The sequence below is a fragment of the Bacillus sp. NTK071 genome (genome assembly GCF_017303315.1).
GTDB lineage: Bacteria > Bacillota > Bacilli > Bacillales > Guptibacillaceae > Guptibacillus.
Genome location: NZ_JAFKOI010000005.1, coordinates 57,672 through 113,245, shown reverse-complemented (window position 1 = coordinate 113,245; position 55,574 = coordinate 57,672). Strand labels below are relative to the sequence as shown.

Below are 55,574 nucleotides of genomic sequence, written 5' to 3'. Positions count from 1 at the left end.
ACTGACCACTCTGATGGTGACGCACAATATGCAGCAAGCACTTGATCTTGGAAATCGATTGATCATGATGGACAGTGGTAGAATCATTCTAGAAGTAGACGGAGAAGACAAACAGAACTTAACCATTGAAGCGTTGCTTCATGAATTCCAACGAATTAAAGGTTCTAAAATGACGAGTGATCGAGCACTTCTGGGATAATAATGTAAAGCCAATTGGCAATAGCTGGTTGGTTTTTCTTTGGCGAAAGATCGTAATTTTTTGACAATTAATTGACTGTCATTATACGTAATGTTATTATATCGTTAAATAAACGTCATATATTTAAGTGTGATGAGTATGGGGTGAGACAGATGAAAAGTGGAATTTCGGTTGGACAAAAAGCCGTTATTCAAGCGGAAGTAACACCCGACATGTATGCACAATTTGAGGGAAAAGTGATTCACCCTGCTTATTCCACAGTGTCAATGGTTTATCATATGGAATGGGCAGCAAGACAACTTATTCTACCCTACCTTGAAGATGAAGAAGAGGGAATAGGTGGCGGAGTAGAGGTGAAACATCTCGGACCAGCTTGTTCTGGACAGTTAATTGAAGTCATCGCCACCATTACCGACCTTACACACAAGTCTGTGATGAGTAGGGTAGACGTTCGAAGGGGAACTGATATTATCGGCACGGGAAAAGTAATTCAGTTTATTCTACCGAAGAAAGAAATCGATAATAAATTAGAAAGAGCAAAAATGTAAGCGATTTCATAAAAGGGGTGAAAATCGTGTTTGATCGAATAGCAGAGCACGAACAGGTACTATTTTGCAATGATGCGGATACGGGGCTAAAAGCAATCATCGCCATACATAATACAACGCTTGGTCCTGCGTTAGGTGGCTGTCGAATGAGACCATATGAAACTGTTGATGATGCGATTGAAGATGTTCTAAGACTTTCAAAGGGTATGACGTATAAATGTGCAGCAGCAGATGTTGACTTTGGTGGAGGAAAAGCAGTCATTATCGGTGATCCACTTAAAGATCGGACGCCGGAGTTGTTTCGTGCGTTTGGACAATTCGTGGAATCGTTAAATGGACGATTCTATACAGGTACGGATATGGGAACGACGCCAGATAATTTCGTCCATTCATTAAGGGAAAGCAGTTGCATTGTTGGAGTTCCTGAAGAATATGGCGGAAGTGGCGATTCATCGATTCCGACCGCTAAAGGAGTACTGTATGGAATTCAAGCTACGAATAAAACGGTTTTTGGATCAGAGGAATTTGGCGGTAGAACATATGCAATTCAAGGACTTGGCAAAGTAGGTTTTAAAGTAGCTGAAATGCTTCTCGAGAATGGGGGAGATCTTGTTGTTTCAGATATCAATCGACATGCAATTGATCGATTGATTCAAAGGGCGATTGAGCTTAATCGTGGCGTAAAGGTTGTTTCAGGTGATGAAATCTATGAGGCTGATGCGGATGTATTTGTACCTTGTGCCCTTGGCGGCGTCATTAATGATCGGACGATTAATCAATTGAAAGTTCGCGCTGTTGTAGGATCTGCTAACAATCAACTCCTGACGACAGAACACGGTGATCAGTTAAATGAGCGGGGTATTCTCTATGCTCCTGATTATATCGTGAACAGTGGTGGATTAATTCAGGTATCTGATGAACTCTATTCTCCTAATCCGATGCGAGTACTTCAAAAAACAAAAGCAATCTATGACACTCTTTTTACTATTTTTGAGCAGGCAGACGCCCATTCGATTTCTACCATTAAAGCAGCCAACTTGTTTTGCGAGCAACGTATTGAGAGTCGAAAAAGAAGAAATAGCTTTTTTGCCCACAAGAAGCCTGGTAAGTGGACTGTACGTTCATAATTCGAAATGAGAGGAGGATTTTCATGGATCTAACCGATCAATTTCCACTCGTTCAACTTATTGATGGAGAGGGAAAACAACGCGAAAAAAATTCACATGTCACGGTTGAAAATGCAAAGCGTTTTTATGAACATATGATATTTTCCCGTCTGTTTGATCAAAAGGCTGTAAATCTTCAACGTCAGGGGAGAATCGGAACGTACGCTCCATTCGAAGGACAGGAGGCATCTCAAATTGGAAGTGCTCTTGCTCTTGAAGATGGTGATTGGATGTTTCCTACGTATCGTGACCATGCGGCAACAGCAGCCTTTGGACATTCACTTGAGAGTATTTTTCTGTATTGGAAAGGTTGTATAGAAGGATGTGTGCCACCACCTGGCAAGCATATCTTTCCACCGTCTGTTCCCATTGCCTCTCAGATTCTTCACGCCACAGGAACGGCATGGGCTGAGAAGAAAAAAGGGAGCGACAGGGTATCGCTCGTTTACTTTGGTGACGGAGCTACGTCAGAAGGCGATTTTCATGAAGGATTGAACTTTGCAAGTGTGTTCCAAATCCCAGTCGTGTTCTTGAATCAAAACAATGGTTTTGCAATTAGCGTCCCACTTGAGCGACAGATGAATTCTAAAACGATCGCTCAGAAATCTCTTGCCTATGATATGCCTGGCGTGCGAGTCGATGGAAATGATGTGTTTGCTGTCTATAACGAAACAATGAAAGCAGTTGAAAGAGCAAGAAGCGGTAATGGACCAACACTTATCGAGGCCGTGACATGGCGCTATGGTGCTCATACAACGACAGATGAGCCTTCGAAATATCGGGATCAGAATGAGAGTGAACGAAGAAGAGAGCGTGATGATCCGATTACAAGAATCGAACGTTTTCTTAAAGCAAAGGATGAATGGGATCCTGATTGGGAGATGAAAGTAAAAACAAATGCAGAAAAAAGGTTAAATGAGGCTGTTAGCGAAATGGAGAAAACACATAAATCAGATGAAGCCCTTATGTTTGATCATGTGTTCGGAACTGAAGTTTGGCCAGTTCAAGAACAGAAGCAGCGCTTTTTTCATGAAGGGAGCGAGAAAGCATGAGTATCGCTGTGAATATGAAAAAGATGACAATGGTGCAAGCCATTACCGAGGCGCTAAAAGTGATGCTTGAAGAAGACGAATCTACTCTTGTCATTGGTGAAGACGTAGGTCGAAATGGTGGGGTTTTCAGAGCTACGGATGGTTTATTCGAACTATTTGGTGATGAACGAGTTATTGATACGCCTCTTGCTGAATCAGGCTTAATTGGGACATCAATAGGTCTTGCGATGAACGGTTTTAAACCTGTAGTAGAAATTCAGTTTCTAGGTTTTATTTATCCAGGCTTTAATCAGTTGATTACACATGCTACTAGAATTCGAACGAGAACCCAAAGCCGCTATACGGTGCCATTAACAATAAGAGTTCCTTATGGTGCCGGTGTGAGAGCACCCGAAATTCATAGTGATAGTACAGAAGCGCTCTTCACGCACATACCAGGGTTGAAAGTAGTTGTCCCCTCTACACCGCATGATGCAAAAGGACTGCTCATTAGCAGCATAAAAGATCCTGATCCAGTTCTCTTTCTTGAACCCATGAAAATGTATCGATCAGGCAAAGGTGATGTGCCAACAGGAAGTTATACCATTCCACTGGGAAAAGCGTTCAGGCGACGCAAGGGTGAAGATGTATCGATCTTTGCTTGGGGAGCAATGGTGAGGGTTGCTGAAAAGGCGGCTGAAACAGCAGCTAAAAACGGAATAGAATGTGACGTGGTAGATCTTCGTACATTATATCCTCTTGATAAAGAAATGATTGCTGAATCGGTTCAGAAAACAGGAAGAGCAGTGATTATCCATGAAGCTCCTTCTTCTGGTGGCGTTGGTAGTGAAGTCATTACAATTATTAATGATACGTCTTTCCTTTACATGAAGGCTCCAATTAAAAAGGTTACTGGATACGATACGCCAGTCCCTCTTTTTACACTTGAAGATGACTATCTTCCGGATGAGAAAAAAGTAGTTCGTGCTATTGAAGAAACTGTTCGTTTCTAAGGAGGTAGAACTAATATGGAAGTAAAGCTACATGATATAGGAGAAGGAATGTCAGAAGGGGAAATTGTCCAGATTCTCGTAAAGGCTGGGGATCATGTTACGGTTGATCAACCCCTAGTTGAAGTTCAAACAGATAAAGTAACAGCTGAGCTTCCATCACCGTTTGCTGGAAGAATTGAGAACATCTACGTTTCTCCAGGTGATGTTATTGAAGTGGGAGGGATTCTGCTGACGATTTCTCCCATTGAGCGGGCAAACGAAGCGAAAAATAAAATAAATAAGACTACAAGAATACTAGCTGCGCCATTCACTAGAAAGATAGCTCGAGAAAATGATGTTGATATCGAAAACGTTAAGGGGAGCGGTCCAGCAGGGCGCATCGTAGATGAAGACGTAATGAAGTATATTGAACTGAACCGAACAGCGCAACCAGAACCTGTTCGAAGTCATAAAGAAAAGAAAGAAGCAAAGTCCGATTCCATACCATTTACTTCTAGACGTAAACAAATAGCTGCCAAAATGACGAAATCAGTTCAGACCATTCCGCACGTGTCGCATTTTGATGAAGTCGATGTAACGAATATCCTTGAAATTAAGAACATGCTAGCAGAGAAGCGTGGAATTTCATTATCAGTGGCAGCTTTTTACATTAAAGCAGTGTGTGTAGCACTGAAGGATTTTCCCGTTTTTAATTCAGAATTGAGTGAAGAGGAAAGTCTTATATATTTAAAGAAGGACATTCATATAGGCATTGCGACTGATACAGATGAAGGGCTGATTGTACCTGTCATCCATCACTGTGACCGTCTCTCGATTCAGGAAATCCATGTACAGATGAAACAGTTAAGAGAGCGAGCACTTAATAACGAGTTAGGAAGAGAAGATCTTTCATCTGGAACGTTTACGATTAGTAACGCCGGGCCGCTTGGGAGCACGGGAGCTACTCCAATTATCAATTACCCTGAGGCAGCTTTGTTGGCTTTCCATAAAACGAAAAAAAGGCCAGTCGTGACAGATGAAGATGAAATTGTCATTCGCTCAATGATGAATCTTTCTATGACGTTTGATCATCGAATAACAGACGGGGGTACATCCATGCGTTTTACAAATCGCATCATTGAATTAATTGAATATCCGTCACTACTCTTAACGGAGCTTGTGTGATGGTAGTTGGCGAAATTATTCACGAAAAAGATGTTGTTGTAATTGGTGCAGGACCAGCAGGATATGAAGCGGCTCTACGTGCTGCTCAACATGGCAGAGATGTTACGCTAGTAGATCGATCACGGTCTGGTGGTGAATGTTTACATAGCGGGTGTATTCCATCAAAATTACTTGCGGTATCAGCAAGGAAAATGTGGGATTCAGCCCCAGGTGTCACCATGACCGCAGAATTTTCTATGCAACAATGGCACAATGAAAAAGCAGCTACCATTGAGACATTAGAAAAAGGGCTTGAAATGCGATTTAAATCAAACAAAATTGAATGTATAAAAGGTAGTGCATCCTTTCTATCTAGCAAACGGATTGGTGTAGAGCAAGGTGAGAAATTTGAAGTATGGACTTTCGAACACGTGATTATTGCAACGGGTAGTCGTCCAAAAGTTCCTTATTTTCTTTCTGAAAACATTCCTGGCGTCATTTCTGTCGAACAGCTTTATACGGTTCCTTCTGTTCCTCGTCGTCTTTTGATCTATGGCGGAGACTATCTCTCTATAGAAGCGGCAAGTACGTTCAAAGCTCTTGGAGCAGAGGTTACGGTTGTTACGGACTGCGACTCGCTTATCGGTGAAATGGACGAAACGATCAAAAGAGAGTTGCAGAGACAGTTGAAGAAACAGAAAATCCGAGTGATGACTGGTGCTTCAGAATGTAATGTGGTGACCAATGAGAACCTTCTTTTTGAAGGAGTAAAATCGACAGGGGAGCGATTTGAAGTAGAAGCAGATACGATTGCTTACTCTGCAGGAAGAATAAGTAACATTGAGTCCCTCTGTTTAGAGCAGGGAGGAATTGAAGTTCATGGGAATTATATTAATATTAATGATACCTGTGAAACTTCAATTTCGAGAATATACGCTTGTGGAGATATAACAGATGGCCCATCTTTAGCTATCAAGGCAATTAAACAGGGCAAGACAGCAGCAGATCATTGTTGTGGTGTAGCGAGTACATTTTCACTTGAATGTATGCCTACAATCATTCAGACTCAAACGCCACTTGCAACAGTCGGTCTAACTGAAAAGGAAGCTATAGAAGCTGGTTATCAAGTGATTGCTGAGAGCAGTCCTATGCGAGCGAATGGATACGCTAGCTTGCTTCGCCAAACAGAAGGTGTTGTAAAAGTAATCCGTGATAAAGAAAGTCATCTTCTTCTTGGTTTTCATGCCATTGGGGCCGGAGCGGTTGAGCTGATTGAAAAGGCAACGCTATCATTGGAAATGGCAGGAAGAGATGAAGATTTCAGTTATCCTTATTCTCCTCACCCCGGTTTTGGTGAACTCTGGTCAGAAACAGTTGATCTAACGATTGAAAAGAAGGCAAGAGCTATTGAATATAATCTAGATCAGTAGAAACGCTCCTCAGTGAGCGTTTTTTGTTTATAGATAGTAGAAAGATTTAGGGTAATGAATAATCATCATAGCCTTACAGGAAGATTCAGATTCATTCCGATAGCAATGAGGGTAATTTGCAGTGAACCGCAAACTTTCCCCGTTTGAAACTGCATAAGCGTGTGTTTCAACTTCGAGAGTCATAGCCCCTTCTTCTACGAATAAGTACTCTTCCACACCTTCTGGATGAGGATTTGAGTGGTAGTTGCATCCTGGTTCTAGCTCAATATAAAATGTTTCAAAGGACTTGCCCGGTTCCATTGGATAGAGTGGGATTACTTTCATCATTCCACTTTCTTCAATTAAAGGCTCAATTTCATTTCGATTCACTTTCTTGATGACAGGTTGTTCCTCATCAATGAAAGCTGTAAATGATACACCAAGTCCATTAGCTATCTTCCACAATGTATTGACAGTGGGGTTTGAGGCACCACGCTCGATTTGAGCAAGCATGGGTTTACTGACAGAACAACGTGCGGACAGCTGATCGAGGCTTAATCGATTCTCAAGTCGCAGTTTCTTCAGTTTCTGACCAATTTGTTTTGTTAATGAGTGGTTTTCCATTGGCTTCTCCTATTCCAAAAAACTTCTGTTGAAGAATTGTTTAATATAACATACAATAAGTATAATTTATTTTACAATTTGTAACAATAGGAGGGATTAGATGCAGGCTATTAGCGTAACAAAAAGTGAATCTGGATTTACAGAGGGGCTGAAAGCAGGTATTAGTATTGCTATTGGATATATGCCAGTTGCCCTCACATTTGGATTGCTTGCAAGAACGACTGGTCTCACCCTTTATGAGGCTGTATTAATGAGCGTACTTGTTTTTGCAGGAGCTGCTCAGTATATTACCCTTAGCCTGCTCGCGATCGGCACTGGCGCTTTTGAAATTATTTTTACGATCTTCATAGTTAACATTCGCCATCTATTAATGAGTGCCTCCATAAATGAAAAGGTTATGGAAGATACGCCATGGAAAAAAGCGATTTATGCTTTTGGAATAACGGATGAAACGTTCACAGTATCAGCTACAAAGCACGGAGAAATAACGACAGGTTATATGTATGGGCTTTGTCTCATTTCTTATTCAAGTTGGGTTGCGTTCACAGGAGGAGGATACATAGTTGGTGCTTCCTTACCCAGCGTGGTTCAGCAGGGGATGAGTGTTGCGCTATATGCAATGTTTATCGGTTTGTTGATCCCTTCTGCTAAAAAAAGTAGAAAAGTACTTCTTCTAGCTGGAGTTGCTGCATTATTAAACAGTTTGTTCACATGGGCACATTTATCTACAGGTTGGGCGATTGTATTAGCAACACTACTGTCATCCATACTTATCGAATGGATTGTGGGGAGGAAGTATTATGAGTAGCTCGATGCTATTGATTATTTTAGGTCTTGCCATTGTTACGTATATCCCAAGAATGGTTCCACTCGTTTTCTTTAAATCTGAAAACATTCCATCCTCTGTGCAAAATGTATTGAAAAATGTTCCGTTCGCGATACTAGGTGCTTTGATTTTCCCTGGTGTTCTAACGATTAGTGATAATATCATGTTCGGTCTCATTGGAGCAGGTGCTGCGTTTTTAGCTGCTTACCTTGGCGCCAACTTGATTATCGTTGTGATGGTTTCCGTTAGTGTACTTAGCGCATATGCCTACTTTTTTTCGTGAAAACCAAAATAATTTAATTACAAAATTTTGATTTATATGATATAACTAATACAAACCAAATTATAGAGGTTGAAGAGGAGGAATGGATCATGCATTTCTTTCGCATATTGATGGTTGGCTTTTTCTCAATGACTGCCTTATCGCTTGTCTGGTTCCAATCTGTCGAGATGTTTACCTCATTTATTGACTTCTTTATGAATAACAAAAGATAATACCTACTAGAGAGCTTTTTCAAAAGCTCTTTTTTTGTTTGATTCGAAATGGTTTCATGGATTGATTCACAGTAACTCACTATAAGTAGAAAAGGATGTTGATCTTATGCGATGTATTTCAATTGATATGGACGGTACGCTTCTAACGAATGAACAAACTATCAGTTCAGAGAATGTGAACGCCATTCGAGAAGCTCAAAGTCAGGATATAACGGTTGTCCTTAATACTGGGAGGGCCTATGATGGTGCTTTGAAACCCCTTGAAGGAACGGGTTTAACACTCCCGATCATTTGCTACAATGGTGCAGAAATACGTTCAACAGAGGGCGAGATTCAACATGCGATTTACCTTGATGACCAGCAAGTTCGCTCTGTTAAAGATATTCTAGATGAGGAAGGTATTTATTATCAACTTTTCACAAATAAAGGAGTATTTACACATGACTATGACGGAACAATTGAACTAATTATCGATATGATGAGAAGTTCCAACCCTAATTTAACAGAAGAAGAAATGAAGGTTGGTGCAGAGCGACAGTTTGAGAGCTTATCTTTAAAGACAGTAGATAATTTTAATGAGTTGATAGAGGATAACGAACTTCATGTGTATAAGTTTCTTAGCTTCTCTTCTGATAAGGAGCGCTTAAATCGCGCTTCAGCTAAAGCGAATGATATTAAACAGACCGTTGTTACATCCTCTGGTAAAGAAAACCTTGAAATTAACCATGAGAATGCACAAAAAGGCCTAGCGCTCGAAACATTTGTTGCTGATCAAGGATTAAATATGAAGCATACTGCTGCTATTGGTGACAACTACAATGACCTTTCCATGTTAAGAAAAGCGGCTTATTCAATTGCGATGGGAAATGCAGATCAGGAAATTAAGAATAGTGTAGCTTTCGTAACGAAAAGCAATGAAGAGGATGGGGTGGCTCATGCCATTTATAAAATAATGGATGAAGATTTACTGTCTAATTAGTTTAAGTAAAATTAATTAATGTTTGAATTTTTGATCAACGGGAACTTCTTTCTACAGGAAGGGATTCCCAACTAAGTGAAGAGGTTTTCCGGACCCTTGTTCTCGCAGTCTTTGAAATACTCTGCAAAAGGAGCTGGAAAAACGATGATGAAACCTACAGAAATAGAAGAAAAAGCTACATGCAGAATGTGTGACAATGAGTATACCTGGTTTATACCTCTTGCAAGCAAGAAGAATGAATCAGATGAAAGGGTTGAAGCAACAGGAATTACAACAAAAAGCAGCCAGGCACCTATTGTAGAACTACACGTTCTTGCAGAATGCCCAGATTGTGGCATCTTAAACCGATTTGATCACACTTACGATCGTACAAACTTATATGTAGAAAAATGAACAAATTTGAAACCGACAAACTGCTGTCGGTTTCTTTTTTTATGTGAAGTTTAAAATGAGTAGTATTTCATTGTTGTTTAATGGCTATCATTGACCTGAACTTGCTTGCAAGAATGCAACTGGATATGATTATGCAGAGATAGTTCTAAAAAAAGGATTTGCTCGTACTATTGGTAAAGAGATAGCATTGGGAGGAGAATGAAAATGAAAAAACGAATAACCTGGATTATTCTGGGCTTCTCCATTTATGCCCTCTTTATGGGGCTTTATTTGTTCTACTGGGCTGATTTCGGAGTGCCAGACGTTTATAAGGGGACAGCAGCAGATCCAGCAACCTTCATGACAGATCGACAGCTTCAACTTTCAGAAGAGTATTCTCGCTACAGAAGCTTTTTATCCTTTATTGCGATTCCATTGGAATGGATCATCTATCTGGGCATTCTAGGTTTCGGTTTATCCAAGCTCTTTAAACAATTTAGCGAAGGTATTTCAAAAAAGAAGGTTGTAATCGTACCATTATACATTCTTCTGCTGACAGCCTTCACCTGGGTGGTAACTTTCCCTCTTCATTATTGGGCAAGATCACTATCGGTTAAGTATGGCATTAATACTCAGTCATTTTCCGGATGGATGAAAGATGAGATGATCTCATTTTGGATTGATGTTGGACTAACTTCAATTGTCATTGGTGTTCTCTATGCCGTTATAAAACGCTTCAAGAAGAAATGGTGGCTTGCGGCATGGGGATTGATGGTACCTTATCTCGCATTTATGATGTATATTCAACCTGTAGTAATTGATCCTCTTTACAATGATTTTACTTCCTTGTCTGATAAAGCATTGGAAGAGCAAATTCTTGATATGGCTGAAACAGCAGATATTCCTGCAAATCGAGTTTTTGAAGTAAACATGTCGGAGAAGACAAATGCAATGAATGCATATGTTTCAGGAATTGGTTCAAATCTTCGCATTGTACTGTGGGATACAACGATGAATAAGTTAGATGATGATGAGGTTCTTTTCATAATGGCTCACGAGATGGGTCATTACGTAATGAATCATCTTTATGGAAATTTAATTGGGGCCCTCGTTTCAAGTTTAATTGGTCTTTATCTCGCATACCGACTTCTTGGCGGGATGATACGGAAATGGGGCAAAACATGGGGAGTGTCTTCTGAATCTGATCTTGCTTCATTGCCTGCATTGTTGCTGTTATTCTCAGTTATGTCATTTATCGCAAGTCCAGTAGAACTTGCTATTTCAAGACATGCTGAAATGGAGGCAGATCAATATGCGATTGAGATGACAGATGATGTGGATGCAGCGGTTGGATCGTTTCAAACGCTTACTGTGAATAGTTTAAATGAAGTTAATCCACCTTTTATTGTGAAGTATTTCAAATACGGTCATCCCACAATGATGGAACGTTTAATAATGCTCAATGACTATAAGAAAAGCACTCACGCTGAATAGCTTGAGTGCTTTTCTCTTTTTTGTAAACCTGTTAACAGAACCTTCACTTTAAGAATGGTTAACTCTATTATAGGATGGTAGGGACAGGCCTTTCTAACTAGCATTGAAATAAGTTTCTGTGAGAAAATAGAAGTATCCTACAAGATGAGGTGGCAAACGTGAACGAAGATATTAAGCGAGTACTTGATGCTGGCATACATGGTACACCTGAACTGAAGCCGGCTGAAAAAGCACTATATTTATCAACCTTTAGAGAGCGAGTTTTTGTGGCTCTTACGAAAAGACAGGTAGCACAGAAAGTTGTTTACAAAGAAGTGAAACAAGAGTTGAAGGGAATTCGTAATGGGATTCTTTATCTTAATGGTGATTTACCGTATTCTATGCTTTCAAAATATATTAAAGAAGCAAGTAAGACATCTTTGTCATTTGAGATTGTGAATGATAAAGAAACAGATACGCCGCTCGGTCTTGTACTTGCGTCAAAACAGGATGCAGTAGAGAGAGAGGAAGTCTTTGTACATGATGACTTCTTCGAGCTGGATTAACCTTTGAAGAAAAAGGAGCGAAGGCGTATGATTAAGAAGTTTGTTCTACTCGTCCTTGCAATAGCACTAGGGTGGGGAGTATATAATACAGTTATAGCGGATCGAAGTGTTGGTACAGAAATTGGAGACAAGGCCGCAGACTTCACTCTAACATCGCTTGATGGGGAGAAAGTTAGCCTGTCAGATTACGAGGGTAAACCAGTGTTTCTAAATTTCTGGGCCACTTGGTGTCCGCCTTGTAAAGAAGAAATGCCGGACATCCAAAGTTTTGCAGATGTTCACGGTGAAGAAGTTGCCGTTTTATCAGTTAATTTCACTAAGTTTGAGCCAGATAAGGAAGCTATCCCTGCCTTTGTGGAAGCGAATGAACTCAGATTTCCAATACTAATGGATCGAGAAGGAAAAGTAGGAGAGAAGCTTTACAAAGTAATCTCAATGCCAACTTCATTTATGGTCGATGGGGAAGGGGTTATTCAAGAGAAACGAGTTGGTCCACTCACATTAGACGACATGGAGAAATGGTTAGATCATGTTGATTGATAGAAGAAACGGTCTCATTAGAGACCGTTTTTTCTGTTACTACTCACGAGAAAGTGGTTGATAGGCATCATGAAAACCAGTAGCATCAGCCAATTTTTTGAGTTTTTCATTAATGTAGCGATGATCAAACTCATCTAGAACATTAGGATCAAATCCCCGAATAACAAATTGTCCAAATTCCCAAATGGTTTCATGAGTATCGTGTTTATTGCCATCTGCTGCGATCTCTAATGATTGAAGAATGGAGGCCAGAACAGAAACGTCTTCCCTAGCATAGTGTCTAATTTGATAGAAGCTTTTGTATAAGTACCTACTATACGTTACTGGCTTAGTAATAACACGTAAATTCTTATTCTTATCATGATAGAGTGGCTCTGGAATATGTTTTTGTCCTAATCGAGATAGGACTTTGCCTAGACGGTTAATGCAATTGATTGCAGTATTTGGATCGTTTATTCCAGGTGAAATGGCTCTTAAAGCGATTTCTACTAATTTTTGAATGCCGTATTCAATATCCTGGTCTGTTGTTCGCTCTGTTCCGAGAGAGAGAGTATTTAATAGCTTGGATGGATCAGGTTTAGCTGTAGAGGACCAATAGGAGAATATAATCGTTCCTTCATCCACATATTCACCAATGTCTTTTTCGAGCCTAACAATCAAATCCTGATTAGTCGCGAGTCGTATCAAATCCGAAATATCCACATTCTGAAGATATCCAGATCTAGAAGCTCGAATTGTTGTTGGACTTTTCATTTTAATTTCATCCAATTCCCATGAATCCCATGAAGCAACTTCACCCTCATTCGCTTCTTCAAAATCTAAATAAGCCCTATCAATTGTTGCTAACGTGTTATTAGTAATATGTTGTATCAAGTTACCAACAAGGATCCAATTCGAGACATGATGAATAAAGAAAACAAAATAAGCAACACATATAATGGCATAAACAACTGCGAATACTGGCGCAATATAAACCGTGTCCTTGTTACTTTGTTCAATTAAGAGTAGAAGAATAATAAAGTAAATAACACCGCCCACAAAAATCCCTAGAACTCTTTTGGTGATACGATCTGTTATGAAATTCTGAAGGGTACGGGGAGAAAAATTAGATAAATATGTTGTAAGAACAACCATAATTGTTGAGAACGTAATGGTTGTCATCGTTAGCATAGAACTTACAAGCGTACTTAAAATGGTCACACTTGTATCGTAAGAAGCAAAGAAAAAGTACGGAAGGATAATGGCATTTCCTTGAATAATGTATCGATCAAATAGAAGGGTAACAATTGCAGCGATAAATGCTCCAACGCCATAAAAGGTTGGAATAAACCAAAAGCTCGATTGAATAATTTTGAATTTATTGTGCTCCATATTTGTCCATATCCTCTACAAGTAGGTTTGTTAGTAGTATGTGGTAAGAGGATACAACTTCATACGTTAATCAATCCTAGGAACAGAATGTATTTTATACAAGTCTGTTTACGGGTAGTAATAAATGAAGAGGAAAGAGGAGGAGAAGAGGATGAAGATTGATAGGACAGGAATTTATCGAAATATTAATGAGAAAAGATACGAGTATTGGGTTGTAGAATCGAATGATGTGAAGATTATGGCCTCTTGGATTAGTTGGGATGCTCCGAATGATCAAATAGAGAAATGGAAAGAAGAATTGATGTTATCAGGCACATCCTGAAGTAACTTTTTAACCTCCCTTAGCAAGGAGGTCATTTTTTTGTTTGTCTATTTCCTTAGAGATTGTTGCTATAAGAGTAGTAGTTGATTTCCGCTCAAGGGATGCTCGCTTTCCGCGGAGCAGGCGGTGAGCCTCCTCGGCGCGCCTGTAGGGTCTAAGAAAAAGCTTTCAATCTAAATGGCGGTTCTCTTTTTCCATTTTTCTCTTAACTACTTCTTTTGGTTCCCAGCAATTAAATTGATATGTAGGTCTTGTTTCAAAGCCTAGTCTTGCGCACCGATATGTAGTCTGTTCGTTCTTAACAACTTCGTAATGAATGCATGTGGCACAGCAATGGAAACGTTGAATATTCATTATAACCCTTGCCTTTCTAGGTTTATGTGCTTCATTGATTCATAGCAATCATCTTTGAAAGTTAGACAATAAATATCTGGATTAGTTAATGATTTCCATGTATCAAATCCTAAGGACGATTCGAAATGGCGTAACAGTAAAGTTAAGAGATTGCCATGGGTTATGAGTAGAGCGGACTCTTCCGTATGATGTATTGCTTCCTCAAGTACTTCCAAGCCTCTGGCAGACGCTTCCTCACTCGATTCGCCACCACCAAGTTTATAAGAAGTATCGTTGAATGTTTTTTCAAGTTCTTCTAGCCAGTTATCAATTGGTTCTGCTGTTAATCTTCTTTCACTTAGTCGGTCATCAATTGTAACTGGTTGATCTAACACTTGCGCAAGGGGTTCAATGGATTGTATCGCGCGTCTAAATGGGGAGCTATATAATTTATCAAAGGACACAGATTTAAGTGAGTTAGCAAGCTTAATGGCTTGATAACGTCCCTCTTTTGTTAATGAAGCCTCTGCCTCCTGTCCTTCTGCTGAACAATGTCTAATAAGATAAAGTTGTTTAATCAATATCCTCACTCCTGAATAAGCATTTCTAAAATGATCCTACGGTTATTTAGTGAAATCTTATCATGGAAAAGGATAAATAAAAAGAATTTGAAGAATAATGAAACTTTTTAAGCGGTTTAGTCGTTATAAGAGAGACCCCCTTAAGATAAGTTGTTTTCCCCCTTGCTTAAAGAATGCATACTGTGCGTTCTTTAAGCCTTTTTTAACTAATCCATCATAAAGGAATGAAAACAGTGACCAACAAAGATTTCCCAGAACGAGTAACGGAACGCTTGAAGTTAAGAGAATTGACTGAAAAAGATTTACCTACTTTATTATCCATATTCTCAAACACACGGACAATGAAATACTATGGGAGTGAAGTGGTTGGAAGTTTAGAAGAAGTAGAAGGCATGTTAATGAGCTTTAGGAAAGGTTTTGAGAATCAACAGGCAATTCGATTTGGCATAGAGTGTCATGAGACTGGTAACCTAATTGGCACATGTGGCTTCCATAACTGGGCAAAGAGAGTTAACAGAATTGAGATAGGCTATGAGTTAAAACAAGAAGAAGAAGGCAAAGGTTACATGACAGAAGCATTAACAGCTATCATCTCCTTTGCCTTCAGTGAATTACAGATTCATCGTATTGGTGCGTTAATTCACCCTGAGAATACACCTTCTAGGAAACTTGTTACAAAGCTAGGATTCCAAGAAGAGGGTCTCCTACGAGACTATACATATGCTAGTGGGAACTACATGGATTTAATTATGCATTCTCTTTTGAAGAAAGATTGGTCAAGTTTATAAGACGGGTGAGAAGAGTCTTGCAAAGGACTCTTTTGTTCGATGCTTCAACCCCCGTTTACTGTAGGATTCTTTTGTAACTTTGACCGAATCATTTATGTCGTTCTTGTAAGCTTCTACAAGATCAGTTACTGTACTCGCTTGAAATAGAAATAAGTTAACTTCGAAATTTAAATTCATTGAGCGCATGTCCATGTTAGCAGTTCCAATCGTCGCAACATCTTCATCAATAATCATGATTTTTTGATGAAGAAACCCTTTTTGATACATATATATATCTACACCATAATCAAGAAGTTCTGAGAAGTAAGACCTTGTCCCATATTGTGTTAGAAACCCATCGCTTATTTCAGGTACAATTAGTCTAACTTGAATACCTCTCATTGCCGCCATCGCGAGAGCTGTGCGGATCGCTTTATTTGGAACGAAATAAGGTGTAGCGATCCAAATCCGTTCTTGTGCAGATGTGATTAGACTGAAATAAAGATCAGACATCGCTCCTCGTTTTGTATCTGGCCCACTTGCAACTAGTTGTGTACCGCCGTTTCCTTCTACTTCATATGTTTCTAGATATTTGGTTGTGTTTAATTCTTCTCCGCACATGTAGAACCAGTCCATTAGGAATACTGCATGAAGGGCAGAAAGAACTTCACCTTTAACAAGAACATGTGTATCGCGCCAAAAGCGCATGTTGTTCATATCACCAGCATACTCGTCACCAATGTTAAGGCCACCAACAAAACCGGTCTTCCCATCAATGACGATAATTTTACGATGATTGCGGAAGTTCACCGTTTGATTGAAGAAACCATATTTGATTGGTAGGAATTGTTGTACGCTAGCACCGGCCTCCTTCAACGCTTTTTTAGAAGCTCTTGAGAGATTGTGGCTACCGATTGAATCGTAAAGGACTCTTACCTCAACGCCTTCCTTTGCTTTCTCAATAAGTAAGTCAATAATAGACGTTCCGAGTTCATCAGAACGGAACGTATAGTATTCCATATGAATATATGTTTCTGCCTTCTGAATTTCTTCTTTGATCGAAGAGAAAGTTTGGCTTCCGTTAAGCAATAGCTTTGTGCTAGACCTCATGCTTATTGGACTTGAAACCATTGTAGCAATTAAGTTAGAGAAATTTTGGTTTCGTTCAGTTAATTTATTCCAGTGTTCTGAAGGAGGGAAGTTAACATACTGTTGGAAGAACTTAAGCCCATTTGATCGTTTTTCTTTAAATAAGTGTCCTTTTACTTCGAGTTGACCAGAAAATAGGAAGAATACGTATCCAATGATTGGAAAGAAAATAAGAACGTATATCCAAAGTAACGTTTTGTATGGCGAACGTCCCTCTAGTAAAAGAACATATAAAATGGAAAGTAAAATAACACTATACGTTATACCAGAAATCCACTTCCATTGGGATGGCAAAGAAGTGAAGAAAATGATTGAAAGTGAAGAAGTCATTACCAAAAAGAAAATAATTTGTCTTGTTTGTTTCATGAATAGCCCACCTAAGAAAAATTTTTGGACGAAAAAAAGTAAGGGCTATGCCCTTACTCCGCTTGATTTGTCTTTCGCTTCACGCGGTAGCGGCCCCACAAATCAATAAGCTTGTCACCAATTTCGGTCAATTGAGAATCAGATGTTTCACGCTGTGGATTTGGCGTGTTTTTAATTGATGAGAATAGCTTTTTGAAAGGTTCAGGTGAAGCCTTAGCTGTTTCAATAACGCTTTGTACCGTTTCCTTCTTTGTTTGGATCCCATTAGATATTGTAGAAGTCGTTTCTGTTAATTGATTTGTTTCAGAGTTAATTTTATCAACTTTTTCTTGAAAACGTGCAGCTGTTTCAGAAAGATTCGTTAATGATTTCTTCGTTTCCTTTAAATTTTGTACGACTATGTAACCTAAGTAGACGAATGAAAGAACGACAATTGCAATACTTATATATACGATAATCATCTCAATACCTCCTAGTCGATTGTATTAGGGTTAATTTACCCTTCAATACCTATTCACAAACAATTTCTCTCTAAATAATTTACTCAAAATTGAAACGATTAATTATTGTATTACGTAAGAAGAGAATGGAAGGGGAGATCAGAAATGAATCGATATTCGATGGAAGAATTTATACAATCAACTGAACAAAAGGACAAAGGCGAGGGGTTCTTTGAACTTGAGACACCGAGAATCCTTGAAGTGAATTTAAATGGTCGTGTATGGGCTAAATCAGGTGGTATGATTACGTACAATGGTGAAATTAAATTTGAAAGAGAAGGTATCCTTGAGCATGGGTTAGGGAAAATGTTCAAGAAGGCTCTAACAGGTGAAGGGGCTTCCCTAATGAAAGCACAGGGAAATGGAAAACTATATCTTGCTGATGCAGGGAAAAAGATTTCCATAATTCATTTGAACCAGGGCGAATCAATAAGCGTGAATGGGAATGATTTATTAGCTTTTGAAGATGGAATTGATTGGGATATAAAAATGATGAAACGAATTACAGGTATGATGGCAGGTGGGTTGTTTAATGTAACATGTAAAGGGCCTGGAATGGTTGCTATAACAAGTCATTATGAGCCTCTCACGATTCGGGTGACTCCTGAAAAGCCAGTCATTACAGACCCTAATGCAACAGTAGCCTGGTCTGGTCACCTTCAACCAAATTTCCAAACCGATCTATCTTTAAAATCCTTCTTTGGCAGAGGAAGTGGCGAGTCTATTCAAATGAGATTTGAAGGCGATGGTTTTGTAGTGGTACAGCCATTTGAAGAAGTTTATATGCAGAACAGTCAAGGATAAGAGATGGAGTCATTTTTAACGCAAAGTGTACGAGACGCGGGTGTTAAATTACTTGATGGTCGTCCATATTATTTAGCGGTTGAGAATGTGGAAAAGTTAGAAACAGGTGATCAGATAGATCACTTTATTAATCGACTAGAAGAGTTAGCCTTGAAAGAACAAGTTCAGCACGTCACTATTACAATTGATTCGTCTTTCAATAGAAACTTTAAGCAATTGAAGAAAAAGTTGTATGTGGTAAAGAAACGGTCAGTAGAATATTTTCGCGACCTATCTAAGGAAAACTTTTCCTGTAATCACAATTGTAATATCACATTTTTATCTGCAGAAGAGGTTGGGATTCATACCTTTCTCAATCTGTGGAAAATTTCTATGAGTAGCTCACTAAATGTCCCCTCTCCCTATTCCATCGAAGAGCAATATGAAGGTATGAAGCAGGAAATAGGTATTCAATATAAAACGAGTTGTTATGCTGTCTTCAAAAACGATATACCTCTTGGTGTAGTTATGCCAATTATCGAGCCTGGAACAACAGCAGAAGGGCGCTTATTTTATTATGGATTGTTACCTAATCAGCGGGGAAAAGGTCTTGGTACGATCGTTCACCGTATTGGATTGCAACTTCTAAAGGAAAAGGGTGCCTCTTATTATATTGGAAGTACGGGAATAGACAATAAACCGATGCAACAAATATTTCGAAATAACGATTGCGTACCTAGTCGTGAGGTAGTAACTTTTACCAAAGCGTTATAAAAATAGCGAAACATATCATATTATGCAGAAGGAAGTAAAATATTCCTATTGAAATTAAAAGAATTTTCTTTATAATCATACAAAAGGGTTCTCTACAAAGGAGAGTGCATGTATGATCAGTTTGGAAAAAGGAAACCTTCTCAAAAGTGATTGTACCGTTATAGCTCATCAATGTGACTGTTTTAATGCCATGGATGTTGGTATTGCAAAGTCAGTAAAAGAAACATACCCTGAAGCAGCAAAAGCTGATGAAGACTTTCCATTTTCACCGAAAAAGAAGCTCGGGAAGTGCTCGTTTGCTTTAAGTCGTGATAATAAACGGATTATTGCTAATTTATATGGTCAATATAAACCTGCAGGACTTCAAACAAATTACCCTGCTTGGATTAAATCGTTTGAACAAATGATTAAAGAATTAAAACCATTTGAAGAAAAAGGATTTAAAATAAAAATTGGTTGTGGAATCGATAAAGATGATCTAATCAATGTAAAGAAATCTCTAGAGAAGCTTTCAAAGAAGTATGAGAAACCAATACATGTGTACTATTCTTAAATGAAACGTCCCCGTCACGGGGGCGTTTTACTTATGATAGGGACTTTTCCTATTTTTAGTAAGATGGAATCAAAAATGTAAAATAACACCATTATCCCGTTTGTAAAAGCGATATCGTGGAATACAACGAGTGTAGCGGAAACGAAATACAAATTGAATGAAAGGAGAATGGTAAATGGCTGATAACAATAGTGACAAAATGAGTAGAGAAGAAGCAGGACGAAAAGGTGGCAACAAGACATCGAGAGAACATGATAAAGAATTCTATCAAGAGATCGGTCAAAAAGGTGGAGAAACAACAGCTAAAGAAAATGACAAAGAATTCTATCAGGAAATTGGTGAGAAGGGCGGAGAGCAAACGTCCAAGAATAAAGATAAGAAATTCTATCAAGAGATTGGAGAAAAAGGCGGTAAGAAGAGTGGATATCAGGACAATTAAATTAGTCTCTTGTTTTGCATAAGTCACTTTCTACTAGACCATATTTCATGAAACTTACGGTGTGTTACTTAAATTTATTAACAATACTGGAGGAGGATGTAAAATGGCTAATAATAACGACAAGATGAGTAGAGAAGAAGCAGGACGTAAGGGCGGTAAAAAGACAGCAAGGGAACATAACAAAGATTTTTATGAAGATATTGGACAAAAAGGTGGAGAAAAGACGGCTAAGGAACATGATAAAGAATTTTACCAGGAAATTGGAGAAAAGGGCGGAAACAAAACATCGAATGAACATGGTAAGGAATTCTATGAAGATATCGGTGAAAAAGGCGGAAAGAAAACAGCAAGAGAGCATGATAAAGAATTCTATCAAGAAATTGGAGAAAAAGGCGGAGAGCAAACGTCCAAAAATCAAGATAAAGAATTCTATCGTGAAATTGGAGAAAAAGGCGGTAAGAAAAGCGGAGGAAATCAGAATTCATAATAAACGAGCGGAGGGAAAACCCTTCGCTTTTTTATATAGGCTCTTTTCTAAAAGATTGTTGCTTTTGAAATAATTTTAAAAAACTAATCTTAGTGATTGGAGCGGAAGGATGCTCGACTCCTGCGGGACTAGCGGGACAGGTGAGACCCCACAGGAGCGTTAGCGACGAGGAGGCTCACCGCCCGCCCCGCGGAAAGCGAGCATCCTGGAGCGGAAATTAACTCACTATAGCAACAATGTTTACGAAAAGAGCCTTTATATAAGACTCTTTTCTCAAAGATTGTTGCTTTTGAAAGAATTTTTGTATCAAGAATCAAACTTGGCTGATTGTAGCGGAAATCCCCCTCACTCTTATAGCAACACTGTCTAGGAAAAGAGCCTTATATGATTAGAACGATAGAAATCCCCTTCACGGATCCGTGAAGGGGATTTCTATGTATATTCATTAAAATGTGCGTTCTTCTTCAACTTCATGCTGTTCGTTTAGAATTAGCAAGCGGCTAGGTGTGTCTTCCTGAGCTAGTTCTTCTGCTTTCTCAATCGCAGTTGAACGCATTTTGTATAAGTCTGTTGGTGCAATGTCTTCAATTTTAACGTACCAACCTGTTACATCTTTATTTGGTGCTACTGTATATTCCTTCATGGGAAATATCCTCCTTTAAGCTGTTGTAGTAATACTATTTCCCAACTAAAAGAGAGCTAAAACATAGTTTTCTACACAATAAAAAAATCAGCGTATATACGCTGATTTTATTGCGGTCTTGTTGTGATGTAAAAACCGACTATGAAAGCGATTGGCACAGCCCAAACCATAAACGCTAGTGCCCAAACAGTAAAACGGTTCCATTCTTTTTCTTTAGCAGCCAAGAGCAGACCCTCCACATTATAAGTTTAGTTCCATTATAACATGGACATAGCTAAATTATGTGTGAAGATACTAAATTCTTGGAAATTCAAGATACTAGTCGAATGGTCAAAGGATAGCGATATGTTTCCCCTTGATTGGATTTAACTGATGCGATAATGATAAAGACAAGATGGAAAACGAAAAGAACAGGAAGCAGAATAAGACCAATTATTACGATACTTAAAATACCGAGAATAAGAGTATAGATCGTCATGCTAATTTGGAAATTCAACGCCTCTTTTCCTTGATCGTCGATAAACGGGTCAGTCTCTCTTTTAATTGACCAAATGATTAAAGGCCCGACAATATTTCCAAAAGGGATTAAGTAACCTGATAGGGCAGAAAGATGGGCAAACATGGCCCATGTGCGTGCTTCGTGATTAGGAGTAGCAGCATCTTGTTTATCCAATAGAATCCCCCCTGATAAAGCCACCTATTATAAGCATATTACGAAGCAAGATAGGATATTCTTAGGGTGTTTTGTACTAAATAAAAAACGGAAACCAATTGGTTCCCGTTAATTAGGATTGTAACTTATGTGGTAAGAAGCACGTGAAGTTCCTATCATTAATTCGTTATTCTGGTGGTTGACTTCGTTGATATTCTCTAGTGGAACCTCAAATAATGAGTGTGGAAGTGGAACAGTAGCCTGATCGGAGATCACTTTACCTTCTCCCTTAAGCTGAAGAAGTGTTGATGCTGTGTAGTCATCAACGGTCTCACCGCGATGTTGAAATGCAAAATCTTCAAGCTTCATAATTGTCTTATCGACATCGTCTTGTTCATTCTTCTCAATAATTAAATGTCCACCAACCCACTCAGTGAGCGTATTACGAAGTTCTGTTAACATTGTTGAAGATTTCATTCTTTTCACCTCACCATTACCTTCCCCATATTGAAGGTGAATAAACCGTGACTCTGAACTTGTAAAAGAGTTGATGCTATACTTGGAAATATGAATAGATATAAAGGATGATTGTAATGAAGACAATTGCTATAAATGATGTTCTAGATAGAAAACTCACGCTTATTGATGTACGAACGCCTGCTGAATATGAAAAATTTCATATTCCAGGAGCCGTCAATTTGCCGGTTTTTTCGAATGAAGAGAGAGAGTTAGTTGGGACGACATATAAGCAAAAGGGAACAGAAGCAGCCAAAGTACTTGGTATATCACTTATTTCTCCATTTCTTCCAGACTTTTATGAAAAAGCCAAAGAACTTTCTGGTGGAGAAGAATTTGTGGTCTACTGTTGGCGTGGAGGTATGCGAAGCAAAAGTTTGACTGTCATTTATGACATGATGGGACTTTCATGCTATCAGCTTGAAGGTGGTATTCGTTCTTATCGACAAAAGGTGACAGAAGGGTTAGAGCATATATCCAATCAAAAGACACCATACATTGTCCTAGAAGGATTAACTGGCACATCCAAAACTGATATTCTAAACGATTTGGAGAATAGAGGTTATCCTGTTGTTGACCTCGAAGGACTTGCTGCTCATCGAGGATCAGTATTTGGAAGGGTTAACTTACCTGAGCGAAGTCAGAAGGAATTCGAGGCTAAGCTCTATCACAGGTTAGAAGAAATTGGGGATACAGCTTTTTATATCATTGAATCAGAAAGCAAGCGACTTGGTAATATTATTATTCCTGAGTTCATTCTTGAAGGAAAACAAAAAGGGACGCGTATACAAGTCCACGCCCCGCTTTCTTATCGAATTCAAACGATCCTGAATACGTATCATCCTGAACAACATAAAGACGAAATAATGAGAGGCATTAACAAAATCGAGAAGCGTTTTTCTGATGAAGATCGAGATGAAATCTACTCAGCATTTGAAAACAACAATTATGCCTCAATTGTAGAACGTTTATTGCTTCATTACTATGACCCTCGGTATAAGCATAAGGCATATGAGAACGAAGGTGATATTGTGAACCTTTCTTATGAATCACTCGAAGAAGGATGTCGGCTTGTCCAGAATGAAGTGGATCGATTGGGAGCTATGCTTCGATCAGAAGGCGAGAAAGTTTCGCTTTAATTGATTTTCTTTCTTCCGGTAGCTGTTCATTGTTATATCGTTCGATAAGGTCGTCAATTCGTTTGAAATACAAATTACTAATCCATGCCACATAACTTTTATAAACAGGCGACTTCAGGAAATGGATAAGCATGTTGTCGTCTGGACCGAAGTAGTAGGATTTGTCGTCAAAAAAAGTAAAAAAGCGAGTGAATGATAATTTTGTAAATGAGTTGTCCATTTCAAACCGAAATCTGTTTAATGGATCAGGAATTAAGCGAATGGTAAAAACATCATCATTATCGAACATTTCTTTCGGTGTGGGTAAGATTAAATAAGGATAGTCTCGATCATCAAGGGCAATGAAGAAATCTTCAGGCGACTCGTGACAGGTAGGGACTCGTTTGACGGTCGTTTCAACAATCAATTGATAGACTGAATCATTCATTTGTAATCCTCCCTTTTGTAATCTATCATCATTGTTACCGTACTAGTAAACTTGTATACCCTTTGTCGAAAAGTAGTTTATTACAATCTATTATCCAACCCTTAAAAAAATTCCTTTATTTCAAATATTACATTTCAAAAAACTGTTTTCGGAGATATTGTTGCTAAAAAGAGGTTGATTTCCGCTCCAATCAGCTAAGTTTGATTCTTAAGACAAAATTTGTTTCATAAGCAACAATCTTTGGGAAAGCGCTTTTTTCTCTTTAAGTAATTTAGAAAAATAAGCAAACTACTTGAAAGTCAAAGATAGTCAAATTATAATAAGGTTATAAGGTCAAAGATAGTCAAAGTCAAAACACCTTCTTTGTCCTTTTATTACCAAACTTTAATTCAATTCTATGGATATACATTATAAGGAGGCCATCATATGCTTTGTGATCATTGCAAGCAAAATAATGCGTCAGTACAATTAAATGTTCAAGTAAATGAGAGTAGAAAACGAGTTCATCTTTGTAGCACGTGTTATACAAAAGTGATGAATGGTCAAACTCAAACTGCTCCAACACCAAAAGGTCAACTAGACGATTTCTTTAACTCCTTTATGAACGCATCAAACGGTTCAACTAGTGAGCAAGTGCCTGAAGCAGAAAAGGAAAACGGAAAAGGCGGCTTGCTTGATGAATTAGGTCGAAATCTTTCTGATGCTGCGAAAGCTGGTTTAATTGACCCAGTTATTGGTAGGGAACAAGAAGTAGCTCGCGTGATTGAAACATTAAATAGAAGAAACAAAAATAATCCAGTGCTTATTGGAGAAGCAGGAGTAGGTAAAACGGCCATTGCCGAAGGTCTTGCTCTTCGAATTTCTGAAGGAAACGTTCCTTCGAAGCTAAAGAATAAAGAAATTTATTTGCTTGATGTAGCGTCTCTTGTATCAAACACAGGAATTCGAGGACAGTTTGAAGAGAGAATGAAGCAGCTGATTTCGGAACTACAAAATAGAAAGAACGTCATTTTATTCGTTGATGAACTTCACCAGATTGTCGGTGCAGGTTCAGCTGAAGGATCAATGGATGCCGGAAACATTCTTAAACCAGCACTCGCAAGGGGAGAGTTACAGCTTATTGGTGCAACTACCCTTAATGAGTATCGACAAATTGAGAAAGACGCAGCCCTTGAGCGACGTTTCCAGCCAGTGATGGTAGATGAACCTTCCATAGACGAAGCGATTGAAATTCTAAATGGGCTTAAGCAGAAATACGAGGAATATCATGAAGTTAGTTACACAGAAGAGGCAATTAAAGCGTGTGTGACATTGTCTAACCGATTCATACAAGATCGTTTCCTTCCTGATAAGGCCATTGATTTAATGGATGAAGCAGGTGCAAAAATGAACTTAACATTTGCTGAAACAAACCATGAAGAAGTTCAGAAACGTTTGCATCAAATCGCTTTAGACAAGAAAAAAGCGACAGATGCTGAAGACTATGAACAAGCTGCTAAACTTCGGGATGAGGAGTCTAAGCTTGAGAAACAGCTTGAAGAAACAGTAAATCATTCTTCGAAGAATGAGAATGTGATTGATATAGAAGAGATTCAGCAAATTATCGAAGGTAAGACAGGAATCCCTGTACGCAAACTTCGTGAAGATGAACAGACCAAAATGAAAAACCTTGCTGAAAGACTTAATACGAAGGTAGTTGGGCAAGAAGATGCCGTAAACAAGGTAGCAAAAGCGATTCGCAGAAGCAGAGCAGGTCTAAAACGTCAGAATCGGCCTATCGGGTCGTTTCTATTCGTGGGGCCAACAGGTGTAGGTAAGACAGAACTTTCGAGATCTCTTGCTGAAGAAATGTTTGGAGACAGAGAAGCCATGATTCGACTTGATATGAGTGAGTACATGGAGAAACACTCCGTTTCTAAGCTCATTGGCTCACCTCCTGGATATGTAGGTCACGAAGAAGCAGGCCAGTTAACCGAAAGAGTGCGTCGCAAGCCTTATAGTATCTTATTAATTGATGAGGTCGAAAAGGCGCATCCTGACGTTCAAAATATGTTCCTACAGATTCTAGATGATGGTCGTTTGACAGATAGTCAGGGTAGAACGGTTAGCTTTAAAGATACTGTTATTATTATGACAAGTAATGCTGGTACTTCAGAACGCAAAATTACTGTTGGATTTGATTCTGCTGAGAGCTATACAGGAGTTATGGAAAGTTTAGGAAACTATTTCAGGCCAGAATTCTTGAATCGATTTGATGGTATCATTCCATTTAATTCGCTCGAGCAAACAAGTCTTGTTACGATTGTAGATTTAATGATTCATGAATTAGATGAAAGTCTTGTTGAACAAAATATATCACTAACGATTAGTGATGATGCGAAAACGAAACTGGCAGAATTAGGATACAATCCAACGTTTGGTGCACGACCTCTTCGAAGAGTAATTGAAGAACATGTTGAAGATGGAATTGCAGACCTACTCGTTGATGAGGGTGACGTAAAATCAGTCACTGTTGAACTTATTGAAGGTAACATTGTCGTGAATAAACAGGCGTAATAGTTGGAAAGGAAGTCGTTCTAAACAGAGCGACTTTCTTTTTTTTGTTACATTTTTACAAAAAGAGGGAAGTACATAAGTAGCGGTATTCCTGACCTATTCCAATTATATGGGTGTCATATAATGTCGTTTTATGACTTCTTTTGTATTTATGTGGCGAAAGTTCAGAATATTAGTTAAAATAAGTTGTTAGATCTGCTACGTTATATAAAGAAGGTCAGGAAAGACTTCTCTACTATTTTATAAAGGAGCGAGAACAAAATGGAACTGGATCAGCTAGAAATGAACCAGACGTTACAAGAAAGTCAGCCAGAAGGAAAGACAATTCCATATTTAACAGCATTGATTGGATGGAGTCTTCCCGCAATTGAGGCCTGTGACAAGTTGAATCGGCCTTTTGTAGTGGTGGGTCCTCCTGATTTTAAGGAATATGCCGAGAAACATGACATCACTTTCGTAGGTTGGGAGTTTGACAGATTAAATGAAGGGTCTGACAAACTTTATAAGCAACTTAAAGCATTAGGTGCAGAGGTTGCAGTACCCCTCTATGAAGAATGTGTTGAATGGGCAGGTGCTCTAAACTCACGCTTTAGAGAAGAGCCAAGACTCTTCAATCGTTCGCTTCTTTTAAGAGATAAAGGGATGATGAAACGAAAAGCACAGATGGCTGGTATTAAAGTAGGAGTTTTTGAAGAAGCGAGAGATAAAGAAGATGTAAAGCGTTTTCTTAAAAGAGTAAACGATGCTCTTCTAAAAGTAGATGGTGATAAATATGAACCAATTCACTGTAAACCACTAGACAAGGCTGGATCAGTGGGACACCGAGCAATCGATGATCCTGCCGATATTGAAGCACTAACAGATACTGATTTCCCATTACTAATGGAAAGTCATTTGGATGGACAAGAGTTTTCTTGTGAAGTCTTTGTTCACAATGGGAAAATTCAATTTCTTAATATTACTGAGTATGTAAAGCTTGGATACTCTAACTTTGTTCCGCCTTCCCCTTCTCTAGAATCAAGACGTCCAATTATTCGAAAGGCTATTGAACAGCTAATTGAAGCATTTGAAATTGAGAATGGTGTTATTCATCCAGAGTATTTCGTTATGCCTGATGGCACTCTTCACTTTGGAGAAGTGGCAGCGAGAGTACCTGGAGGTCATATATTTGATTTAATTGAACGCGCTTACGGTTTCAGTGCATACGAAGCTCAAATTCTTTGTAGTGATCCAAATACGACAGAAGAAGAATTAAGAGAATTCTTCCCAGCTGAAGATGAGGCGCGAGGTTATGCTGGATGTCTAATGGTTCATCCACATGTAAACTTTATTGAGGAGCTCAACATTCCAGAAGAACTTGAAAATCATGATTTCTTTGAGAAGCATGATATGTTCACACCTCCTCAAGGGAAAGTTGCTGAGCGCGTAGGCTTTGGAAATCATTACGGTACCATCTTCTTCTTCGGAGATGATAGTGCTGAGATGACCCGTTTACTAGTTGATTATGAAAAATATGATTTCTATCTATAGAACAATATTTTTACCATAAAGGAGAATTTAGCATGCCATCTGAAGTAACAGAAGGAAAGATTGCAAGGTTTTCCCGCTCATTGACACGTCTTGAAGATGCGCCTTCTTATGCGAAGTCACGTTATCAAACAGATGTTTATCAAGAAGCAAACCGTCTCCTCGAGACAGAAGAGGGACTAGAAGTGCTCTATCAATACGCGCATCGATTGGATGATGCAGGGGTTTTTCAGGATGGTCCATGGGAGGATGCATCAAAGCTGCAACCTCCACTAGTAGCAGGATCCTTGCAAGCAAAAGGTCTTCCATATGTCATCGAGATGCTCAGCGATTTGCGTATGCTAGCTATTGCAGAAGGAAAAGCGAATCATCCTAAAGTATCACAAGAGATGGCAATGGACTTCTTGAATGAAGTCATGGCCCTTAACCTTGATTTGCTTTTTCCAGATGCCTCGGAAGCGTCGCGAATTGAGAAAAAGGAAAACACTATTGAAGCACAGAGACTGTTTCGATTTATTTCACAGTATCTTTCTTCAAGTGCGCTATCAGAAACACTTATTTATGAAATTGAACGCTTGACCGCACAACGTCCTATTACTGTAAAGCGTACTGTTTCAATGATAAAAATGGCTAAAGAAATGTTGAAAACGGAAACAAGTGGCACTCAGCGTGATGTCCTGGAGCAGTACATTGCTTCAATTGAAGGTCCATCGGAGTTAAGTAATGCTAACCCATTACCCAATGACTATCGTAAACAGCTGATGGCACTCTCTACTGAAGAGTTACGTAAAGAGAGTGAAGCGCTCGGAGTCTCAATGAGAAATACAGGACTTTGCTCTCCTCAACATAGCGTTCTAGCGAGGTTTTTGAGTCGTAAATCTCCACACCTTCTTCCTATCTTGCTACAGTTAACGGGCAAGGGGAAAGCGAATCTTGAGGAACATGCTGAACTTGTCCATCAGCTTATTAAGGTAGCTCTGTTCCCTTCCACATGTCAATCGGTGTACGGTCTTGCTCTATTACTTGAAAGAGGCGTATTATCTGCTTCTCCAGTTATGCCAGGTTTAAGGCGATTGATTGAACTAGATATCCGTCCTGAAGTAAGGAGCGCTCTCTTCAAAACAGTAGGAGAAGGAGAAGGACTAACAGCAAATAGTATTTTGCTTGCTGGAGTGATTAGTGTTCTTGGTCAACCACTTGGCGTTGGACAGGGCCTAAACCCAACATGTCAAGCGGCAAGAGGAATCAGTTTATGGGCTCAGCACGCCCCTGGTTATTTACTTGAGATTATTCCAAGAGCTGCACGTGATGGAGACATTGATATGGTCTTCGAAGGTGTTCAAATCCATTCCAAGGATCTTCATGGAGGACTTGCACCAGATCTACATCCAGAACTTGATCCTGTATCGCTTGTACTTGTCCCGCATCTTGATCGTATTTACAGCGAGATGATGAGCCGCGTAGCTCTTAGAGGAGAAGATGGGCACCGCTGGGTTAATCCAGCTTTTTACGGCGACTGGGTGCAAAAAGGCTTCAGCACGGTTATCGAACCGATAACCGGTAGTGTAACGGATTATCCAGGGTTTGTGAGATTGTTTTATGCTACACATCATCCCGAATACAACGATGACTATGAACTAATCTATCCAAATCCCGTTGGTATTTTCATTACAAATGTTCATGGGAAGATGCTCGGTTTCCATGCAGTTTCGATCCAAAGAATTGCGAAGAGCCCAGATGGTGAATATCGAGTTTATTTCTATAATCCGAACAATGATGGTTCGCAAAACTGGGGCCAAGGGATTGAAAGTACAGTGATGGATCAGGGGGAACTTCCTGGCGAGAGTTCTCTGCCATTCGATGAGTTTACATCCAGGTTATACGCATTTCACTATAATCCTTATGAACAGGGAGATGCTTACGCAGTAGAAGCAGAGAACGTCTCAAATGTGAAGTCAATGGCTCAAGATAGCTGGGGCCAGGAGTACACATGGATTAGTAAATAAATAGGAATTGCAGCGCCTTGGATTTGTTTCCAGGCGCTGTTTTGTGTATAAATAAGGAAAAGAGAAGGAGGAGTTAATATGATTGAACATGTTGTATTATTTAAGTTTACTAATGAAACAACAAAGGAACAGAAAGAAGAAGGGATGAAAAGATTAATTCAGGTAAAGGACAAGATTCCGGGTATAGTCGATATTCAAGCTGGAAATAACTTTTCTGATAGAAGTCAGGGCTTTGAAAGTGGACTAACGGTTCGGTTTGAATCAAGAGATGCCCTAGAAGCATATGGTCCTCATCCAGCCCATCAAGAAGTTGTCGCATATTTAAAAGAAATTGGCATGACAGAAGTATTAGCACTCGATTTTGAATGTTTGTAAGGAATTGAAAGGAGAGAATACATATGAAAGGATTTGTGCATGGGGGCTATGAGGGAAATGAAGGATTAGCTCTTCGTGATCAATTAATCGAAGTAACCCCCTCAAGTGGAGAAGTGAAAATAAGACTAAAGGCGTCAGGTCTTAATCATCGTGACCTAGTTATTCCTGATCGTCACAGCGCTTCTGAGCCGGATGTTGTTCTTGGGTCAGACGGGGCAGGGGTCGTTATTGAAGTGGGGAGCGATGTGGAAGGTGTAAAGGTTGGCGATCATGTGATCATTAACCCTGGCCTTGGCTGGAAAGAGAATGCAGCTGTACCACCAGAGGGATTTCAAATTGTTGGGTTCCCAGGTCATGGGACGTTTGCTGAAACGATTGTTGTACCTGCAGAGAATGCTGTTTTAAAGCCTGAATCTTTATCGTTTGAAGAAGCAGCTGTTGTTGGACTCGCTGGTTTAACCGCATATCGTGCTTTATTTACAAGAGGCAAGCTTGAGGGCGGTCAGACTGTATTTATTCCAGGAATAGGAGGGGGAGTCGCAACATTTCTTCTTCAATTCGCAAAAGCAGCTGGTGCGAGAGTCATTGTAAGTTCAAGAAGTGAAGAGAAGAGAGCTCTTGCGCTTGAGTTAGGAGCCGACAAAGCTCTTTCCAACGAGGAAGACTGGGAAGACGTGGCTGGACACGAACAGGTCGACCTTGTAATTGAGAGTGTTGGCGCTGCTACTTTTAATCGATCGATGAGCTTATTGAAACGAGGAGGCACCCTAGTCATTTTCGGCTCTTCAACCGGAGATTCAATCGATTTTGATTTGCGCTCCTTCTTCTATGGCCAATACAATTTGCTTGGATCAACCATGGGCAGTGCAGAAGAATTTAATCAAATGATTGCTTTCATAGAAAACCATTCGATTAAACCTGTCATTGATGAAACGTATTCGTTAGATGAGATAGAGAAAGCATTTGAGCATTTAAGCGATGCGAATCAATTTGGTAAACTAGCTGTAACGATTTAGCATGAAATACCTTTTGAGAATGCAAAAAGGAAGCCGTGGTGGCTTCCTTTTTCTTAGTAGTAATATGGTGGATATCCGTAATATGGGTAATAGGGGTATGGGCGATAATAAGGTATGAGACTTAGTGCTGCAATTCCTGCTAATGGGAAGAAAAAACGACCGAATCTACGATAGCGATATCGTCCAAATTGTCTGTTCATGTCGGGCCCCTCATCTTCCTCGACTTCTTGAGGGATCATCATTGACATATGTTCATCATCAGAATCCATTAAAATACCTTCATACTCCATTCCATCCTGCATTTTCACTTTCGCATGATATTGACTGTAATGGTTACATAATTTTTTCATATCGCCTTTAAGCTCTTTCTCTTTTCCATGCATCATAGCACCTTGGACAGCTTGGTTAGGCATATTCCCTTGCATGGCACCTTGGACAGCTTGGTTAGGCATATTCCCTTGCATAGCACCTTGGACAGCTTGATTAGGCATGTTACCCTGCATAGCACCGTGTACACCCTGATTAGGCATGTGATTACCGTACATGTTCATGAGTAATTCCTCCTTTACACAACACAGGATATTCACCCAAATCAAATTCAGTTCCTACTATGTTACAGGATAGGTGCCCAAATATTGGGGGTATGACCTATCCTTCTTGAAATTTCCATAAATAAGCTATACGATAAGTTCAAATGACCTTATATGTAGGGGTGTACGATGAGAGGATTTTATTTAACAAGAACAGAGATGGGAACATTATTACAAGCAATACGGAACCAGGAAGCACCACTAGAGATTCTTGAAACTGCATGGAACCGTACAGAGATTTCAGCAGATATAGATGAAATGATTTCTGAGCTACCACCTATTTTCGGTAAGTTGCTTAAAATAGGTAAGGAAGCATTTGGGTTATCGATTAATGAAATTGTTAGCCTTGGAAATCAACTAGAGTATGCCAGCTTCCGTTCAACAGCCGTCCAAAACTGGGTGAAGAGGGATATAAAGGAGTGGATTGGTTCACCTCAGCTTGGTAAGAAATATTCAATCGAACAGGCGGCAATTTTATTTATCGTGGAGGATTTAAAGAACACTCATGACTTTGAGAGCATACGTCTTTTACTGCGATATGCTTTTAATAATCCAGCTGACCGAAATGATGACTTAATTGATCCGTTAATTTTCTATACTGCTTACGCCCAGCTTTTCGAAGCGATTCATTCCGAGCTAAATCCCTCTAAGAAAGACTTCACAGAGAAAGCAAGAAAGTTAACATTACGATTTGAACACTTAACGCTCGGTCAAAGTGGGGATATTGAGAATTTATTAATTTCTGCAGCGCTTTCTGTTCAGGGTGCTTATTATCAAGCTCTGTCTAAACACTATCTTGAAGAGGTGTGGAAATAACAACTTAGCTAATTGAAGCGGAAGGAAGCTCGACTCCTGCGGGACTAGCAGGACAAGCGAGCATCCTGGAGCGGGAATCAACCACTAATCTTATAGCAACAATGTATACGAGAAGAGCTTTTAGAAAATAGCCTAATAATAAAAACAAGCTAACCCATACGTCTTAGGTCAGCTTGTTTTTATTTAATCTATTATAAAATCGATAGTTGTCTTGTAATCGCCTTCTCCTTCGGTAGCTAACCAAACATCTAATTTATAAGTACCTGGAGAAAGCTGATCAATCATTATTGGATATTCCAGAATTTCAGCCTGCTTAACTTTGAGAACTTCTTCTTGTTTAACAAAACTTTTGTCAGCGGAATAGGTTTTGAGATGAGCACCTTTTTCATTATAAAGCTTGTATTCATATTTCTGACTACTTGGAAAGGTGATTGTTTGAACTTGTTCCGTTTGATTTTGTATGGTGTAATGAAACGTTGCTTTGCCATTCTCTTTCGTCTCTAACGTTAGGGAGGGCTCCATAGAACCAGCTACAATTCCAGAGGAACCAGATACCTGTTCACTTGTGTTACTGTTAGTGTTCATTGATGAATTCTCCTCTCCGCAACCTGAAAGCATAAGGAGGACCATCGTTCCTACAGTGAAATACTTTAACATTTAATCACTCCTTTATTAACTAGACGGGTTAAGCGTACATATGGTTACAGAGTTACCAGAACTAATTTAGAAAATACCTTATCATGTTGGGATTAGGTCTAGAAGGGGATAAAATGTTTCTTATACCGTATAATAGAGTGATAGCATATTAGTATAAAGGAGTTAGATAGAATGAAGCCATCGTTAGTAGATATTAATTCTAAAATACATGGCAGAAATGCAGAAGTCCTCGGTAATGAACGGTTCTTTAAATTTGCTGTACTCCTACCTTTAATCGAAAAAAATGATGAGCTTCATGTGTTATTCGAAGTGAGAGCACATACTCTTAGAAGACAACCAGGTGAAGTTTGTTTTCCAGGAGGTAAAGTCGATCGTCAGGATATTAGTCCGATGGATGCGGCAATAAGGGAAACGTGTGAAGAGCTTGGCGTAATGGAGAAAGAAGTAAACATTATGGGAGAGTTGGATTTTCTCGTTACGTCGTTTCAATCTATTGTTTATCCATTTGCAGGCGTTATAAAAGCAGGAACAAAACTATCTTCTAATCCGGATGAGGTTGAAGAGGTATTTACTGTTCCGCTTAGTCATTTTATTAATAACCCCCCTGAACGTCATGATATTCGAGTGCATGTAAAGCCGGATGACAGCTTTCCCTTTCACCTTATACCGAATGGAGAGGAGTATAATTGGTCTTCTTCAGCCATGCCAGAGTTCTTCTATTACTATAAGGATTATGTGATTTGGGGAATGACGGCAAGAATTCTCTATCACTTTATTCATTTAACACAGAGAGAATAGGGTATATGTATTTCCATTGAGCCCCTATTGTCAATCTAATAAAACATGGGTAAACTAGAAAAGGTCGATTTATGTCGGTTTTTTCTAGTTTTTTAGTTTTTTAGCGACAAAAATGAACTTGCTGATTCGAATCAATTAAATGGATTAAATTTATAGATAGTACATAGAGAGAATGAAAGTAATCTAATAGGGGGAAAAGTTATGTTGTTCATTATCTTTGTTTTACTTGCCTGTTCGCTTGGATTCTTTGTTTACTCATATTTCGTCAAGGACTATGCTAAAGAGGTAAAAGGCCAGGTTGATGATGTTTACATTAATTTGATGAAAGAGTTAAAAACAGTGAAACAGCGTACTGAAATGCTTGAAAGCAAAACAAAATCTGTCAGTGGTGGTCAAAATGAGTAAGCAAGAAGCAAAAGGAATTGCTGCAGGTCTTTTGTTCGCTGCTATTCTTTTAACAGCATATTATTTCATGTTCTCGCAAGCGACTGCTGAAGAAGGCAATCAGCTGACTGATGCCGCTGTGGAGCAACATCTTAAAGAAAACGGTATGGTTATGGTTAAGAAAGAAGAATATGATTCTCTGAAGGTAGATGAGCAAAAGGTTACGGCAGATAAACAAGAGAATGATGAAAAAGTTTCAGATGAAGAAAAAAAAGAAGAAGCTGAATCTGATCAACCGAAGAAAGTAAGCTTTACGATTGATGAAGGTATGACGAGTCTAGAAGTTGCTCAAAGTCTTGCCGATCAGACACTAGTCAACAAGTCAGATGACTTTATTGATACCCTTCAGGATATGAATAAGGAGACAGCTGTTCAGCCTGGGGAATACGAGCTTCGGACAGATATGTCAGCTGCTGAGATTGTAGATGAAATCACAAGGTAATGAAAACACCCGGCACATAGGCCGGGTGTTTTTTACTTTACTTGAACAGCGTTTGGGGATTGAGGAACGGAGAGTTTCTCGTTAAGTGAGTAGTTTCCTATTTGATCGAATCCTGTGTTTTCAAAGAGGATGGTTTTGTAATTGTACTGAGAAGCTGCAAGCATAATGGCTTCGATTGTCTGTAATGCTTCCTCTTCTGATTGGAATTTACTGTCTTTAGTAAAGGTAATTGTCGCTTCAGATCCATCACCTTCGAAAGAATAAATGGATACGTCAGAAGGAATAGCTGGTTTATACCATGTTGCTTCTTTCGAGCCCTCTTTCATTTGTGAAAGAGCTACATCAAGCTGAGCTCCTTCTTCGCCCTGAAGAGTCGGCCCTTTAACAAGAAATCGGTTTTTCGTATTTGTTTCATAAAGATAGTAAGGAGAAGGTTTATTGTTAACTGAGGTGTCAGCTGGTCCAAAGTTTCCTAAGTTATAGCCTTCTTCTCCCTTGGTCTGCCAGCTGATTTCTTCAGCATTTAAGCTTGCAGCTAGTTGTTGGACGCTATCATTAATCATAATCGATTCATTTGAAGAAAGACTGTCACCAGGTTCCTCGAAACTAACGACAAGCGTTTTCGTTCCATCTTCCGTTACCACATCAAATGTTGCATCCACTAAGGGTGAACTAGCAAGACCATATTGAGATGCATCAAAGGTCGAAAGGATGTCTTGAATATTATTTGCCATTGTTTTACTACTATCAACCTTGAATGAAATGGGGACGAGTAGCAAACTCTCTGAATCGGGATAAGAAAGAACGACGCTCTCACCATTCGTTTGTTGAAGGGCAGGTATATATTGTTCAAATTTGGCCTCTGCTTTAGGCAATGGTGGATCTTCTTCCTTCACAATCGTTGTGTTTGCTGCTAAATCATTTGAAGAATTAGAAGGCGCTTCGGTTGTGCCCTCAGGCTGTGAATCGTTCTCAGATGCAGCAGAATGATCTGCTAATTCGCTTTTTTCGTTTGATTCCTCAGTAATAGCAAGATTAGTAGAACCGTCGTTTTGATTGAATAATTCAGGTGTAATGAGAACAGCCAGTAGAATGACAAGTGCAGCTGCGAACGTCGGGATAATCCATGGCGTCTTTTTCTTCTTTTTTCCTGATCGTGCAGGTTCATTCATTTTTTTCTGGATATTTTGATAGATGGTTTCTTTATTTCTCTGATCTTTCAATTCAGGTAGTTGGGAGAGCAGAGATTTCGTTTTATCGCTCATTATAAAACCCCCTTTAATTGGCTATTGGTTCGATCGTCAACGAGTTCACGAAGAGCTTTAATGGCTCTATGCTGCGTGGTTTTCACCTTACTTACACTCCAATTAAGAATTTCCGCCGTTTCATTGATCGATAATTCCTGAATGTAGCGCAGAATGAGAACCTGCTGTTGATCCAGAGTACATTCTTTTAAACACTTATAAACCCCTTGAACTTCTTCTTTTTGAATTAATATCTCATCAGGTAGAGGAGTGTTATCTTCAGTTTGTTGTTTATTGAAATCGAATTTACTTAGCCACCTCGATGTTCTTCTATTATGGGTTCGTAAATAATCAATCGCTACATTTCTTGCAATTGCTAGAAGCCAGGTCTTTTCGTTGCTCCGTTCTTCATAATTTTGGTAAGAACGGAGCACGTTAATATATACTTCTTGTACTAATTCTTCAGCCACTGCTCGGTTCTTAACCATATAAAAGATAAATTGAAATAAGTTCGTGTGATAATGCTCGTACAAACGGTCAAAAACTTCATCCATCCTACAACCCTCCCTCTCTCCTAAATAACAAAACGAGATTATTAATTAAAAGGTTACAGTAAGATTACAAAAAGGGATAGATTCATTTTATCTTAATTGGAACATCGATTTGTTTAATTAAACAATAAAGCAAAGTATTTCAGTATTACACTGTTCTTCGATAGAATGGGATTTAGTTACAGCTGGAGAGGGGTTTTTTGATGGCGCAATCTTCATTGCAGAAGAACTCGCCCTTTTTCTATGGGTGGTATATTGTGCTGGCAGCTGCAGTAGGTGTTTTCTTCTCAGGGCCAGGGCAGACTTACGCAGTTTCTGTTTTTATTGATTATTATATTCAAGACTTTGGGTGGAGTAGGTCGCTCGTATCTGGTATATATTCTTCAGCTACTCTTGCAGCAGGTCTGCTTTTATTTCTTGTTGGAAGAATGATAGATAAGCATGGTCAAAGAAGAATGATGCTGACGATCGGATCATTGCTGGCAGTTGCTTGCTTCTGGAATAGCTTTGTACTTGGTCCAGTTATGCTATTCATTGGCTTTTTCATGCTTCGCTTATTTGGTCAGGGATCCATGACATTAATTCCTAATACCCTTGTGCCACAGTGGTTCGTCGTTAAACGTGGTCGTGCTCTTAGTTTTATGGCAATTGGTGGATTCTTAAGCTCAGCTTCATTCCCTCCATTAAACACATGGTTAATCGCCTCTTTTGGATGGGAGAATGCTTGGAGAATTCTCGGCTCAGCACTCGTGCTTATTTTCCTGCCTATCGTCTTTTTTCTTGTGAAGAATAAGCCTGAAGACATTGGCCTTCTTCCGGACAATGCGATTTCTAAAAAGAGATTAGCAGAACGTAGGGAAGAAAAGATGGAGGAAGATCAAGAAGAGGGGTTTGAAACGAATTGGACAGTGAAAGAAGCGATGAGAACAAGAGCTTTCTGGTTCATTCTCTTTTGTGTTAGTATTCCTGCCCTTGTGAATACAGGGCTTACCTTTCACTTGTTCTCTATTCTAGGAGAACAGGGAGTACCAGGAAGCACAGCTGCCCTTATTCTAAGTATAATGGCGATTGTAGGTTTCCCTGTTACAATGGTGTCAGGGTTTATTCTAGAAAGAGTGAACGTACATATCGTACTAGGGCTATCCTTTATCGGTCAGATGATATTTATTTTATTACTTACACAGGTGAATACATATATTCTGGCTATTGGATTCGCTGTTCTATGGGGGATCATTGGGGGAATTGAACGGATTACATTAAATATTATTTGGCCGAATTATTTTGGAAGGGAGCATCTTGGAAGCATTAAAGGTATTGCTACGACAACGATGGTCATTGGCTCTGCATTCGGACCTCTTCCGTTTGGTATCGCTTATGATGTTTTTGGAGGCTATACAGAAATTCTCTTAATCATATTAATTTTTCCTATACTAGGAACCGTTGCAGCCTTTTTGTCTCCTCCACCAAAAAAGACAGCATAACAAAACGCTTCTTCTGGGTAACCGGAAGGAGCGTTTTCTACTGGTAAAGGGAATAAACAAGAACATGATAATACCTATTTCTTAAATAGACATGATCTCGAAAGGTGCCTTCTTTTTGAAACCCCAATTGTTCAAGTCGTAGGACAGCTGCGCGATTATCCTCAATTGTTTGGGCATATATTTTGTGAAGGCGCATTTGCTCGAATCCATAGGTAATAACTGCTTTTGCTGCTTCTAAGCCGTATCCATCCCTCCAGAAATCTCTTGATAGAATGGCGCCAATTTCTGCTCTGGAAGATGTGCGATTCCAATTCTGAAAACCGGCTGTACCAATTAAATCCATGGATTCTTTTGACCGTATTCCCCATCTAATTGCATTTGTGGTGGAAATTGAAGTCACATCTTTATATGCATTAATGTAATGAAGGGCTTGTGTTTTAGTTTTCATTACTTTCCCACCATCATAATAAGTAACAAGAGGGTCTGAGAAAATTGAAAAAAGTGAATTTAGGTCATCTGTCTTAAGAGCTGTTAACGTCAGTCGATTTGTGTGAAGCACAGGAAAAGACTGCATTGATTTTACTCACCATCCATTCTCCATAGCATATGCAGAGAAAAAGACGGTGTAGAGGGCTTATGGCGATGTTATAAGCCCGAATCCAACTGCTTAAGGTTTTGGAAAGCGAACGGTAATAAAATCCTTAATAAATTTATCTTGATTGTTTTCATAATCCTCAATTGAAAGTGTTGAGCGTTTAAGGCTCTTATCAAAAAGAATGATTTTTCTACTATCTTCTGTTCGGTTATAGGTGAATTGATACAAATAAGAAAAGCCAGGTCTTGTTGCAGGAAGCATTAAATAAGGCATGCGAGTGGCGCCAGGGCGTCTTCTTAATGCAAGTGCTTCAATCATTCCCTGCAGTGGTCGAAAACCTAGCCCATGACCAAAAAAAGTCCCATCTCCTAAGTCAACAACGTTCTCACCTTGCCATTCAGGGGTGAGAGGGTTTACGTCTGGATTCTTCACGTATCTAATATCACCTGGTAGATAATCTGGAGGGATATTATGCACAATTTGTAAATCTTGATCGAACTTCCAACCCCATAAACGAATGTTAGCGAACAAACGATTAAATTGTTGAGGAGGAATCATTCTAATGGCTGCCCGATATAAGATGATGATCATCGCTGTAGCACATTCGAATGCGTAGAGCCTTCCATTTCGATAGATATCTAGAACAGCTTCTGAAGCTGGTACGCCCATCTTAAGTTGAAATGCACCATCCGGAAGTAGTTCCCAGAACATTGGATTGCACCGTGAACGATAGAAGTCGGCAAATTGCACACCGCTATAATAGAGTTCCCGCGAGCTTTCTGTGATAGCAACTCGAAAACGGACTTCAAAAAATAAAGCTTCAAGTGTTCGAAATGAATAGTTGAAATGACTATTGTACATCACGTTAAGAATGTTCTGCTCCAGTGGGCTTTGTAACCCTGCGTTCATAATTTCATCCTTCTGTTTTCCACTACCTCCTATAATGATCATGTTGAACCTCCTCAATCAACCTAATCTGAGCATCTAGAGGTCGCTTCATCCACTCCTTCCATTCTTCACGAGATTTCCTTCTTAATTTGTATGAGAAATCTGCTAAATTCTCTTTAATGTCTTCTGAAAGCGATTGGAACGTAAGATCTTCATGTCGTTCAAATGATTGCGTGGTGCGTTGCTCCTTATATTTTGCGAAATAATCCACAACATATGGCGAGAGTTCAGCAGTCATTTCGTAGTTATTTTCATTAGGAGAAAGATATGGGAGGTTTTCTTCATACCAATTTCTGAAATGTGCGTATCGGTCGTTACTTTTATCAATTCCAGATACAAAGTGGAGTAGCTCACTTGCAAACGATACATGTTTTTGAGAAGGCGATTGTAATCTTTCACCTATAGGGAGCAGACTTGAAAAATTTCTAGATGAGAAATACGCACATGTTAAGTAATGGGTTGAATGCTCATCGTCTCTCCTTTTAAATAAAAGGTCGGATACAAGATCGAGATCAGTAGGATCTTGATAGATCGTTGTAAGCAATCCAGCTGATCGATCAACAACAAGACGGTATTTGGCATTCAATTGATCTACTGAACCTGTTTCAACCATCCACCTGAGAACGGAATGAACGAATTGTGGAAGATCACAGATTGAATAAGGAAATGGAGCTGAAGGTGTACGTTCTTTTGCCAAAATATCTTGTTGGATAGCAAGAGCTACCTTATTCCGATCAGAAAGATACTTTATTAACCCATTTTCACGAATTGTAGAAGAGAGAATGTAAAGGGTTGAATAAGTGAGACTTTCATCATTAAGTTGTGCAGCAGTCAATTTCTTATCATGTTGAATAAGTTCGTTAACGTGCTTTTCAAGTCGTTTAATTCCTTCTGTTTTCCGAATCGTCTCAAGGGAAAGTGAGGGATTCATCGTGTATCCTCCTTTCTAAAGTCCGCTATTTAAATCGTATTCCTATAGAAGACGAATCATCACTGGTAATTAAAAACCATTGAAAAGAAACCTTTAGGAGTTAGTATCGTCTTTAAAATAAAGAGGTGATAAAAGGGGGATAAGAGATGTTGGAAAAAGTAATACATATGGGGTTGAAATTTATTGGAGCTTTTCTGGGTGTTCTTCTTCTTGGGGCCATACCTGGTTTGTTCAATGGAATGAAGCTTACCTTCACAGGGTATGTGAACAGACTTTTCACTACGATTGATAAACTGATTCATTATGAGAAGCTAACTTTTCGTTCTGGTGATGAAATCTATCAATTATTTCCTACTATATTTGATTACCTAACTTATTCCTTGGTAATTTTGTTTGGTGCATTAGCTTTGTCGTTCCTAATGGGGTTCTTATTTACATACATTACTCTTCATCTTCCTTCTTCTTTTCAGAATGTGTTTAGAAGAATAGGATTCATATTGGAGTCAATCCCTGATGTTTTTATTCTTGTGATTGTTCAAATCGCAGTCATTTGGGTCTATAAGGAAACCAATATTCTCGTGATGGATGTAGCTGCGTATGAACGGATATACACAATGCCAATTCTCATTCTGTCTGTCTTGCCAAGTTTTCTGTTCTATCGCATTATGCTTCAAGTGTTTGAAGAGGAGTTAGAAAGACCTTATGTAATGTTAGCTCGGACAAAGGGAATCGAATCATCCGTCATTCTAATTTCTCACGTTTTTCGAAACGCAATCTTATCAATCTACTTTCATTCAAAATCAATAGTCTGGTTTGCACTTTCTAACTTATTTATTATGGAATTTGTGTTTAATCTTAATGGCGTAACCCGTTTCATTTATGAACATCCAACACCTGAAATTTTCACCGTTAGTACATTGTTATTATTTATCCCAATCTTTATCGTTCTAAGTCTTTATCAAGGACTAGCGGAACGCGTTTCAAAAGAAAATACATTAATATAAAGAATGTTTGGAGGTAAAGAAAATGCTGAGAAAAGCATTACGAAATCCAATGTTTGTTTCTGGAACACTCGTTGTCCTCATTCTTTTTGGTAGTAGCTTGTATTATTCAATCGTTTTTCATGATCAGGTTCCACAAACCTCAATGTTGTACAATGATGAAGGGAATTTAATTGACCGATCTCCTCTTGGACCTACACAGGTTCCTCCATTTGGTACCGATAAGTACGGATACCACTTATTCCAACAAATCATTATCGGCGCTAAGTATACGATTGGCATTGCTTTTATAGTTGCATCAATGAGAATGGCGCTCTCATTTGTAGGTGGGGTTCTCGCAGGTACCTATTTCCAAAGAACTTTAAGAAGTACTTCAGGCTTAGTTGATGCGATGCAGTATGTCCCGATATCATTGTTAAGTTATTTTATTCTAAGAGGTGTTCTAATGGAGAACGGGATGGAAGGGACTTTTCAATATAGTTTTATAGAGCGTGTTATTTTTGAGGTAATTATTCTAACAGCTGTTGCGATTCCTACAACGACAACGTTAATATCTAACGAGACACATGCTGTATGGGGGAAAGGGTTTATTGAGGGTGCTAAGACGTTGGGCGGATCTAGAATCCATATTCTGTACAAACACATTTTGCCACATCTTGGTCCGCGAATGATTCTCATTTTTCTTCAACAAATGGTAAATGTTCTAGTCCTTTTACTTCATCTCGGTTTGTTGAAATTATTCTTTGGTGGGACGTTCTTTAATTATGATCCTCTTTTAGGAAATGAATATCTTTCTGTTTCATCAGAATGGTCTGGAATGATTGGATATACATTTAACTTGCTACCATACGAGACATGGATTCCGCTCATTCCCATTTTGTTTTTTGTGCTAGTTATCCTAGGGGTGAACTTTGCTTTGGAAGGTTTTAAGCAGGCAATGGAAAAGCAGATTCGAGTGCGGAGAAGCAACCCAACGCTTGAAAATAATGAAGCAGTCGTCAATCAAGATTCTTTTTCGTTTATTAACGATCGTAGCCATTTATACATGGAGAGAAAACATGCGAGCAGTTATAAATAAGAAGAAGAGGCTGGGACAAAACTAAAATACATGAAGGAAATCGCGAATTTTGAATGGTAAGAGTAAGACCTTAGCGTAGCCAATATACGTAGACTCCTGCGGGAACAGCACGAGTCCGAAGACCCCGCAGGAAAGCGTTTTTTGCTTTCTGAGGAGACTGAGGCCGTGCCCGCGGAAAGCGAAGTATGTTGGCGAAGCGGTTGTTTCCTATCTGTAAATTACGAAAGACCCGATCTGATTCAAATGAATTGTTCGGGTCTTTCTCATGGTTATTTACTTATGTCCCAGCCTCTTCTAGTCAATGGTAGCCCACATTTCTTCAGGATTCAGTTCGTAGATGTTATTCTCGCGGTACATAAAATGATTGATAATAAACTCTCTGCGAATTGTCGCGAAGTCAGGATGGAATCTTTTAATATACTCATTAATTTCTTTCTCATGATACTTTTTCCCGCGCTCTAACCCATTTATCAAGTGCTTTAGAATAATGATTTTTTTCTTTCTTTGAGAAGGTAGGTGCTTTAACGTACCATCTGATGCTAAGAAATTACTCACCACTGCTTGCGTTTTCAATGAATCGTCCTCCTTGTCGAAATCAGGCTGATAAAGCATTTTAGGTAGGGCTTCAGAATAAGAACGGAATTTCTTCTCGTCAATGTAGTAGTAGATGGTGTTTTTATCTCTACGTTGATTAACGATGCCGGTGTCTCTTAATTTAGTCATATGATGAGTGATGGTAGGTGCTTTTAATCCAAGTTTTCCAGCAATTGCTTGTCCGTGGAGCGGACCTGTCGCAAGTAACGTAAGAATTCGTATTCGAGTTGGGTCACCGAGTGTTTTATGAAAATTGACCAATCTGTTTAACTGCAATAGGCTACCTCCTTTTTTATAATTAGATTGTTATCTAATTAGATGATAATCTAATTAGTGTAGTTAGTCAACAAATTAAAACGGCCGAGCATATAGCTCAAGCCGTCTTAATTTGTTGCAGATATCCAATCAATTGTAGAATCTCCAGCTTCTTTAGAACCTTTCAAATAAAAAGAGCTGTCCTCCTCATCAAAGTAATTAAGAGAAACATAGTCACTATTAGATTTAATTATGATATCTATATTGTAGTATTTCCATAGTTCACCCAGGCTGTCGTTTTCCATTTTATATAATTGAGATAATAGCTTTAAATAATCTACCGCAAGTTCTTTCATTTTCTTATCACTCAGAGTATCTTCAATCATTACTTCTATATGAATGTTCGAACCTTTAGAGAAGTACGTTACATTGGTGATGTCCGTTTCCCTTTGTGCAATTTCAGTTGCTCGTTTCATATAGGCTGCACTCACATAAGGCACTTTAGCATCACTGACAGACGCTTCCTGCTTTGCGATATCTTCCCTGTCTATTTTTGTAACGTAAATGGTTGTTGTTATTAGCAGAAGAATACAAGCTGCAATGCCAAGCCATTCAAGAACTTGATTTCCCCGCTTCTTTCCAGATGAATAATGTTGGATGAGTATGCTCTCAAGCATTTTTTCCTTCGTTCTTTCAGTTAAATGTTCCTTATCAAATAGAACTCTCTTCACTTCGCTATTCCATTTATTGTCTTCCATTTCAGATGTCACTCACTTTCTTGGTTCAGTCTTGTTTCAAGGAGGCTACGTGCACGATACAGTCGAGATTTGATCGTTGCTTCCTTCGTGTCGAGGAGTGAACTGATGTCTCTAATGGATAAATCTTCGTGATAAAAAAGGATGAACGTTTCTCGGTACTTTAATGGAAGGCGTAATATTTCATTGCGTAGATGTAAAGACGCTTCGTTTTTAACAACTGTTATTTCAGGGGAAGGATCATGGTTTTTTATTAATTTTATGATGATATTACTCGGGATTATATTTCTGAAGGACCAGCTTTTAACATAATCATGACATCGATTGATTGCGATGCGATAAATCCAATTTTTTAAAGACGCTTCTCCACGAAAGGTACTTAATTTGAGAAAGCATGCGAGGAAAACTTCTTGTACAACGTCTTCAGCTTTCCCCCAATCTTTCACATATGTATAAGAAAGTCTCAGAAGAGCTTCACCATATTGATCCATCAACTCTTCAATAAGCTGTGTTTTTTGTACAGTAGTGTAAGAAGAGAAGTCTTGCTTCCTCGAACCTAATCTATTTTTATCCATAGAATCATTCCTTCAAGACCTTTTATTATAATGACGAAACTACATCTAAAAAGTTGCAATAGATATTACAATATTTATCATCGATGCCCCTTTTTCCTCCTTGAATTCGATATATAAGGTAGGAAGGAGGACGTTAGTTTAAGGAGATTAAATACTATTTAATTGAAGAAAGGGAGTGGCGCTTCGTGATTATTATTGATGCCGGTCACGGTGGGGGAGATCCAGGAGCAATTGGAAATGGAGTAATCGAAAAAGATTGGACACTTGAAGTATCGTTACATCAGTATCACTTTCTGAGGAAATTAGGTATACAGTGTATGATGACAAGAGAGAGGGATGTACTGTTACCACCGGAGAAAAGAGTATCTCTTGTAAAGCAATCTGGGAAAGCGGTGTGTATTAGTAATCATTACAACGCTGGTGGGGGGAGTGGAGGTGAAGTTATCCATTCGATCTATTCAAAGAGTAATTTGCCAAAGCAGATAGCAAATGCATTAGTGAATACAGGTATGCCAGTACGGCGAGTGTTTTCACGAAAAGGGTCAGGTAGCGATTATTATTACATGCACCGCTTAACGGGTGCTGTAGAAACAATCATTGTGGAATATGGGTTTCTAGATTCAGATAGTGATATGAAGAAGTTAAGCGTTCGTTCATTTCGTCTCCAACTGGCAGAAGAAGTAGCAATTGCGGCAGTCAAGTATACAAGAGGTGCTAAGGATTCGCTCTATGTGGTTCAAGCTGGTGCTTTTCAAACTAAAGACAAAGCAGAGAAACTATGCAGTGAGCTAAAACAAAAGGGGTATGAGGTATTTGTGAGAAAAGAAGGCTAGCCACTATGGCTAGTCTTATTCTTCGTTCTTTTCTACAGAAATGTTGTTTTGTGAAAACCAACGCTGATTGGAGAGGAAATCAACCATTTAAAGACAATAAAAAAAGCCGTGCACGGCACGGCTCTTTTCATGAATTATTTAAGTAGATCAGGGTTTTCACTTTTAGCTCGTTTCACTTTCGGCTTACGGATGCCTCCTGCAATATCTGCTTTCTTAAATTCTTTTGCATATGCTACCTCTTGAGCGTCACTTAATGAAAATCCGCTCTCGTGTATAGGTTGGTATTGAGAATTCTTAGCCATTTGTAACTCCTCCTTATAATGTCTCTTATAATTTGGTTACCCGTGTGAAAAACACGCTAAACATACAGTTGTTATTTTGTTAAACAAATCGTATTTGTGGTACCTTATAATTAATCAATTAAATTGCGGAGGCATTATGAAGAGGAAAAAAGCATTAAACATCATAATAGGGAGTATCGTCGTTCTTATTAGTATTTTTGTAATTGGAAGATACACTTATGTTCATGAGGAGCATATCGAACGAGGCGAAGTGATTAAAAAAGAAAGAACTGATCACCATTACTACGTATTTGTTCAGCCTGAAGGAGAAGGGGAAGCGAAAGAGCTATTACTGGAAGATGAATTGAGCTGGAATCTTGTTCGAGAAGGCGAGATTTATAATGTGGTCTACTCCTGGTACGGAGCAAAAGAACCTACAATTGAAGAGATGGAACAAATAGAACGCGAATGAGTGCTAGCACTCATTCGCGTTCTATTTAATAATGCCTGTTTCGTCAATATTTACTTTTACTTTTGCTTCTAGCTTGATGTCTTTATATTCTGCCTCCCATCTTTTCGCGTTCCATGCCTTATGATGGTAGGCATTCAAATCACGACCAATTCCAAGAAAATCGCAGTTTGCTTTCTGCAACTTTTGGAGAATTTCGTTTGCTCTCAAGGTTAAACGTTGGGACAGTTCATCACCAATGTCAGTTAATTGACTTTTCTTCATAAGATGATTCTGAGGATATTCTTCAATGTTGCCTCTTAGTTCAAGGTTAATGATGACTTTATCTAGTAAATTATTCCTGAAAGAATATTCTTTTTCTGATGAGGTATTTCGTGCGTTTATTGTTACTGTATTTGTTAGGAACTCATTATTAGGATCGTTGTCCAGAGACTCCACAATATTGGTTTTTTTGCTACTCTCATTGTTCATTAATAGCAATAATTTCGCATCACCTGGTGGTAATGTTACCCCAGTATAGGTGGTTTCGTGGAAAAGAGCTAATCCATTGAACTCAGGGCTACTTGCTTGTTCGTTGTAACGAATGTATGGGAGAGCGTAATCCTGGCCTTCGTCTAAAGAGTAACGAAATGCTTTCTCAACAGTCATTTTTGTAGCTTCGGTCTTATTTTCCGCTCCTTTAATTAAATTAGTCGTAAATTCGGTTACGAGAGTGTCACCAATATGATCAAGGTTGTAGATATCTTCAGCACGTCCTTCAACTACTGCAATTCTCGCATCAAGTGGGCTTTTAGGATCTCTGAATAATATATCAAGCATATGATCGATATTGTGTTTGGCTACTTCTTCTCCTAGAAGAAGTAGCTGATTCTTTGAAGCACTCAATTGTTTTGAAATGAGGCGATCCATTTGTAACCTTGTATCGCGCGAGGATGGCCCTACAACAGATACAATTCGATTGGAATAGACGCCTCCCTGACTAACGGGAACTCCAAGGTTACGTACAACAAAGGTTGTACGTATCATGTTATTACCCTCATAATCAAATCCAGCCCCATACACTAATTTTGATTCCTTTAATAGCTCTTGATCCCAGCATGAAGTTAGCATGAGTGAGGAACAAATGACGAGAATCAATTGGGAAAGTTTCCTTTTCATGCTGTTACCTCCTTCTTTTTAAAAATAAGACTTAAGATATAGAGGCTGATAGGGATTCCTAATGCGAAAAAATAGGACGCTTTCGCATGATAACCTGCTATCACTTCAACTGTATAACGATCGTGCGTAAACATAGACAGAATGAGTGATATAGCGGCAACAAGGATGATTGAACCAGTTGTTTTCTTTCTTTTTGTAAGATACTGAATCCCTTTCCCCCCAATATATAAGTAGGAGGCATAGGAGGTCATAACGGAAATGATCCAAATGGAAAGAAAGAGTAAGTCTACTCGATCAACAATAATAAAAGAAACGCCTTTCAGCATATACACGATTGGCTCTGGGATCATTTGGAGTTGCTTTGGACTGAAAAAAACATAGGAAGTAAATGTAAGAAAAGCATATAAGCTTGTCACAGCAATATTTGCTAGAGTAGCGCTCTTGAATGCAGCTTTCCCTTTATCTTGCACATATGGATATACGAAAAGGATGATTTCAAATCCAAGCATTGAAACAATCCCCTTCTGTGTTGCTTTAAGAATCGTCCCTATCCCATTTTCACCAATAGGCAATATATAGCGGAGGTCTGCATCCTTTAAAGTATAAGCTGCCATAATGACCAGTGGGACTATAAGAATCGATACAAATTGATAGAACCTCCCCATGACTTTAAGTTTACCTACAGCAAGATACGTTCCTGTTATAGTCAAAAGTAATAAAATCGCTAACATCGGGGTACGAAAAAGAATCCAAGTTTTGATTGTCGTTTCAAATAGCTCCAATACTATAACGGCCGTAGAGATGGCAAACGCAATATACAAGAGTGAAATAAGAAAAGCGATGTACTTCCCAACAATCTTTGGAGCATATTCATATAGTGTTGAAGAAGGAAATCGATTGCTTAAAAGGTAAAGTATGAAAATCACCCCTTGAATCACCACTCCAGTAATCAAGAGTGTGATCCACCCATCCGTTCCAGATCCAGCATAAAGGGAAGTTGGTAACGAGAGCACACCAACTCCAACCTGAGTTTGGAAAATAATAAAAAACAATTGAGTAGAGTGAATGGTGTTATTCGTCTTCATTGCGTTTCCACCTTCTTGAGAACCATTCCTGTCTCACTTCCTGAGCATGAACATCAACTGGACGTTTTCCAAGCAACCATCTTGGCAGCCTAACTAGTGAATCTTTTAGCTCATTAAATCGAAATGGAGCAAGAGGAGAGAAATAGGGAGTACCGAATGTTTCTAACCCACAAAGATGAATTAAGATCAACGATAACCCGAATACGAGTCCAATGAATCCAAACGTGGCTGATAACAACATTAAAGGAAAACCCAGAAGCCGAATGGACATACTCATTTCATATGATGGAACTGCAAACGATGAAATAGCTGTTAGGGCAACAATAATGATCATCATATTCGATACTAGGTTGGCTTCTACAATAGCGGTTCCGATTACCAAACCGCCTACAATACCAATCGTCTGTGCGATTGGACCTGGCAACCTGATTGCTGCCTCTCTTAAGAGTTCAAGCGTGATTTGCATAATTAAAGCTTCTATTAAAGGAGGAAAGGGTACATTTTCTAATGAACTCTTAATATTTAATATGAGCTCAGCAGGCAGAATTTCTGAATGAAACGAGACGGTCGCAATATAAATTGAAGGTAGCGCAAGAGCAAAGATAAAGCTAGTGATTCTGATGATTCTTAAGACAGAGCCAATATACCATCGACTATTGTAATCCTCTGGAGACTGATAGAAGGAGAAAAAAGTTACTGGCATAATGAGAGTAGAAGGACTCCCTTCCATAAAAAGCCCAACTCTCCCTTCGATGACATGGGCAGTTAACCTGTCAGGGCGTTCTGTACTAAGCATCTGTGGAAAAGGTGAAAACGGTGCGTCTTCAATAAACTCTTCTACATAACCTGGTGTTTGAATAGAGTCAGCTTCTATGGCGTTAATTCGTCTTTCAACCTCTGCAACTAATTCTGGGTTCGCAAGATTCTGTAAGTAAACAATGGCTAGTTTAGTATCTGTTGATTTACCAACTTTAAAAAATTTAACAACTAGATTTGGGTTTTCAATTCTACGACGTAGCATTTGTAGATTCTGTACAATGTTTTCCACAAATCCCTCATGAGAACCTCTCACAACTTGCTCATTAACTGGTTCTGTAACAGCTCTTGTATCAGATGAGAACGCTTCTAATAAATAGAAATTCTGAACACCTTCCGTTAGAAAAACGACAAATCCCTTTGTTAGTGCAGAAACGGCTTTGAGAAGGTTATTTGATTGACGTATTTCTTTAGAAGTGACGATATGCCCAACGTTTAGTTCATTTCGTTCCATTAGCGGCTTCATAATGGTTGTTTGTAATTTATCTTCATCAACTAAAGGATCTAAATAACAGATTAAGCAGGCCACGTTCTGAATAACAACTTCTCTGAACTTAAGGTCTTGTGTATGGTAGAAAGCTTCTTTCAGATAGTGTTTATTTTCTTTGAGAGTCCAGAAGGCATCATGGGATTCAGCAGAAGTGGGGATTTGATACGGCTTATTACGAGCTGATTTACGTGTACCACGTCTCACTACGCATCCTCCTTAGATAATCATGGTTGCCATATAGTTTGCTATATATAGTAAGGATTTATGTATCGTGTAGTATTTTGTTGAAACGTAGTTCTAAAGTCTAGTGCACAAAATGTAGAATGCTACAAATTAGTAGCCTTTTGTATCGTTTTTATGAGAATAAAGCTTTATATTGTATAACAGGTGTACATAGTCTGTTTATCTAATGTATAATTAGGTAAATAGCTTAACGGAAGGTGGTTCTTACAATGACGATGAAAAATATTCAAAAGGAAAAGCTTGCAATTGATCGGTGTATGAAGCATTTGGAGGTCGTCAAAGTTGAACCGAAAGTAAGACAGCTTGTATCGATGTACATGACGTCTATCTATCGAGAGGCGTATGAAGAAGGTTTTTCTGATGCTGAAAAAACGCAAGTTCATTCAAGTTCATAATAATCTTTCTCAGGTTTTTTAATAAAAATGATTGATTATTTTCTCTAATTGTCTATAATGATTACTAATATAATGTATCGTCAATGCGAAAGAGAGTAATGTTTGTAGCAGAATAAAGCGATTCGGGGGTGGTGAGAGCCCGAAATCTGAGCAATCATGAACCGGACTTTCAAGATACTGTTCTGAATGAAGTAGGAACAGTCGGGCTCCCCGTTATTGAGTAAAGCAGGCTCTGCCATCTGGTTGAGCAATCAGAGTGGTACCGCGGGTTAATCTCCGTCTCTATTATAGAGACGGAGATTTTTTTTGTTTCGTCAGTTAGACCATTATGAATCGTTTTGTAGGAGGTCAGGAAGTGAAGTATAAAGACTTATTTGCACAAGAATTGTATGGTGCTTGTGATGAGCAATTAGCAAAGGAAGAGATAGTTCAACGAATAGAAAAACCAAAGTATGAAAAGTTAGGGGATTATGCGTTTCCATGTTTTGATCTCGCTAGAGTGCAACGAACAGCACCAGATAAAATAGCATCGAACATAGCATCTCGAATTCAATCTCCACTCTTCCAAAAGGTGGTGGCTGTGGGACCCTATATTAATGTATTTCTTGAGAAAGAATCAGTAGCTTCTGAAGTAGTGAATAGGATCTTACAGGAAGGATGTCAGTATGGATCATCAAATTTAGGAGAGGGTGGAGCCGTAACAATTGATTTATCCTCACCGAATATCGCAAAGCCATTTTCGATGGGACATCTTCGTTCGACTGTTATTGGAAATGCAATAGCACTACTTCTTGAAAAGAGTGGATATCGTCCGGTTCGAATAAATCATTTAGGTGATTGGGGAACTCAATTTGGTAAATTAATTGTGGCGTATCGTAATTGGGGAAATGAAACTAAAGTTCGTCAAAATACAATTAAGGAATTGCTTACTCTTTATGTTAAATTTCATGAAGAAGCAGAATCTCATCCTTCTCTTTTGGATGATGGACGAAAGGCGTTTAAATCACTAGAAGAAAAGGACCCTAATGCTGTGGCTTTGTGGAAGTGGTTTAGAGAAGAATCTCTTAACGAATTTAATCGTATTTATGAATTAATGGGAATAACGTTTGATTCTACGAATGGTGAGGCATTTTATAACGACAAAATGCAACGTGTGGTGGAGCTTCTTGAAGAGAAAAATCTTCTCACTGAATCCGAAGGTGCTATGGTAGTGGAGGTTGATGAGAACCTCCCGCCATGTTTAATCAAGAAGAAGGATGGAGCTACGCTTTATGCGACTCGTGATTTAGCTGCGGCCATCTATCGTTACGAGACATATGGTTTCAAACAAGCGCTTTATGTCGTAGGGAATGAACAAAGCCTTCACTTTAAACAGGTGTTTGAAGTATTAAAGAAGATCGGGTATGAATGGGCCGAACAAATGAATCACATTACGTTTGGGATGATGCTAAAAGATGGTAAGAAAATGTCGACTAGAAAAGGAAAAGTTGTTCTACTAGAAGAGGTATTAAAGGAAGCGATTGCCCTTGCTGAACAGAATATTAACACCAAAAATCCATCATTGAAAAATAAACAGGTTATCGCTGAACAAATTGGCGTAGGTGCCGTCTTGTTTCATGACTTAAAAAATGATCGTCGTAACGACATCGATTTTTCACTTGAAGATATGCTAAGAGTGGAGGGAGAGACGGGGCCATATGTACAGTATACTAATGCACGAGCATGTTCTATCCTTCGTAAAGGTCACTTTCAAAATGGAGGGCCACTTGAACCAATAAAGGATAGAGAAGCATGGCCGGTTATTACCCGTCTTAACGAATTTCCAAGAGCGATTGAGCGAGGAGTAAAAGAATATGATCCATCACAAGTTGCCAAGTATGTTCTGGAACTAGCTCGTTCGTTTAACAAGTATTATGGTCAAATTCGCATTCTGGACGATGTTACACATTTGAAAGCAAGACTTCAACTCGTATCGGCTGTCTCAATTGTTCTTACTGAAGGGCTGAGGTTACTCGGCTTGCATGCACCTGAAGAAATGTAGTACAGAGCCCTGATAAAGATCAGGGCTCTGTTTGTTTAATAGTTGAGATCAGTATCTTCAATTGTGCCGTTATTGACTTGATTTTCATAGTCATCAAGCTGGTCTTCATAATGTTCATGAGCTTTGTTTGGAATCACACCTGTAGGTTTTCCATCAAGATCAGCTGAAAGGAAGGTTTCAATTTCTTCTACATATCCGTAAGGTTCGTGCGATTCAATGTACATACTGTCGTAACTCATTTGTTGTTCATTAAAATCGGAAGGTGTTTCTGAGGTTCCATACCTTGCAGCGCGTTGCCAGGAATCTTCCGCATCAAAAAAGTTCGCATCTTTTGTGTCATTGACATATTTACCAAATGGAGGGTTTAAAGTGTCTTCTTCAGCGGGTCTGTTATCGGATGTTTTCTGAGAAGGACTATGCTCGACGCACGTTGATGCTGTAGGAATAGCAACTAGTCTTTTGACAGCGATGTCATCTCCACATACGGAACATACACCGTATTTTCCGCTTCCAATACGTTGTAAAGCACTGGTTAGTTCTGTGAGTTCTTGTTTCATATGGTCACTTAATGAGATATCTTTTTCACGTTCATATAACTCTGTAGCGGTATCCCCTGGATGGTTGTCATAATTTGAAAGCTCGCCTGTTGAATGTTGAACAAACGATTGAGAAACCCCAAAATCATCATTAGTAATTAATTCTTGGTTAATTTCGTTTATTCGGTTCTGGATAATTCTTTTAAAGGACCTAAGTTGATCAGTAGTCAGCACTGGTCTGTCTCCTTTCTTTTCATCTTATTTGTAGTATGAGACAAAAAGAAAATCACTACTTCTGAAAATAATTCCATGTTTATCGCATTTTATTCCAGAAATATGGAAAAAGTAACACTGGAAGATAAGTAGAGAAGAAGCGGTGGTGAAGTCGTGAGAAAGGTTTATCCGTTAGAAGTTCTTCTTTGGAGTATTGCATTTCCAGGATTCGGACAAATCATTAATAAAATGTACATTAGAGGTGCATTTTTTATATTGTTAGAGTTCGTCATAAACGTAAAATCAAGTTTAAATATGAATATCTTATATAGCTTTCAGGGAAAGTCCAATGAGGCGGTTCTTGTCACTAACTATGAATGGGCGATGTTCTATCCATGTGTTTATATGTTTGCAATATACGAAAGCTACTTTAGGGCAATCGAAAAGAATGGTGAAAAGCCGCCAGTTTATTTATCTTTACCTTTTGTGTCGGGAGCGTATTTTTCAACTGTTGGCGTTATTGTTTCTAATAAACATCCGTATGATTATTTTATTCCTCCCACGTTTGTTCCAATTTTGGGTATTGCGATAGGGGTAGTGGTAGGGTTATGTGTACGTTCTATATTAATCCATTTTTCTAAACCAATCGAAAAAAAGCCGTGAATTTTGATTCACGGCTTTATAGTGGTTATTTGGTTTGCGAGGCTCGAGCGTCTGCCGGGTTCAACCGGCCACTTCCGCTTTTCGTTAGATCTAGCTGCAGTGGCCAGGTCCTCGAGTCGCTTCACCATTCAACTCGAACACAAAGAACGTGTTCAATTTGAATGGTTCCAGCGCTTGTCGGACCTAAGCGGCCACTTCCGCTTTTCGTTAGATCTCATTAAGTCTGAATTCTGCTGATTGTAGTTCTTCATCGTCTTTTTGGCGTTCTGTTCTTGCCCATTGGAAGAAGACGTAACCAAGTGTTGTGCCGTATGAAATTTCTTGTACAATTTTCATTATAATACCGCCTAGTTGTTGGTCTTCCATAATGTCAAGCGGTTTGAATTGTGCAAAGAGTTCTGGGGAGACAATCGTGCCGTTTGGTACACAATACCCCATTGCATTCGCCCATACTGTTGGGTCTGTGTAAGTAGCGTAAAGAGGTGTATCAGCAAAAATAATTAAAGCACAGGCCGGCGTTAGAAGAACACCATTTGCAAAAATATAACCTAGTTTCTTAACGCCTGATAAAGTGTCATATTCTGGTACAGGACAAACGAGTGGCCACCACATAGCAAATGCAGAGATAACGAGCGCTGCCTTGTAGAAATCTTGTGCAGTATAATGAACCATCAAGTAATCAAAGATTTCTGGAATATGATAGAAAGAGAACAATCCATTAAACAAAAGCAGTGAAATAATAGGGAAAGTGAAGAATTTCACCAGCTTATGAATAAATCTAATGTTTAAAAACGGTCGAATTAACCATGCTGGCGTTCCTACAATCATGAGGGGCGGAGCGACTAAATATACAATGGCCATTTCCGACATGTGAATACTAAGTAATAAATGCCCCATTAACGATAGTGGACCGCCAAAACCAATGTAAAA

At 38.9% G+C, this 55,574-nt stretch carries 64 protein-coding genes, 1 pseudogene and 1 other annotated feature (2 of these 66 cut by a window edge); of the genes and pseudogenes, 40 read left to right on the top strand and 25 right to left on the bottom strand.

Annotation, left to right across the window (positions count from 1 at the left end):
- From JI666_RS10775 to JI666_RS10745, 7 genes are all read left to right on the top strand, one after another.
- Positions 1–199: the 3' portion of an ABC transporter ATP-binding protein gene (locus JI666_RS10775; protein ID WP_206891625.1), read on the top strand. It extends 596 nt beyond the left edge of the window; 199 of the gene's 795 nt are visible here — the last part of the coding sequence; its start codon lies beyond the left edge, outside the window; it ends in the stop codon at positions 197–199.
- 152 nt (positions 200–351) lie between these two features.
- The gene (locus JI666_RS10770) at positions 352–747 is read left to right on the top strand and encodes a thioesterase family protein (RefSeq protein WP_206891619.1); all 396 of its coding nucleotides are present in this window, start codon (positions 352–354) and stop codon (positions 745–747) included.
- Between the two features lie 26 nt (positions 748–773).
- On the top strand, positions 774–1,874 hold the full coding sequence (locus JI666_RS10765; RefSeq protein WP_414635139.1) for a Glu/Leu/Phe/Val dehydrogenase dimerization domain-containing protein: 1,101 nt from the start codon (positions 774–776) through the stop codon (positions 1,872–1,874).
- Positions 1,875–1,897: 23 nt separating this feature from the next.
- Positions 1,898–2,965 (top strand): pyruvate dehydrogenase (acetyl-transferring) E1 component subunit alpha, encoded by a 1,068-nt coding sequence (gene pdhA, locus JI666_RS10760; protein ID WP_206891616.1) that lies wholly within the window; start codon positions 1,898–1,900, stop codon positions 2,963–2,965.
- A complete protein-coding gene (locus JI666_RS10755) occupies positions 2,962–3,957 on the top strand; it encodes an alpha-ketoacid dehydrogenase subunit beta (RefSeq protein ID WP_286170742.1) in 996 nt (331 codons plus the stop codon). Before pdhA ends, JI666_RS10755 begins: the two co-directional genes overlap by 4 nt.
- Positions 3,958–3,972: 15 nt before the next feature.
- Positions 3,973–5,121 carry a dihydrolipoamide acetyltransferase family protein gene (locus JI666_RS10750; protein ID WP_206891613.1) on the top strand — a complete coding sequence of 383 codons (1,149 nt, stop codon included), beginning with the start codon at positions 3,973–3,975 and terminating at the stop codon, positions 5,119–5,121.
- Positions 5,121–6,530 carry a dihydrolipoyl dehydrogenase family protein gene (locus tag JI666_RS10745; RefSeq protein ID WP_206891612.1) on the top strand — a complete coding sequence of 470 codons (1,410 nt, stop codon included), beginning with the start codon at positions 5,121–5,123 and terminating at the stop codon, positions 6,528–6,530. Before JI666_RS10750 ends, JI666_RS10745 begins: the two co-directional genes overlap by 1 nt.
- A 27-nt stretch (positions 6,531–6,557) precedes the next feature.
- On the opposite strand, the gene JI666_RS10740 is transcribed toward JI666_RS10745, so the two are convergent.
- Positions 6,558–7,133 carry a helix-turn-helix domain-containing protein gene (locus JI666_RS10740; RefSeq protein ID WP_206891611.1) on the bottom strand — a complete coding sequence of 192 codons (576 nt, stop codon included), beginning with the start codon at positions 7,131–7,133 and terminating at the stop codon, positions 6,558–6,560.
- A 100-nt stretch (positions 7,134–7,233) separates the two neighbouring features.
- On the opposite strand from JI666_RS10740, the gene JI666_RS10735 reads away from it, so the two are divergent.
- The 8 genes from JI666_RS10735 (at position 7,234) to JI666_RS10705 (ending at position 12,384) form a co-directional block, all read left to right on the top strand.
- A complete protein-coding gene (locus JI666_RS10735; RefSeq protein ID WP_206891610.1) occupies positions 7,234–7,941 on the top strand; it encodes an AzlC family ABC transporter permease in 708 nt (235 codons plus the stop codon).
- Positions 7,934–8,242, top strand: a complete 309-nt coding sequence (locus JI666_RS10730) for a branched-chain amino acid transport AzlD family protein (RefSeq protein WP_206891609.1) — start codon at positions 7,934–7,936, stop codon at positions 8,240–8,242. The genes JI666_RS10735 and JI666_RS10730 overlap by 8 nt, the downstream gene beginning before the upstream one ends.
- A gap of 89 nt (positions 8,243–8,331) precedes the next feature.
- Positions 8,332–8,454 carry a hypothetical protein gene (locus JI666_RS21685; protein WP_286170739.1) on the top strand — a complete coding sequence of 41 codons (123 nt, stop codon included), beginning with the start codon at positions 8,332–8,334 and terminating at the stop codon, positions 8,452–8,454.
- A gap of 106 nt (positions 8,455–8,560) precedes the next feature.
- On the top strand, positions 8,561–9,433 hold the full coding sequence (locus JI666_RS10725) for a Cof-type HAD-IIB family hydrolase (protein WP_206891608.1): 873 nt from the start codon (positions 8,561–8,563) through the stop codon (positions 9,431–9,433).
- 144 nt (positions 9,434–9,577) lie between these two features.
- Positions 9,578–9,826 carry a hypothetical protein gene (locus JI666_RS10720; RefSeq protein ID WP_206891606.1) on the top strand — a complete coding sequence of 83 codons (249 nt, stop codon included), beginning with the start codon at positions 9,578–9,580 and terminating at the stop codon, positions 9,824–9,826.
- 204 nt (positions 9,827–10,030) lie between these two features.
- Positions 10,031–11,299, top strand: coding sequence for a M48 family metallopeptidase (locus tag JI666_RS10715; RefSeq protein WP_206891604.1), 1,269 nt, complete (start codon positions 10,031–10,033; stop codon positions 11,297–11,299).
- Positions 11,300–11,457: 158 nt separating this feature from the next.
- The gene (locus tag JI666_RS10710; protein ID WP_206891602.1) at positions 11,458–11,844 is read left to right on the top strand and encodes a YueI family protein; all 387 of its coding nucleotides are present in this window, start codon (positions 11,458–11,460) and stop codon (positions 11,842–11,844) included.
- A gap of 27 nt (positions 11,845–11,871) precedes the next feature.
- Positions 11,872–12,384, top strand: a complete 513-nt coding sequence (locus tag JI666_RS10705) for a redoxin domain-containing protein (RefSeq protein WP_206891601.1) — start codon at positions 11,872–11,874, stop codon at positions 12,382–12,384.
- A gap of 39 nt (positions 12,385–12,423) precedes the next feature.
- Here JI666_RS10705 and JI666_RS10700 read toward each other — a convergent pair whose 3' ends face one another.
- Complete coding sequence (locus tag JI666_RS10700; protein ID WP_206891600.1) at positions 12,424–13,755, bottom strand: DUF2254 domain-containing protein; 1,332 nt, start codon at positions 13,753–13,755, stop codon at positions 12,424–12,426.
- 151 nt (positions 13,756–13,906) lie between these two features.
- Here JI666_RS10700 and JI666_RS10695 point away from each other — a divergent pair, with 151 nt between their 5' ends.
- A complete protein-coding gene (locus JI666_RS10695) occupies positions 13,907–14,077 on the top strand; it encodes a hypothetical protein (RefSeq protein ID WP_206891599.1) in 171 nt (56 codons plus the stop codon).
- Between the two features lie 353 nt (positions 14,078–14,430).
- Here the strand turns inward: JI666_RS10695 and JI666_RS10690 are convergent, their stop codons facing one another.
- Positions 14,431–14,991 carry a histidine phosphatase family protein gene (locus tag JI666_RS10690; RefSeq protein WP_211201484.1) on the bottom strand — a complete coding sequence of 187 codons (561 nt, stop codon included), beginning with the start codon at positions 14,989–14,991 and terminating at the stop codon, positions 14,431–14,433.
- Between the two features lie 233 nt (positions 14,992–15,224).
- On the opposite strand from JI666_RS10690, the gene JI666_RS10685 reads away from it, so the two are divergent.
- Positions 15,225–15,779: a GNAT family N-acetyltransferase gene (locus tag JI666_RS10685; protein ID WP_206891598.1), complete on the top strand. Its 555-nt coding sequence runs from the start codon at positions 15,225–15,227 to the stop codon at positions 15,777–15,779.
- Here the strand turns inward: JI666_RS10685 and cls are convergent.
- Both cls and JI666_RS10675 read right to left on the bottom strand, forming a co-directional pair.
- The gene (gene cls, locus JI666_RS10680) at positions 15,774–17,273 is read right to left on the bottom strand and encodes a cardiolipin synthase (RefSeq protein ID WP_206891597.1); all 1,500 of its coding nucleotides are present in this window, start codon (positions 17,271–17,273) and stop codon (positions 15,774–15,776) included. The genes JI666_RS10685 and cls overlap by 6 nt on opposite strands.
- Before the next feature lie 53 nt (positions 17,274–17,326).
- On the bottom strand, positions 17,327–17,734 hold the full coding sequence (locus JI666_RS10675; RefSeq protein ID WP_206891596.1) for a DUF948 domain-containing protein: 408 nt from the start codon (positions 17,732–17,734) through the stop codon (positions 17,327–17,329).
- A gap of 144 nt (positions 17,735–17,878) precedes the next feature.
- Between JI666_RS10675 and JI666_RS10670 the strand changes: the two genes are divergently transcribed.
- From JI666_RS10670 to JI666_RS10650, 5 genes and pseudogenes are all read left to right on the top strand, one after another.
- Positions 17,879–18,577: an AIM24 family protein gene (locus tag JI666_RS10670; protein ID WP_206891595.1), complete on the top strand. Its 699-nt coding sequence runs from the start codon at positions 17,879–17,881 to the stop codon at positions 18,575–18,577.
- A 3-nt stretch (positions 18,578–18,580) separates the two neighbouring features.
- Positions 18,581–19,330, top strand: coding sequence for a GNAT family N-acetyltransferase (locus JI666_RS10665; RefSeq protein ID WP_206891593.1), 750 nt, complete (start codon positions 18,581–18,583; stop codon positions 19,328–19,330).
- 112 nt (positions 19,331–19,442) lie between these two features.
- A complete protein-coding gene (locus JI666_RS10660; RefSeq protein WP_206891592.1) occupies positions 19,443–19,883 on the top strand; it encodes a macro domain-containing protein in 441 nt (146 codons plus the stop codon).
- 175 nt (positions 19,884–20,058) lie between these two features.
- Positions 20,059–20,319, top strand: a pseudogene (locus JI666_RS10655) (KGG domain-containing protein); the annotation flags it as partial.
- Positions 20,320–20,425: 106 nt separating this feature from the next.
- Positions 20,426–20,809 (top strand): KGG domain-containing protein, encoded by a 384-nt coding sequence (locus tag JI666_RS10650; RefSeq protein WP_206891590.1) that lies wholly within the window; start codon positions 20,426–20,428, stop codon positions 20,807–20,809.
- 445 nt (positions 20,810–21,254) lie between these two features.
- Here the strand turns inward: JI666_RS10650 and JI666_RS10645 are convergent, their stop codons facing one another.
- The 3 genes from JI666_RS10645 to ymzB form a co-directional block, all read right to left on the bottom strand.
- A complete protein-coding gene (locus tag JI666_RS10645; protein ID WP_136948209.1) occupies positions 21,255–21,452 on the bottom strand; it encodes a DUF2188 domain-containing protein in 198 nt (65 codons plus the stop codon).
- Positions 21,453–21,762: 310 nt separating this feature from the next.
- The gene (locus JI666_RS10640) at positions 21,763–22,125 is read right to left on the bottom strand and encodes a DUF4870 domain-containing protein (RefSeq protein ID WP_286170736.1); all 363 of its coding nucleotides are present in this window, start codon (positions 22,123–22,125) and stop codon (positions 21,763–21,765) included.
- A 108-nt stretch (positions 22,126–22,233) separates the two neighbouring features.
- Entirely contained in the window at positions 22,234–22,581 is a 348-nt protein-coding gene (gene ymzB, locus JI666_RS10635; RefSeq protein WP_206891589.1) for a protein YmzB, read from the bottom strand.
- A 116-nt stretch (positions 22,582–22,697) separates the two neighbouring features.
- On the opposite strand from ymzB, the gene mnmH reads away from it, so the two are divergent.
- The gene (gene mnmH / locus JI666_RS10630; RefSeq protein ID WP_206891588.1) at positions 22,698–23,759 is read left to right on the top strand and encodes a tRNA 2-selenouridine(34) synthase MnmH; all 1,062 of its coding nucleotides are present in this window, start codon (positions 22,698–22,700) and stop codon (positions 23,757–23,759) included.
- Here the strand turns inward: mnmH and JI666_RS10625 are convergent.
- The gene (locus tag JI666_RS10625; RefSeq protein ID WP_206891587.1) at positions 23,722–24,186 is read right to left on the bottom strand and encodes a hypothetical protein; all 465 of its coding nucleotides are present in this window, start codon (positions 24,184–24,186) and stop codon (positions 23,722–23,724) included. The two genes, mnmH and JI666_RS10625, sit on opposite strands and share 38 nt — an antisense overlap.
- Positions 24,187–24,612: 426 nt before the next feature.
- Between JI666_RS10625 and JI666_RS10620 the strand changes: the two genes are divergently transcribed.
- The 5 genes from JI666_RS10620 (at position 24,613) to JI666_RS10600 (ending at position 31,666) form a co-directional block, all read left to right on the top strand.
- The gene (locus JI666_RS10620; protein ID WP_206891586.1) at positions 24,613–26,742 is read left to right on the top strand and encodes an ATP-dependent Clp protease ATP-binding subunit; all 2,130 of its coding nucleotides are present in this window, start codon (positions 24,613–24,615) and stop codon (positions 26,740–26,742) included.
- 261 nt (positions 26,743–27,003) lie between these two features.
- On the top strand, positions 27,004–28,272 hold the full coding sequence (locus tag JI666_RS10615) for an ATP-grasp domain-containing protein (protein ID WP_206891584.1): 1,269 nt from the start codon (positions 27,004–27,006) through the stop codon (positions 28,270–28,272).
- Positions 28,273–28,304: 32 nt separating this feature from the next.
- Positions 28,305–30,275: a hypothetical protein gene (locus tag JI666_RS10610; protein ID WP_206891583.1), complete on the top strand. Its 1,971-nt coding sequence runs from the start codon at positions 28,305–28,307 to the stop codon at positions 30,273–30,275.
- 78 nt (positions 30,276–30,353) lie between these two features.
- Positions 30,354–30,650: a Dabb family protein gene (locus tag JI666_RS10605; protein ID WP_206891581.1), complete on the top strand. Its 297-nt coding sequence runs from the start codon at positions 30,354–30,356 to the stop codon at positions 30,648–30,650.
- 23 nt (positions 30,651–30,673) lie between these two features.
- A complete protein-coding gene (locus tag JI666_RS10600; protein ID WP_206891580.1) occupies positions 30,674–31,666 on the top strand; it encodes a zinc-binding dehydrogenase in 993 nt (330 codons plus the stop codon).
- Positions 31,667–31,719: 53 nt separating this feature from the next.
- Here JI666_RS10600 and JI666_RS10595 read toward each other — a convergent pair whose 3' ends face one another.
- Positions 31,720–32,217, bottom strand: coding sequence for a hypothetical protein (locus JI666_RS10595; protein WP_206891579.1), 498 nt, complete (start codon positions 32,215–32,217; stop codon positions 31,720–31,722).
- A gap of 168 nt (positions 32,218–32,385) precedes the next feature.
- Between JI666_RS10595 and JI666_RS10590 the strand changes: the two genes are divergently transcribed.
- Complete coding sequence (locus tag JI666_RS10590) at positions 32,386–33,072, top strand: DUF1836 domain-containing protein (protein WP_206891578.1); 687 nt, start codon at positions 32,386–32,388, stop codon at positions 33,070–33,072.
- A 183-nt stretch (positions 33,073–33,255) separates the two neighbouring features.
- Here the strand turns inward: JI666_RS10590 and JI666_RS10585 are convergent, their stop codons facing one another.
- A complete protein-coding gene (locus tag JI666_RS10585) occupies positions 33,256–33,729 on the bottom strand; it encodes a BsuPI-related putative proteinase inhibitor (protein WP_206891577.1) in 474 nt (157 codons plus the stop codon).
- Between the two features lie 171 nt (positions 33,730–33,900).
- On the opposite strand from JI666_RS10585, the gene JI666_RS10580 reads away from it, so the two are divergent.
- The 3 genes from JI666_RS10580 to JI666_RS10570 all read left to right on the top strand — a co-directional run bounded on the left by JI666_RS10580 (position 33,901) and on the right by JI666_RS10570 (position 35,413).
- A complete protein-coding gene (locus tag JI666_RS10580; RefSeq protein WP_206891576.1) occupies positions 33,901–34,527 on the top strand; it encodes an NUDIX hydrolase in 627 nt (208 codons plus the stop codon).
- A gap of 201 nt (positions 34,528–34,728) precedes the next feature.
- Complete coding sequence (locus JI666_RS10575; protein WP_206891575.1) at positions 34,729–34,932, top strand: hypothetical protein; 204 nt, start codon at positions 34,729–34,731, stop codon at positions 34,930–34,932.
- Positions 34,925–35,413, top strand: a complete 489-nt coding sequence (locus tag JI666_RS10570) for an endolytic transglycosylase MltG (protein WP_206891574.1) — start codon at positions 34,925–34,927, stop codon at positions 35,411–35,413. The genes JI666_RS10575 and JI666_RS10570 overlap by 8 nt, the downstream gene beginning before the upstream one ends.
- 32 nt (positions 35,414–35,445) lie before the next feature.
- On the opposite strand, the gene JI666_RS10565 is transcribed toward JI666_RS10570, so the two are convergent.
- Together JI666_RS10565 and JI666_RS10560 are read right to left on the bottom strand one after the other, a co-directional pair.
- A complete protein-coding gene (locus JI666_RS10565) occupies positions 35,446–36,678 on the bottom strand; it encodes a GerMN domain-containing protein (RefSeq protein WP_206891572.1) in 1,233 nt (410 codons plus the stop codon).
- Complete coding sequence (locus tag JI666_RS10560; RefSeq protein ID WP_206891570.1) at positions 36,678–37,211, bottom strand: RNA polymerase sigma factor SigX; 534 nt, start codon at positions 37,209–37,211, stop codon at positions 36,678–36,680. The genes JI666_RS10565 and JI666_RS10560 overlap by 1 nt, the downstream gene beginning before the upstream one ends.
- A 200-nt stretch (positions 37,212–37,411) precedes the next feature.
- On the opposite strand from JI666_RS10560, the gene JI666_RS10555 reads away from it, so the two are divergent.
- The gene (locus JI666_RS10555; RefSeq protein ID WP_206891568.1) at positions 37,412–38,689 is read left to right on the top strand and encodes an MFS transporter; all 1,278 of its coding nucleotides are present in this window, start codon (positions 37,412–37,414) and stop codon (positions 38,687–38,689) included.
- 37 nt (positions 38,690–38,726) lie between these two features.
- Here JI666_RS10555 and JI666_RS10550 read toward each other — a convergent pair whose 3' ends face one another.
- The 3 genes from JI666_RS10550 to JI666_RS10540 form a co-directional block, all read right to left on the bottom strand.
- Positions 38,727–39,263: a GNAT family N-acetyltransferase gene (locus JI666_RS10550; protein WP_206891566.1), complete on the bottom strand. Its 537-nt coding sequence runs from the start codon at positions 39,261–39,263 to the stop codon at positions 38,727–38,729.
- A gap of 93 nt (positions 39,264–39,356) precedes the next feature.
- The gene (gene tgl, locus JI666_RS10545; protein WP_206891564.1) at positions 39,357–40,235 is read right to left on the bottom strand and encodes a spore coat transglutaminase TGL; all 879 of its coding nucleotides are present in this window, start codon (positions 40,233–40,235) and stop codon (positions 39,357–39,359) included.
- Positions 40,216–41,163: a hypothetical protein gene (locus JI666_RS10540; protein WP_206891562.1), complete on the bottom strand. Its 948-nt coding sequence runs from the start codon at positions 41,161–41,163 to the stop codon at positions 40,216–40,218. Before JI666_RS10540 ends, tgl begins: the two co-directional genes overlap by 20 nt.
- A 146-nt stretch (positions 41,164–41,309) precedes the next feature.
- Here JI666_RS10540 and JI666_RS10535 point away from each other — a divergent pair, with 146 nt between their 5' ends.
- On the top strand, positions 41,310–42,167 hold the full coding sequence (locus tag JI666_RS10535; protein WP_206891560.1) for an ABC transporter permease subunit: 858 nt from the start codon (positions 41,310–41,312) through the stop codon (positions 42,165–42,167).
- Between the two features lie 22 nt (positions 42,168–42,189).
- Positions 42,190–43,242 (top strand): ABC transporter permease subunit, encoded by a 1,053-nt coding sequence (locus JI666_RS10530; protein WP_206891558.1) that lies wholly within the window; start codon positions 42,190–42,192, stop codon positions 43,240–43,242.
- 294 nt (positions 43,243–43,536) lie between these two features.
- Here JI666_RS10530 and JI666_RS10525 read toward each other — a convergent pair whose 3' ends face one another.
- The 3 genes from JI666_RS10525 to JI666_RS10515 form a co-directional block, all read right to left on the bottom strand.
- A complete protein-coding gene (locus JI666_RS10525; protein WP_206891557.1) occupies positions 43,537–44,112 on the bottom strand; it encodes a DUF2087 domain-containing protein in 576 nt (191 codons plus the stop codon).
- Positions 44,113–44,219: 107 nt separating this feature from the next.
- Positions 44,220–44,849, bottom strand: a complete 630-nt coding sequence (locus JI666_RS10520; protein ID WP_206891553.1) for a hypothetical protein — start codon at positions 44,847–44,849, stop codon at positions 44,220–44,222.
- An 8-nt stretch (positions 44,850–44,857) separates the two neighbouring features.
- Positions 44,858–45,421 carry a sigma-70 family RNA polymerase sigma factor gene (locus JI666_RS10515; RefSeq protein ID WP_206891551.1) on the bottom strand — a complete coding sequence of 188 codons (564 nt, stop codon included), beginning with the start codon at positions 45,419–45,421 and terminating at the stop codon, positions 44,858–44,860.
- 185 nt (positions 45,422–45,606) lie between these two features.
- On the opposite strand from JI666_RS10515, the gene JI666_RS10510 reads away from it, so the two are divergent.
- Positions 45,607–46,254 (top strand): N-acetylmuramoyl-L-alanine amidase, encoded by a 648-nt coding sequence (locus tag JI666_RS10510; RefSeq protein WP_206891548.1) that lies wholly within the window; start codon positions 45,607–45,609, stop codon positions 46,252–46,254.
- 134 nt (positions 46,255–46,388) lie between these two features.
- On the opposite strand, the gene JI666_RS10505 is transcribed toward JI666_RS10510, so the two are convergent.
- Positions 46,389–46,556, bottom strand: a complete 168-nt coding sequence (locus JI666_RS10505; protein ID WP_084006653.1) for a YfhE family protein — start codon at positions 46,554–46,556, stop codon at positions 46,389–46,391.
- A 136-nt stretch (positions 46,557–46,692) separates the two neighbouring features.
- Between JI666_RS10505 and JI666_RS10500 the strand changes: the two genes are divergently transcribed.
- Complete coding sequence (locus JI666_RS10500) at positions 46,693–47,007, top strand: hypothetical protein (RefSeq protein WP_206891547.1); 315 nt, start codon at positions 46,693–46,695, stop codon at positions 47,005–47,007.
- A gap of 21 nt (positions 47,008–47,028) precedes the next feature.
- Here JI666_RS10500 and JI666_RS10495 read toward each other — a convergent pair whose 3' ends face one another.
- From JI666_RS10495 to JI666_RS10485, 3 genes are read right to left on the bottom strand one after another with little or no spacing between them, the layout of a single operon-like run.
- Complete coding sequence (locus JI666_RS10495; RefSeq protein ID WP_206891546.1) at positions 47,029–48,162, bottom strand: Ger(x)C family spore germination protein; 1,134 nt, start codon at positions 48,160–48,162, stop codon at positions 47,029–47,031.
- Positions 48,159–49,247, bottom strand: a complete 1,089-nt coding sequence (locus tag JI666_RS10490; protein WP_206891545.1) for a GerAB/ArcD/ProY family transporter — start codon at positions 49,245–49,247, stop codon at positions 48,159–48,161. The genes JI666_RS10495 and JI666_RS10490 overlap by 4 nt, the downstream gene beginning before the upstream one ends.
- A complete protein-coding gene (locus tag JI666_RS10485) occupies positions 49,234–50,757 on the bottom strand; it encodes a spore germination protein (protein WP_349769324.1) in 1,524 nt (507 codons plus the stop codon). Before JI666_RS10485 ends, JI666_RS10490 begins: the two co-directional genes overlap by 14 nt.
- 248 nt (positions 50,758–51,005) lie before the next feature.
- On the opposite strand from JI666_RS10485, the gene JI666_RS10480 reads away from it, so the two are divergent.
- Both JI666_RS10480 and argS read left to right on the top strand, forming a co-directional pair.
- Positions 51,006–51,191 carry a hypothetical protein gene (locus JI666_RS10480; protein WP_206891544.1) on the top strand — a complete coding sequence of 62 codons (186 nt, stop codon included), beginning with the start codon at positions 51,006–51,008 and terminating at the stop codon, positions 51,189–51,191.
- A 74-nt stretch (positions 51,192–51,265) separates the two neighbouring features.
- Positions 51,266–51,478: a binding site (T-box leader), on the top strand.
- A gap of 68 nt (positions 51,479–51,546) precedes the next feature.
- Entirely contained in the window at positions 51,547–53,232 is a 1,686-nt protein-coding gene (gene argS / locus JI666_RS10475; protein WP_349769323.1) for an arginine--tRNA ligase, read from the top strand.
- Positions 53,233–53,267: 35 nt separating this feature from the next.
- On the opposite strand, the gene JI666_RS10470 is transcribed toward argS, so the two are convergent.
- The gene (locus tag JI666_RS10470; protein WP_349769322.1) at positions 53,268–54,002 is read right to left on the bottom strand and encodes a TraR/DksA C4-type zinc finger protein; all 735 of its coding nucleotides are present in this window, start codon (positions 54,000–54,002) and stop codon (positions 53,268–53,270) included.
- 153 nt (positions 54,003–54,155) lie between these two features.
- Between JI666_RS10470 and JI666_RS10465 the strand changes: the two genes are divergently transcribed.
- Positions 54,156–54,644, top strand: coding sequence for a hypothetical protein (locus JI666_RS10465; protein ID WP_206891542.1), 489 nt, complete (start codon positions 54,156–54,158; stop codon positions 54,642–54,644).
- 207 nt (positions 54,645–54,851) lie between these two features.
- Here the strand turns inward: JI666_RS10465 and ctaG are convergent, their stop codons facing one another.
- On the bottom strand, positions 54,852–55,574 hold the 3' portion of the coding sequence (gene ctaG / locus JI666_RS10460) for a cytochrome c oxidase assembly factor CtaG (RefSeq protein ID WP_206891539.1). The gene runs 183 nt beyond the window's last position; the window shows 723 of its 906 coding nt (coding positions 184–906); the start codon falls outside the window, past its right edge — the gene reads right to left on this strand; it ends in the stop codon at positions 54,852–54,854.

What these genes read in the sequence shown, in the direction of transcription:
- JI666_RS10515 (WP_206891551.1), bottom strand. Translation starts at nt 45,421, where the DNA reads ATGGATAAAAATAGATTAGGTTCGAGGAAGCAAGACTTCTCTTCTTAC.
- JI666_RS10705 (WP_206891601.1), top strand. Translation starts at nt 11,872, where the DNA reads ATGATTAAGAAGTTTGTTCTACTCGTCCTTGCAATAGCACTAGGGTGG.
- JI666_RS10580 (WP_206891576.1), top strand. Translation starts at nt 33,901, where the DNA reads ATGAAGCCATCGTTAGTAGATATTAATTCTAAAATACATGGCAGAAAT.
- JI666_RS10505 (WP_084006653.1), bottom strand. Translation starts at nt 46,556, where the DNA reads ATGGCTAAGAATTCTCAATACCAACCTATACACGAGAGCGGATTTTCA.
- JI666_RS10595 (WP_206891579.1), bottom strand. Translation starts at nt 32,217, where the DNA reads ATGAACATGTACGGTAATCACATGCCTAATCAGGGTGTACACGGTGCT.
- JI666_RS10605 (WP_206891581.1), top strand. Translation starts at nt 30,354, where the DNA reads ATGATTGAACATGTTGTATTATTTAAGTTTACTAATGAAACAACAAAG.
- JI666_RS10560 (WP_206891570.1), bottom strand. Translation starts at nt 37,211, where the DNA reads ATGGATGAAGTTTTTGACCGTTTGTACGAGCATTATCACACGAACTTA.
- JI666_RS10535 (WP_206891560.1), top strand. Translation starts at nt 41,310, where the DNA reads ATGTTGGAAAAAGTAATACATATGGGGTTGAAATTTATTGGAGCTTTT.
- JI666_RS10725 (WP_206891608.1), top strand. Translation starts at nt 8,561, where the DNA reads ATGCGATGTATTTCAATTGATATGGACGGTACGCTTCTAACGAATGAA.
- JI666_RS10480 (WP_206891544.1), top strand. Translation starts at nt 51,006, where the DNA reads ATGACGATGAAAAATATTCAAAAGGAAAAGCTTGCAATTGATCGGTGT.
- mnmH (WP_206891588.1), top strand. Translation starts at nt 22,698, where the DNA reads ATGAAGACAATTGCTATAAATGATGTTCTAGATAGAAAACTCACGCTT.
- JI666_RS10645 (WP_136948209.1), bottom strand. Translation starts at nt 21,452, where the DNA reads ATGAAGGAATATACAGTAGCACCAAATAAAGATGTAACAGGTTGGTAC.
- JI666_RS10770 (WP_206891619.1), top strand. Translation starts at nt 352, where the DNA reads ATGAAAAGTGGAATTTCGGTTGGACAAAAAGCCGTTATTCAAGCGGAA.
- JI666_RS10495 (WP_206891546.1), bottom strand. Translation starts at nt 48,162, where the DNA reads ATGAAAAGGAAACTTTCCCAATTGATTCTCGTCATTTGTTCCTCACTC.
- JI666_RS10755 (WP_286170742.1), top strand. Translation starts at nt 2,962, where the DNA reads ATGAGTATCGCTGTGAATATGAAAAAGATGACAATGGTGCAAGCCATT.
- JI666_RS10650 (WP_206891590.1), top strand. Translation starts at nt 20,426, where the DNA reads ATGGCTAATAATAACGACAAGATGAGTAGAGAAGAAGCAGGACGTAAG.
- JI666_RS10490 (WP_206891545.1), bottom strand. Translation starts at nt 49,247, where the DNA reads ATGAAGACGAATAACACCATTCACTCTACTCAATTGTTTTTTATTATT.
- JI666_RS10570 (WP_206891574.1), top strand. Translation starts at nt 34,925, where the DNA reads ATGAGTAAGCAAGAAGCAAAAGGAATTGCTGCAGGTCTTTTGTTCGCT.
- JI666_RS10550 (WP_206891566.1), bottom strand. Translation starts at nt 39,263, where the DNA reads ATGCAGTCTTTTCCTGTGCTTCACACAAATCGACTGACGTTAACAGCT.
- tgl (WP_206891564.1), bottom strand. Translation starts at nt 40,235, where the DNA reads ATGATCATTATAGGAGGTAGTGGAAAACAGAAGGATGAAATTATGAAC.
- JI666_RS10730 (WP_206891609.1), top strand. Translation starts at nt 7,934, where the DNA reads ATGAGTAGCTCGATGCTATTGATTATTTTAGGTCTTGCCATTGTTACG.
- JI666_RS10715 (WP_206891604.1), top strand. Translation starts at nt 10,031, where the DNA reads ATGAAAAAACGAATAACCTGGATTATTCTGGGCTTCTCCATTTATGCC.
- JI666_RS10540 (WP_206891562.1), bottom strand. Translation starts at nt 41,163, where the DNA reads ATGAATCCCTCACTTTCCCTTGAGACGATTCGGAAAACAGAAGGAATT.
- JI666_RS10610 (WP_206891583.1), top strand. Translation starts at nt 28,305, where the DNA reads ATGCCATCTGAAGTAACAGAAGGAAAGATTGCAAGGTTTTCCCGCTCA.
- JI666_RS10695 (WP_206891599.1), top strand. Translation starts at nt 13,907, where the DNA reads ATGAAGATTGATAGGACAGGAATTTATCGAAATATTAATGAGAAAAGA.
- JI666_RS10720 (WP_206891606.1), top strand. Translation starts at nt 9,578, where the DNA reads ATGATGAAACCTACAGAAATAGAAGAAAAAGCTACATGCAGAATGTGT.
- JI666_RS10750 (WP_206891613.1), top strand. Translation starts at nt 3,973, where the DNA reads ATGGAAGTAAAGCTACATGATATAGGAGAAGGAATGTCAGAAGGGGAA.
- JI666_RS10600 (WP_206891580.1), top strand. Translation starts at nt 30,674, where the DNA reads ATGAAAGGATTTGTGCATGGGGGCTATGAGGGAAATGAAGGATTAGCT.
- JI666_RS10665 (WP_206891593.1), top strand. Translation starts at nt 18,581, where the DNA reads ATGGAGTCATTTTTAACGCAAAGTGTACGAGACGCGGGTGTTAAATTA.
- JI666_RS10530 (WP_206891558.1), top strand. Translation starts at nt 42,190, where the DNA reads ATGCTGAGAAAAGCATTACGAAATCCAATGTTTGTTTCTGGAACACTC.
- JI666_RS10590 (WP_206891578.1), top strand. Translation starts at nt 32,386, where the DNA reads ATGAGAGGATTTTATTTAACAAGAACAGAGATGGGAACATTATTACAA.
- JI666_RS10675 (WP_206891596.1), bottom strand. Translation starts at nt 17,734, where the DNA reads ATGATTATCGTATATATAAGTATTGCAATTGTCGTTCTTTCATTCGTC.
- JI666_RS10620 (WP_206891586.1), top strand. Translation starts at nt 24,613, where the DNA reads ATGCTTTGTGATCATTGCAAGCAAAATAATGCGTCAGTACAATTAAAT.
- JI666_RS10555 (WP_206891568.1), top strand. Translation starts at nt 37,412, where the DNA reads ATGGCGCAATCTTCATTGCAGAAGAACTCGCCCTTTTTCTATGGGTGG.
- JI666_RS10740 (WP_206891611.1), bottom strand. Translation starts at nt 7,133, where the DNA reads ATGGAAAACCACTCATTAACAAAACAAATTGGTCAGAAACTGAAGAAA.
- JI666_RS10745 (WP_206891612.1), top strand. Translation starts at nt 5,121, where the DNA reads ATGGTAGTTGGCGAAATTATTCACGAAAAAGATGTTGTTGTAATTGGT.
- cls (WP_206891597.1), bottom strand. Translation starts at nt 17,273, where the DNA reads ATGAAACAAACAAGACAAATTATTTTCTTTTTGGTAATGACTTCTTCA.
- JI666_RS10660 (WP_206891592.1), top strand. Translation starts at nt 19,443, where the DNA reads ATGATCAGTTTGGAAAAAGGAAACCTTCTCAAAAGTGATTGTACCGTT.
- JI666_RS10520 (WP_206891553.1), bottom strand. Translation starts at nt 44,849, where the DNA reads ATGGAAGACAATAAATGGAATAGCGAAGTGAAGAGAGTTCTATTTGAT.
- JI666_RS10735 (WP_206891610.1), top strand. Translation starts at nt 7,234, where the DNA reads ATGCAGGCTATTAGCGTAACAAAAAGTGAATCTGGATTTACAGAGGGG.
- JI666_RS10565 (WP_206891572.1), bottom strand. Translation starts at nt 36,678, where the DNA reads ATGAGCGATAAAACGAAATCTCTGCTCTCCCAACTACCTGAATTGAAA.
- JI666_RS10575 (WP_206891575.1), top strand. Translation starts at nt 34,729, where the DNA reads ATGTTGTTCATTATCTTTGTTTTACTTGCCTGTTCGCTTGGATTCTTT.
- JI666_RS10500 (WP_206891547.1), top strand. Translation starts at nt 46,693, where the DNA reads ATGAAGAGGAAAAAAGCATTAAACATCATAATAGGGAGTATCGTCGTT.
- JI666_RS10615 (WP_206891584.1), top strand. Translation starts at nt 27,004, where the DNA reads ATGGAACTGGATCAGCTAGAAATGAACCAGACGTTACAAGAAAGTCAG.
- JI666_RS10700 (WP_206891600.1), bottom strand. Translation starts at nt 13,755, where the DNA reads ATGGAGCACAATAAATTCAAAATTATTCAATCGAGCTTTTGGTTTATT.
- ymzB (WP_206891589.1), bottom strand. Translation starts at nt 22,581, where the DNA reads ATGAAATCTTCAACAATGTTAACAGAACTTCGTAATACGCTCACTGAG.
- JI666_RS10670 (WP_206891595.1), top strand. Translation starts at nt 17,879, where the DNA reads ATGAATCGATATTCGATGGAAGAATTTATACAATCAACTGAACAAAAG.
- JI666_RS10625 (WP_206891587.1), bottom strand. Translation starts at nt 24,186, where the DNA reads ATGAATGATTCAGTCTATCAATTGATTGTTGAAACGACCGTCAAACGA.
- pdhA (WP_206891616.1), top strand. Translation starts at nt 1,898, where the DNA reads ATGGATCTAACCGATCAATTTCCACTCGTTCAACTTATTGATGGAGAG.
- JI666_RS10585 (WP_206891577.1), bottom strand. Translation starts at nt 33,729, where the DNA reads ATGTTAAAGTATTTCACTGTAGGAACGATGGTCCTCCTTATGCTTTCA.
- JI666_RS21685 (WP_286170739.1), top strand. Translation starts at nt 8,332, where the DNA reads ATGCATTTCTTTCGCATATTGATGGTTGGCTTTTTCTCAATGACTGCC.